General features: G+C 54.9%; 55 protein-coding genes and 1 pseudogene. 17 read left to right on the forward strand and 39 right to left on the reverse strand.

Going from position 1 to position 57,671, the window contains the following annotated elements; translation table 11 throughout:
- Positions 1-92: 92 nt before the first annotated feature.
- From PH562_RS27745 to PH562_RS27760, 4 genes are all read right to left on the reverse strand, one after another.
- Entirely contained in the window at positions 93-743 is a 651-nt protein-coding gene (locus PH562_RS27745) for an alkaline phosphatase family protein (RefSeq protein WP_285176931.1), read from the reverse strand.
- Positions 744-989: 246 nt separating this feature from the next.
- Positions 990-1,160, reverse strand: coding sequence for a hypothetical protein (locus PH562_RS27750; RefSeq protein ID WP_285176932.1), 171 nt, complete (start codon positions 1,158-1,160; stop codon positions 990-992).
- Between the two features lie 106 nt (positions 1,161-1,266).
- A complete protein-coding gene (locus PH562_RS27755) occupies positions 1,267-2,568 on the reverse strand; it encodes a type II toxin-antitoxin system HipA family toxin (RefSeq protein ID WP_285176933.1) in 1,302 nt (433 codons plus the stop codon).
- A complete protein-coding gene (locus tag PH562_RS27760; protein WP_285176934.1) occupies positions 2,568-2,915 on the reverse strand; it encodes a helix-turn-helix domain-containing protein in 348 nt (115 codons plus the stop codon). Before PH562_RS27760 ends, PH562_RS27755 begins: the two co-directional genes overlap by 1 nt.
- A gap of 181 nt (positions 2,916-3,096) precedes the next feature.
- Here PH562_RS27760 and PH562_RS27765 point away from each other — a divergent pair, with 181 nt between their 5' ends.
- The 3 genes and pseudogenes from PH562_RS27765 to PH562_RS27775 form a co-directional block, all read left to right on the forward strand.
- Positions 3,097-3,636, forward strand: coding sequence for a hypothetical protein (locus PH562_RS27765; protein WP_285176935.1), 540 nt, complete (start codon positions 3,097-3,099; stop codon positions 3,634-3,636).
- A gap of 290 nt (positions 3,637-3,926) precedes the next feature.
- Positions 3,927-4,901: a 3'-5' exonuclease gene (locus tag PH562_RS27770; protein ID WP_285176936.1), complete on the forward strand. Its 975-nt coding sequence runs from the start codon at positions 3,927-3,929 to the stop codon at positions 4,899-4,901.
- A gap of 493 nt (positions 4,902-5,394) precedes the next feature.
- A pseudogene (locus PH562_RS27775) lies at positions 5,395-5,856 on the forward strand (Fic family protein); the annotation flags it as partial.
- 908 nt (positions 5,857-6,764) lie between these two features.
- Here PH562_RS27775 and virB11 read toward each other — a convergent pair.
- Genes virB11 through PH562_RS27840 form a run of 13 tightly spaced genes read right to left on the reverse strand, consistent with a single transcriptional unit; the run spans position 6,765 to position 16,876 of the window.
- On the reverse strand, positions 6,765-7,754 hold the full coding sequence (virB11, locus tag PH562_RS27780; protein ID WP_285176937.1) for a P-type DNA transfer ATPase VirB11: 990 nt from the start codon (positions 7,752-7,754) through the stop codon (positions 6,765-6,767).
- A gap of 8 nt (positions 7,755-7,762) precedes the next feature.
- Positions 7,763-8,932: a type IV secretion system protein VirB10 gene (virB10, locus tag PH562_RS27785; protein WP_285176938.1), complete on the reverse strand. Its 1,170-nt coding sequence runs from the start codon at positions 8,930-8,932 to the stop codon at positions 7,763-7,765.
- The gene (gene virB9 / locus PH562_RS27790) at positions 8,922-9,809 is read right to left on the reverse strand and encodes a P-type conjugative transfer protein VirB9 (protein WP_483315391.1); all 888 of its coding nucleotides are present in this window, start codon (positions 9,807-9,809) and stop codon (positions 8,922-8,924) included. Before virB9 ends, virB10 begins: the two co-directional genes overlap by 11 nt.
- The gene (locus PH562_RS27795; RefSeq protein WP_285177001.1) at positions 9,806-10,477 is read right to left on the reverse strand and encodes a VirB8 family type IV secretion system protein; all 672 of its coding nucleotides are present in this window, start codon (positions 10,475-10,477) and stop codon (positions 9,806-9,808) included. Before PH562_RS27795 ends, virB9 begins: the two co-directional genes overlap by 4 nt.
- Positions 10,477-10,764, reverse strand: a complete 288-nt coding sequence (locus PH562_RS27800) for a hypothetical protein (protein WP_285176939.1) — start codon at positions 10,762-10,764, stop codon at positions 10,477-10,479. The genes PH562_RS27795 and PH562_RS27800 overlap by 1 nt, the downstream gene beginning before the upstream one ends.
- Positions 10,765-10,803: 39 nt before the next feature.
- Entirely contained in the window at positions 10,804-11,736 is a 933-nt protein-coding gene (locus tag PH562_RS27805; RefSeq protein ID WP_285176941.1) for a TrbL/VirB6 family protein, read from the reverse strand.
- A 3-nt stretch (positions 11,737-11,739) separates the two neighbouring features.
- Positions 11,740-11,973, reverse strand: a complete 234-nt coding sequence (locus PH562_RS27810; protein ID WP_285176943.1) for an EexN family lipoprotein — start codon at positions 11,971-11,973, stop codon at positions 11,740-11,742.
- On the reverse strand, positions 11,970-12,665 hold the full coding sequence (virB5, locus tag PH562_RS27815) for a P-type DNA transfer protein VirB5 (RefSeq protein WP_285177002.1): 696 nt from the start codon (positions 12,663-12,665) through the stop codon (positions 11,970-11,972). Before virB5 ends, PH562_RS27810 begins: the two co-directional genes overlap by 4 nt.
- The gene (locus tag PH562_RS27820; protein ID WP_285176944.1) at positions 12,665-15,031 is read right to left on the reverse strand and encodes a VirB4 family type IV secretion/conjugal transfer ATPase; all 2,367 of its coding nucleotides are present in this window, start codon (positions 15,029-15,031) and stop codon (positions 12,665-12,667) included. Before PH562_RS27820 ends, virB5 begins: the two co-directional genes overlap by 1 nt.
- Positions 15,024-15,362, reverse strand: coding sequence for a VirB3 family type IV secretion system protein (locus PH562_RS27825; RefSeq protein WP_095433291.1), 339 nt, complete (start codon positions 15,360-15,362; stop codon positions 15,024-15,026). Before PH562_RS27825 ends, PH562_RS27820 begins: the two co-directional genes overlap by 8 nt.
- 4 nt (positions 15,363-15,366) lie before the next feature.
- Entirely contained in the window at positions 15,367-15,669 is a 303-nt protein-coding gene (locus PH562_RS27830) for a TrbC/VirB2 family type IV secretion system protein (protein ID WP_285176945.1), read from the reverse strand.
- Entirely contained in the window at positions 15,666-16,334 is a 669-nt protein-coding gene (locus PH562_RS27835; RefSeq protein WP_285177003.1) for a lytic transglycosylase domain-containing protein, read from the reverse strand. Before PH562_RS27835 ends, PH562_RS27830 begins: the two co-directional genes overlap by 4 nt.
- A gap of 2 nt (positions 16,335-16,336) precedes the next feature.
- Positions 16,337-16,876: a hypothetical protein gene (locus tag PH562_RS27840; RefSeq protein WP_285176947.1), complete on the reverse strand. Its 540-nt coding sequence runs from the start codon at positions 16,874-16,876 to the stop codon at positions 16,337-16,339.
- A 99-nt stretch (positions 16,877-16,975) separates the two neighbouring features.
- Here PH562_RS27840 and PH562_RS27845 point away from each other — a divergent pair, with 99 nt between their 5' ends.
- Positions 16,976-17,329, forward strand: coding sequence for a MarR family transcriptional regulator (locus tag PH562_RS27845; protein ID WP_285176948.1), 354 nt, complete (start codon positions 16,976-16,978; stop codon positions 17,327-17,329).
- Positions 17,330-17,418: 89 nt separating this feature from the next.
- On the opposite strand, the gene PH562_RS27850 is transcribed toward PH562_RS27845, so the two are convergent.
- The 5 genes from PH562_RS27850 to PH562_RS27870 all read right to left on the reverse strand — a co-directional run bounded on the left by PH562_RS27850 (position 17,419) and on the right by PH562_RS27870 (position 22,845).
- Positions 17,419-18,153 (reverse strand): winged helix-turn-helix transcriptional regulator, encoded by a 735-nt coding sequence (locus PH562_RS27850; RefSeq protein ID WP_285176950.1) that lies wholly within the window; start codon positions 18,151-18,153, stop codon positions 17,419-17,421.
- Between the two features lie 49 nt (positions 18,154-18,202).
- Positions 18,203-18,976, reverse strand: a complete 774-nt coding sequence (gene fabG, locus PH562_RS27855) for a 3-oxoacyl-ACP reductase FabG (protein WP_285176951.1) — start codon at positions 18,974-18,976, stop codon at positions 18,203-18,205.
- A complete protein-coding gene (locus tag PH562_RS27860; protein ID WP_285176953.1) occupies positions 18,973-20,685 on the reverse strand; it encodes an acetolactate synthase catalytic subunit in 1,713 nt (570 codons plus the stop codon). The genes fabG and PH562_RS27860 overlap by 4 nt, the downstream gene beginning before the upstream one ends.
- Positions 20,682-22,043, reverse strand: coding sequence for an aspartate aminotransferase family protein (locus PH562_RS27865; protein ID WP_285176955.1), 1,362 nt, complete (start codon positions 22,041-22,043; stop codon positions 20,682-20,684). The genes PH562_RS27860 and PH562_RS27865 overlap by 4 nt, the downstream gene beginning before the upstream one ends.
- 97 nt (positions 22,044-22,140) lie before the next feature.
- Complete coding sequence (locus PH562_RS27870; protein WP_113410169.1) at positions 22,141-22,845, reverse strand: GntR family transcriptional regulator; 705 nt, start codon at positions 22,843-22,845, stop codon at positions 22,141-22,143.
- Positions 22,846-23,074: 229 nt separating this feature from the next.
- Between PH562_RS27870 and PH562_RS27875 the strand changes: the two genes are divergently transcribed.
- The 5 genes from PH562_RS27875 (at position 23,075) to PH562_RS27895 (ending at position 28,735) form a co-directional block, all read left to right on the forward strand.
- Complete coding sequence (locus PH562_RS27875; protein WP_285177004.1) at positions 23,075-24,181, forward strand: ABC transporter ATP-binding protein; 1,107 nt, start codon at positions 23,075-23,077, stop codon at positions 24,179-24,181.
- A 3-nt stretch (positions 24,182-24,184) separates the two neighbouring features.
- Positions 24,185-25,084: an ABC transporter permease gene (locus PH562_RS27880; RefSeq protein WP_285176956.1), complete on the forward strand. Its 900-nt coding sequence runs from the start codon at positions 24,185-24,187 to the stop codon at positions 25,082-25,084.
- A gap of 67 nt (positions 25,085-25,151) precedes the next feature.
- Positions 25,152-25,928 (forward strand): ABC transporter permease, encoded by a 777-nt coding sequence (locus PH562_RS27885; RefSeq protein WP_285177006.1) that lies wholly within the window; start codon positions 25,152-25,154, stop codon positions 25,926-25,928.
- Positions 25,929-26,013: 85 nt separating this feature from the next.
- A complete protein-coding gene (locus PH562_RS27890) occupies positions 26,014-27,045 on the forward strand; it encodes an extracellular solute-binding protein (RefSeq protein ID WP_285177007.1) in 1,032 nt (343 codons plus the stop codon).
- Between the two features lie 790 nt (positions 27,046-27,835).
- Positions 27,836-28,735: a nucleotidyltransferase and HEPN domain-containing protein gene (locus PH562_RS27895; protein WP_285176957.1), complete on the forward strand. Its 900-nt coding sequence runs from the start codon at positions 27,836-27,838 to the stop codon at positions 28,733-28,735.
- Between the two features lie 231 nt (positions 28,736-28,966).
- Here the strand turns inward: PH562_RS27895 and PH562_RS27900 are convergent, their stop codons facing one another.
- Complete coding sequence (locus tag PH562_RS27900) at positions 28,967-29,260, reverse strand: hypothetical protein (protein WP_285176958.1); 294 nt, start codon at positions 29,258-29,260, stop codon at positions 28,967-28,969.
- 393 nt (positions 29,261-29,653) lie between these two features.
- On the opposite strand from PH562_RS27900, the gene PH562_RS27905 reads away from it, so the two are divergent.
- The 4 genes from PH562_RS27905 to traG all read left to right on the forward strand — a co-directional run bounded on the left by PH562_RS27905 (position 29,654) and on the right by traG (position 34,612).
- Positions 29,654-30,376: a winged helix-turn-helix transcriptional regulator gene (locus PH562_RS27905; RefSeq protein WP_285176959.1), complete on the forward strand. Its 723-nt coding sequence runs from the start codon at positions 29,654-29,656 to the stop codon at positions 30,374-30,376.
- Between the two features lie 250 nt (positions 30,377-30,626).
- Complete coding sequence (locus PH562_RS27910; RefSeq protein WP_285176960.1) at positions 30,627-31,886, forward strand: 8-amino-7-oxononanoate synthase family protein; 1,260 nt, start codon at positions 30,627-30,629, stop codon at positions 31,884-31,886.
- Positions 31,883-32,416, forward strand: coding sequence for an SMa0974 family conjugal transfer regulator (rctB, locus tag PH562_RS27915; protein WP_285176962.1), 534 nt, complete (start codon positions 31,883-31,885; stop codon positions 32,414-32,416). The genes PH562_RS27910 and rctB overlap by 4 nt, the downstream gene beginning before the upstream one ends.
- A 285-nt stretch (positions 32,417-32,701) precedes the next feature.
- On the forward strand, positions 32,702-34,612 hold the full coding sequence (gene traG, locus PH562_RS27920) for a Ti-type conjugative transfer system protein TraG (RefSeq protein WP_285176963.1): 1,911 nt from the start codon (positions 32,702-32,704) through the stop codon (positions 34,610-34,612).
- A 160-nt stretch (positions 34,613-34,772) separates the two neighbouring features.
- Here traG and PH562_RS27925 read toward each other — a convergent pair whose 3' ends face one another.
- From PH562_RS27925 to PH562_RS27935, 3 genes are all read right to left on the reverse strand, one after another.
- Complete coding sequence (locus PH562_RS27925; protein WP_285176965.1) at positions 34,773-35,798, reverse strand: class I SAM-dependent methyltransferase; 1,026 nt, start codon at positions 35,796-35,798, stop codon at positions 34,773-34,775.
- 357 nt (positions 35,799-36,155) lie between these two features.
- Positions 36,156-38,387 (reverse strand): glycosyltransferase, encoded by a 2,232-nt coding sequence (locus PH562_RS27930; protein ID WP_285176968.1) that lies wholly within the window; start codon positions 38,385-38,387, stop codon positions 36,156-36,158.
- 12 nt (positions 38,388-38,399) lie between these two features.
- Positions 38,400-39,443 (reverse strand): class I SAM-dependent methyltransferase, encoded by a 1,044-nt coding sequence (locus PH562_RS27935; protein WP_285176970.1) that lies wholly within the window; start codon positions 39,441-39,443, stop codon positions 38,400-38,402.
- A 171-nt stretch (positions 39,444-39,614) separates the two neighbouring features.
- Between PH562_RS27935 and PH562_RS27940 the strand changes: the two genes are divergently transcribed.
- The 3 genes from PH562_RS27940 to PH562_RS27950 all read left to right on the forward strand — a co-directional run bounded on the left by PH562_RS27940 (position 39,615) and on the right by PH562_RS27950 (position 42,404).
- The gene (locus PH562_RS27940; RefSeq protein WP_285176971.1) at positions 39,615-40,415 is read left to right on the forward strand and encodes an ABC transporter permease; all 801 of its coding nucleotides are present in this window, start codon (positions 39,615-39,617) and stop codon (positions 40,413-40,415) included.
- A 12-nt stretch (positions 40,416-40,427) separates the two neighbouring features.
- Complete coding sequence (locus PH562_RS27945) at positions 40,428-41,774, forward strand: ABC transporter ATP-binding protein (RefSeq protein ID WP_285176973.1); 1,347 nt, start codon at positions 40,428-40,430, stop codon at positions 41,772-41,774.
- A 126-nt stretch (positions 41,775-41,900) separates the two neighbouring features.
- Positions 41,901-42,404 carry an LbetaH domain-containing protein gene (locus tag PH562_RS27950; protein WP_285176974.1) on the forward strand — a complete coding sequence of 168 codons (504 nt, stop codon included), beginning with the start codon at positions 41,901-41,903 and terminating at the stop codon, positions 42,402-42,404.
- A 132-nt stretch (positions 42,405-42,536) separates the two neighbouring features.
- Here the strand turns inward: PH562_RS27950 and PH562_RS27955 are convergent, their stop codons facing one another.
- From PH562_RS27955 to PH562_RS27990, 9 genes are all read right to left on the reverse strand, one after another.
- Positions 42,537-42,842 (reverse strand): hypothetical protein, encoded by a 306-nt coding sequence (locus PH562_RS27955; RefSeq protein ID WP_285177008.1) that lies wholly within the window; start codon positions 42,840-42,842, stop codon positions 42,537-42,539.
- Positions 42,842-44,407: an IS66 family transposase gene (gene tnpC, locus PH562_RS27960; protein WP_285176976.1), complete on the reverse strand. Its 1,566-nt coding sequence runs from the start codon at positions 44,405-44,407 to the stop codon at positions 42,842-42,844. Before tnpC ends, PH562_RS27955 begins: the two co-directional genes overlap by 1 nt.
- A 72-nt stretch (positions 44,408-44,479) precedes the next feature.
- Positions 44,480-44,827, reverse strand: a complete 348-nt coding sequence (gene tnpB / locus PH562_RS27965; protein WP_285176977.1) for an IS66 family insertion sequence element accessory protein TnpB — start codon at positions 44,825-44,827, stop codon at positions 44,480-44,482.
- A complete protein-coding gene (gene tnpA / locus PH562_RS30785) occupies positions 44,824-45,210 on the reverse strand; it encodes an IS66-like element accessory protein TnpA (protein WP_350223790.1) in 387 nt (128 codons plus the stop codon). Before tnpA ends, tnpB begins: the two co-directional genes overlap by 4 nt.
- Before the next feature lie 296 nt (positions 45,211-45,506).
- The gene (locus PH562_RS27970; protein ID WP_285176978.1) at positions 45,507-46,628 is read right to left on the reverse strand and encodes a glycosyltransferase family 4 protein; all 1,122 of its coding nucleotides are present in this window, start codon (positions 46,626-46,628) and stop codon (positions 45,507-45,509) included.
- 42 nt (positions 46,629-46,670) lie between these two features.
- Positions 46,671-49,718: a glycosyltransferase family 4 protein gene (locus tag PH562_RS27975; protein WP_285176979.1), complete on the reverse strand. Its 3,048-nt coding sequence runs from the start codon at positions 49,716-49,718 to the stop codon at positions 46,671-46,673.
- Positions 49,719-50,064: 346 nt separating this feature from the next.
- Positions 50,065-51,030 carry a GDP-mannose 4,6-dehydratase gene (locus PH562_RS27980; protein ID WP_285176981.1) on the reverse strand — a complete coding sequence of 322 codons (966 nt, stop codon included), beginning with the start codon at positions 51,028-51,030 and terminating at the stop codon, positions 50,065-50,067.
- 27 nt (positions 51,031-51,057) lie between these two features.
- Positions 51,058-52,032 carry a GDP-mannose 4,6-dehydratase gene (gene gmd, locus PH562_RS27985; protein WP_285176982.1) on the reverse strand — a complete coding sequence of 325 codons (975 nt, stop codon included), beginning with the start codon at positions 52,030-52,032 and terminating at the stop codon, positions 51,058-51,060.
- A gap of 262 nt (positions 52,033-52,294) precedes the next feature.
- Positions 52,295-53,419, reverse strand: a complete 1,125-nt coding sequence (locus PH562_RS27990) for a glycosyltransferase family 4 protein (protein WP_285176983.1) — start codon at positions 53,417-53,419, stop codon at positions 52,295-52,297.
- Positions 53,420-53,720: 301 nt separating this feature from the next.
- On the opposite strand from PH562_RS27990, the gene PH562_RS27995 reads away from it, so the two are divergent.
- Positions 53,721-54,089: a phosphomannose isomerase type II C-terminal cupin domain gene (locus PH562_RS27995; protein WP_285176984.1), complete on the forward strand. Its 369-nt coding sequence runs from the start codon at positions 53,721-53,723 to the stop codon at positions 54,087-54,089.
- A gap of 13 nt (positions 54,090-54,102) precedes the next feature.
- Here PH562_RS27995 and rfbC read toward each other — a convergent pair whose 3' ends face one another.
- The 4 genes from rfbC to rfbB form a co-directional block, all read right to left on the reverse strand.
- Entirely contained in the window at positions 54,103-54,651 is a 549-nt protein-coding gene (gene rfbC / locus PH562_RS28000) for a dTDP-4-dehydrorhamnose 3,5-epimerase (protein WP_285176985.1), read from the reverse strand.
- A 61-nt stretch (positions 54,652-54,712) separates the two neighbouring features.
- On the reverse strand, positions 54,713-55,600 hold the full coding sequence (rfbA, locus tag PH562_RS28005) for a glucose-1-phosphate thymidylyltransferase RfbA (RefSeq protein ID WP_285176987.1): 888 nt from the start codon (positions 55,598-55,600) through the stop codon (positions 54,713-54,715).
- An 86-nt stretch (positions 55,601-55,686) separates the two neighbouring features.
- The gene (gene rfbD / locus PH562_RS28010) at positions 55,687-56,589 is read right to left on the reverse strand and encodes a dTDP-4-dehydrorhamnose reductase (RefSeq protein ID WP_285176988.1); all 903 of its coding nucleotides are present in this window, start codon (positions 56,587-56,589) and stop codon (positions 55,687-55,689) included.
- Positions 56,586-57,653, reverse strand: a complete 1,068-nt coding sequence (gene rfbB, locus PH562_RS28015; RefSeq protein WP_285176989.1) for a dTDP-glucose 4,6-dehydratase — start codon at positions 57,651-57,653, stop codon at positions 56,586-56,588. Before rfbB ends, rfbD begins: the two co-directional genes overlap by 4 nt.
- Positions 57,654-57,671 lie beyond the last annotated feature (18 nt).

A 57,671-nucleotide genomic window follows, 5' to 3' on the forward strand; every position in this document is an offset into this window, starting at 1 on the left:
ATGAAACCGGAGGCTGTTCTAACCCCATCGCAGATGGGGGTCCCGTTTGGACGCCGATCACCCCATTTGCGGGGTCCTTATTCCATGCCTAATCACATTAGCGAAAGCGAGAGCTTCTCAAGCGTGATTGCTTGCGGCACATCGTGGAAGTAGATTTTCCAACCACCGGGCAATTGCGCATTGTCGATGCGGTTGTAGATCGTCGGCATTTGGTATGGGAAGTGAACTGGCGAATTGTTCTCATAACCATTGGCCGTAGCAGTGTGCACGAAAAAGCGGTTCGGCCAGGTCTGGCACGGAGCGGAGGCAAACCAGCGATCACACACGGCAAACTGCCGCGCCAGTTTGCTGATCACGGGAACCTGCTCTGGCGTGAAATAATGCATCACATTTGCAGGGTCATACGCTCCTTGCGAGTGGGCGGCCTGCGCCTCATAATTCTTCACAAAGCCGCTCATATCCGGCTTCGCTCTAGGTCGTGGTAAGCTCGTGCCGAACAGCTGCATATTGATGTCAGTCCAACTCTCGCCCGGATCGGGATTGGGTATGGACATGGTCGCGTCGCTGGAGCCCGCTATATTGTGAACAGTATACGCAACGCCCGCTGCGTCGAGATTGGATTCGGAACCCGACAGACCATCAAAACCTGGTGACTTCGGATAGAGCTTTCCGAGCATGCTGTCGAAAGACCGATTTTCCAGCATGAGAACAACGATATGGTCTACCTGATCGAGTGCGCTCATTTTCTGGCCTTTGAACGATAGCGTTGAGAGGGATTATCTCCAAAGCTGCCGATAGATCGTGTGGTTCCTCATCACGGACAAAGAACTCCCACCTGATGGCCGAAGCCGATGGCAAGGCTCTCATATTCGACTATGTGACCAAAACAATAATCGCAGAGATCGATTTACCTCTCCGACCTTTAGCCCGAGGCGCATTATATCCCGGGGCCAGCGGCCGGCAACACGAGCCAGTTTGGCCCAACGAGCTTACTGCCGCCAATTCTCTGCCATGGTGGGTGCACCGTTCCTGTATTGCCCGGCGACCCGGGCAATGAACTTGTAGACTGTTACCGCGTCCGGCACGTCGAGAGTATAATCGCCGTCCTCGTGATACCACTCCGGCTTTGCAATGACATCGGCGCCGCCAATTGACAGCAACTAATATCCGTCACGTTCACGAAGATAAAAGTCTTTGCCATCTATCAACCCGGTTGCCTGAACCGGCTGCTCGCCGGTCGGCCGGCCAATCAACTGCGTCCACTTTCTATTGACCTTTCGCGGTCCCACCTCTGATTTGGTGGACCAGTGTGAGCGTATCCAATCGTTCGAGCAACCTCGCTGCTTTCTGCTCCCCCAGCAAATCGGGAGCAACCGACGGCCATGTCTCGAGCGCACGGATAACGGCTGTTCTGATTTCGTGAAGGATTAGTTTGGGATCAAGTTGCAGGAAGCTTGCGACGCGCTCAAAGCGGTGAAGATTAACGCTTTCGAAATTATGCGTTTTGACAAAGCGGAGCGCCATAGTATCGGTTGGCTGAAAAAGGACTGTGGGCACGATATCATAGGCGGGCGAGAGCCGGATGACCTCCGGCCTCGGGAACCAGAACGACCAATTCTTGAGATGATTGTCTCCATTGCCAAGCAATATGTCGGCAACGACGCGGCGAATGGCTTCCAGGATGTCGTCTCGATGATCCGAGCTGAAGCGACGAACCATGTTGATGACCGTTTCGGTCGTCGCCATCGTATATTTCCGCTCGCCAACGGCTCCGATGACCTGGCCGGCATCTTCGATGTGAATTCTTGCGCCGTCTTCTGTCCGGTCGAACCGATCGACGACCAAGACATTCTCTCCGTGGGCGAGCAGCTCAGACGGCACGTCGCTTACCGCATCGCGCGATACCAGCCGACACCTGGCGGTCCTGACGCCAATCATCGCGGCCATGCGCATCGCTGCATATTCGGCCTCCGGAAGACCTGGAAACCGGTCCGTTGCAATTTTTATGATGCAGCGGCCGGACTCGCCGCGGGCGGGCGCCGTGAGGCGGCCACCAACGGGATTGCCGGTAAACTTCAGTTGAACGCCGGCGAGCGAGAACTTGACGGCGCCCTTCGGTAGCGTCGCCTTCAATCCCTGTACACTGTCAAGATCGAGGGGACCAGCTGAAGGCGGCACCCCGGTTTCCGGGACAATGAAGACCGCACCCGGCAAGTCTGCGCCGAGGCGTGTCAGAACGTCAAACTCGTCGTGATCACCAGGCCCCATTTCGGACATCACCAGTTCTCTTAAGGCGCCTTCTGGCAGCAGGCCGGAAAACCACGGCGGCAAGGTGCCATACAGTCCAATTTTATCCCCACGGCTTGCGAGCCGATCGCGGGTCTTGCTATCATCTTCCGGATCATACCATCCGAGACTGAGGATCGGACGGGTGGGATCCCGCAGGAAGCTTTCTGCTACCACGAAGGAGACGGCTCCATCTCCGTCGCGCGTCAAGGTACCTGCCCTGATGGCGCCGCGCATCTGGTCAAGGATGTAGACGCCGAGAACAGCGGCTGTTTTTGCCATTATCTCTCCCCAGAATCGCTATCATCGAGATCGATGAACAGGTCATCAAATGCAGAGGATGATTTTGCTGACGGCCGGGGTGGCAGATCGTGTTCAATGAAGGGCCGCAATTCCGAGACGCGCGATTTTGGGACCAGGACAGGCACGAGATCAAGAGCGTCACAAAGTTCCACAAAAAGGGTAAGCCGGTCCCGTCCAAGACGGTTAGCCGACAGATCGCGTTCCAGTTCCGATATGCGCGCACGGTTGCGTCCAACCCGTATGGCAAGATCGGGCTGGGTCATGCCGCGCCGGCGCCGCGCTGAAAGCAACTGTTCACCGAGAAAGTTAAAGGTGGTGTGGTTCATGCGGTATTCCGATCCAATGCGCATTAAAATGCGGAATTCCGCACGAATTCTTTGTAGCCCAATGAGCGGAATTCCGCAACAGTTGTTTATGTCAAGCGGAATTCCGATGAACCTCGCTTGCATTCGGCCCGGAAGTGCCGAACCCATCTCTAGGCCACGTCGTGAGGGAAGCCGCGCTACGTTGAGAACAGCAGAACTTTGCCTGCAAGGACGTGCGCCAGCGCTCGCGGCTCAATCGTCACGCACCCATCATCACTGCCGGTATGGCCGCTGTTACCGGTGGCCGTGGCAGCAAAAGCTGAAAGTCGATGGCGTCTCGATCCCGGCGACCTATCAATTTCTGCGAGCTCAGGGCCTCGATAGCCTTGTCGATGGCTATGGTGTCCACGATTATCCTCCGGTGGTTGCGGCGGGAGACACAGCCGCGGCTGCCAAACGCACCGCCATGTTGAACCGGCCAATCCTCCCGCCAGGAAATTCAAAACCCTATTGGATGACGGAATGGGGCTTCCAAAGCGGTGCATCGTCCTCGCCGCAGGATAAGGACAGGGCTCGTTCCGTCGAGGAGATGCGCGCCTATTTCCAAAGCCTCGTGGGGAGCGGCCGGCTCGCGGGGCTCTTCTGGTATGTATGGAACGAGCCGGATCATGACTCGATTTATCGCAACGGTGAGATCATGCAGGCCGGGAAGGAAGCGGTTGCTCCTATGCCGGCCCACTGAGCATTACGTTCATCGTATCGGGCCTAATCGGCTCGAAGCTGATGAGATGGAGGAACTGCTGGATGACGGATGGGAGCCCGAGTGCATAGCAGAAGCTCTGGTGGAACCCGCGGATGATTATATAGACACCGTGATCGGCGACACAGCAATCCGCGCGCCATCCCGGCGAACCCACCGATAGTCGCCGCGACGTCGAATAGCAGTGGGTATAGCCCACCCGGCCGCGCTACACCCTTCTCATGAGGCAACTGACGCCTTAGATTTGAGCGATCATTTTCGTCGGATCGACCATGACGTCTCAACTGGACATGTTTTCGGAGGATGCGCAGTCCGTTCGCAGAACGTCGGCGCCAAGCCTGCGCGCTCGGCAGGGCGGCTCCGCTCCCGACGAAGCCGAGATGGTGCGGATCCTGGAAGCAACCGGACGCTACCAGATCCTGAAAAAACTCGAAGCTCGTCCGATTGCCGCTGTTCCAAAGCCTGGCTATCCGTTGCAGGGCGTCATCCTTGATACCGAAACCACAGGGCTCGACGCAAACAAGGACGAGATCATCGAAATCGGCCTGATCGGCTTCACCTTCAATGAGGACGACGAGATCGGCGATGTCACCGGTGTCTACGGCGGGCTGCAGCAACCGAGCATCCCGATCCCCGCCGATGTCACCCGGCTGACCGGCATTACGGACGCCATGGTCCTCGGCCAGATGATCGACATGCCGGCGGTTCGCGGGCTTATCCAGCCGGCCGATCTCATCATTGCCCACAATGCCGGCTTCGATCGGCCCTTTTGCGAGGCCTTCTCCTCGATCTTTGCCCGCAAGGCCTGGGCCTGTTCCAACTCCGAGATCGATTGGAGCGCCAGGGGCTACGAGGGAACCAAGCTCGGCTATCTCATTAACCAGAGTGGTTATTTTCACGTCGGACACCGCGCTGTCGACGACTGCTTCGCACTGCTGGAGGTGCTGGCGCTCTCTCAAGGCGATAACCCTCAAACACCCTTCGCCGAGCTTTACGAGGCAAGCCAGCGTTCCCGCGTGCGCATCTTCGCCGAGAACTCGCCCTTCGATCTCAAGGATCGCCTGAAGGAACGAGGCTATCGCTGGTCCGATGGCAGCGACGGCCGGCCGAAATCGTGGTGGATCGAGATCGGCGAAGCGGCCATCGATGACGAACTCCGGTTCCTGCGAGCCGAGATCTACGGCTGGGATGCCGATCCGCCGATCCAGCGCCTAACGGCATTCGACAGGTTCAAGGGGCGAAGGTAAGTTCAGCCGCGCGCTACAACAACGAGTATGCCAGCTTTCCAGTTGGGCTTTCAAACTACAGCCGAAAATAACGACCGTCGGCAGAACGCTTCTATCTCACGCTCAAAGCGCTCGAAAGCGTCACAGACCCACGGTTCGTAAGGCGTAAAGATGTCGCTGTTGCCGAGCGGGCGCGCTGATCTGAGCATCCTCAAAAGCCGCAAGTCTAAAAATCGCATCGTCTTTTACCAAACAACGGAGCTTTAGACTCCATAACACCCACCTACTCGCCAGGTGTCATCCATTAGAAACTGAAAAACTAAAAGACCCGGCCAGTGTTGTAAATTTAACAGTCCACAATTGCAGCACGCTTACCATGAGGGCGGATCCCTAGCCGAAATCGCGTCGTGCTATATTGGGACCTATAACCTTTAATTATTTCGTTTGCTGCCGAGCTCTCCATCTCCCGTAAAGACCGGTCGTTAGGAGGTCAACGAATGAGGCCAGAAGCTGTGTGCTACGCAAGCCGCTACTCCATCTGAGCCTCTACCTGAAAACCCATCGTGCCGACTATTACCGCCTGCTTCAGGAGGTGCGCGAACATGGCGCGTGGGAAGCCTGGCTCGATTTCTTCCTCACCGGCGTTGCGGACTCGGCCGATCAAACATTCGGGGCCGCGACCCGGATCGTCGATCTGTTCAAGGAGGATCGCGAACGGATTACCACCCAGAGCGATCGGGCGGGCTCCGCGCTGCGTATCCACGATCTGTTTCAGCAAAACCCGTTCCTGACGGCCAACCAGCTCGTTCAGAAAACGGGTCTCTCAGCCCCCACGGTCAATGCTGCCCTCGCCGATCTGGAGGGATTTGGCATCGTCGAGGAAATCACCGGACGCAAACGGGGGCGCGTGTTCAGTTACCGGCGATATCTCGCCATCTTGAGCGAGGGAACTGACCCGCTCCCCACAACAGCTTAAAAGGGGGAGCCTGCGCCGATAAAACTACATCCGCCGCACCATTCGCCGCCTCCGACGGACGAAAACGAAGGCCATGACTGAGGCTTGAAGTGCGGCGTCAACCCCACTCTCCGCCATCCGAGAAGATCGTTAATGTCTTCGTGCCGGCCTGAAACGAATTCGGGGAGAGGGTCGTCGTTCCAGTGGCAATCGCCAATCAAGCCGCCGGCGTATCGCAGCCCGCGCTTGATGAATCGATTCTCCTCAATGACGAGTGCTGGAGGCGCAGAAGTTCATCAATGTGATCGCCCGCTTTCCAGCTTGGGCGACGGCCCTCATCCAACGCCCGAGGCGGCTTCGCGGCGGGCGCCCGCCTTCGATCTGATAGGATACCTGGTTATCGACAGAAGGAGGAAGTTTACCGCACGGGCGATGATCCCTTTTCCGATCTTTCCGATGACCATATGCCACATCGAAACCGCAAGTTTCGCATCGAAAATCGATTAGAAACAGGGGTCGATATAGAAATCCAATTAGAATCCCTTCGCGACTGAGGAACTCGCCTTTTCGCTTAACAACGCACAAAATGCGTCATTGCCAAGTTGATGCTGCTGCGACCAACGGTCGACCACCGCGAAATTCAAATATTTGTACGCCAATGCACTCTATTTTCGTTGCATAATCCACGAGCAACTACGAGGCCGTGCGACCAAAGATGGCATGCGGCGATGGAGAGCGCTCACGTACCCCGAATTTCGCATGCACATCGGCCATTTTCCGACTCAGCTTTCCGATGAACGAGGCGGTTCGCACGAAGCCGAGGAAGACGAAGCACTGGATAAATCTGGTTAGACCTGTTTTCCGTTTACAAGGAACCTCGGCTGAAGCGAACAAACCAAAATGCACGAACCAATCATTTCTCCGCTCGATCACGGCTTGAAATAAATCTCGCTCACCCGAAACCGCCCATCGATCCGCTTGCACTGGACAATGATATCGATCGCGACCTTGAGCAAATTCCGAACATCGCCGCGCTCAAGGTCACGACCTCCTTCCGACTCTTTGACGAGCAACGTCAGTTGCTCGAATGCCAGCGCCGCGGAATCGGCATGCACCGTTGTGATCGATCCAGGGTGTCCTGAATTGACATTGCGGATGTAGTAGAAGGCTGAGCCGTCGCGCAGCTCCTGTAGAAGAATGCGATCGGGTCGCATCCTAAGGCTCGATTCGAGCAAATCTTTCGCGCTGATTTTCGCCAGCCCCTGCCCTCCTTTCGAGTAGAAGAGCCTGACATGATTGGGCTGCGAGATGATCAGCTCTGGCGTATCCTCGATCGAGATTATCCGCTCATGCTCCGGGATATGCCGGATCAATGCCTTCGACAGGGTGGTCTTGCCCGATCCGGTCGCGCCCGAGATGATGATATTCTTGCGCGCAAGAACCGCCGCACGCAGAAACGTCGCGTAATTGCCGGCCTTGAGGATCTTGTCCAACCTCGTATTGGAGGATTCGCTATGACGGTTCGGCGAGGAGATATTGGAAAATAATCCACCCGCTTCGAGATCATCCAACGTCAGCGTCACCGACGACGGCTTTCTGATCGTGATGCTGACCGTGCCCTTGCTCGTTGCCGGCGGAACAACGATCTGAATCCGCTCTTCATCTGGCAAAGAGGCCGACAAGACCGGTCGGGCCTCGTCGATTGCCTGGTTCGAATAGCTTGCAATGGCTCGGGCCAGCCGCATGAGCTTCTCGAAGCTAAGATCCGGCAGTGCATGATGCTGCCATCCCTCCGTTCCCTCGGTCAGGACTTCACCCGGGCGGTTGACGACGATCTCATAGAGCGAGGTATCCTTCAGGAAGCGAGACAGCGGCAAAAGCAATTCACGCACGACCCCGGCGTCTGAAGCTTCCGCCATCTTCCGCCCTACTTCGTCACGAGCGTCGATCGAGGCTTGAAATCCCCCGATACCGCCCGATCGAGAATCCAGTTGCGGGGTTCGGTGACACGCAGGCTATAGACGTCGGAAAAATCGAGATCGCGGGCCACAAAAATCGAGACAAGTTCGCCTTGATGCTTTGTCAATGTCGGCACAATATTGATGGATTGCTCGACGGCGATCGCTGCTGCTTGCTGGCCAGCCGTTGTCGTATTCTGTGCTTGAACGTCACTATCCCGCATACGGCTGCCGGCATAGGTCGTCGCGTCGTCAACGATGGAGAGCAGGATGGCGCTGCCGAAGCGCTCCCACCAATGCGTGTCGACATAGCCATCCATGCCGGCCCGCCCGAGTGCGTCGGTCGCGGGTGAGGCGAGTGTAATAATCACACCTTTTGGCGTCTTTGCGCGATTCCAAAGCATGAACAGACGCTTCTGGCCGCGGTTCAAGCCGCCTCGATATTCTCCGACGATCTGTGTTCCTTTCTCCATCAGAACCACGCGGCCGTTGTCGGAAAGCACATCGCGATTGATGACGCAGCTGGCGAAGCCCGGCTGGTCGGAGGCGAGCGCCGTCTCCAGCACGCACGGAATGGAAGTTCCCATCGCGACAATGAAGTCGCGGTTGCCGAGCGTGCCGGCGCGTGATCCTTCCAGATGAGTCGGCGTCAACATCCTATTAAAACGCTGGTCCTCGGCTTCAGATTGAGCGCCCCCGAGGCTGCCAGGAACAGGAAGGTAATTGGAACCGGGGTCTTGCGACATGGCGGCTGCCGTGTCGCGGCGTTGCGATGAGGATTGCTGTCCATTATAGGCCATGACAGGCGCACGGCGGGCGGAGTCCAACAAAGTGTCCTCAGCAGGCGTGACCTGCTCCTTTGGCACGGGTGTGGGTAGCAGCGCCTCGGGAAGTGGTGAAGCCGGCCTTACTTCTTCCTTCGCTGGCTCGAAGTCAGCCGTCTGACGAATAACGACATGGTCGGGCTCTTTCGTCTCAGCCTTTTGCCGCTCACGTATCGACCACAGCGAAAACGCAACAAAGGCGACCATCGCTAGAGCCACGCCACCGCGCTTCAGGAATGGACGGCCCTCAGTTCGCTGGTTGACATCCGTCTCGGCGCGCTCACCTGGGATACGGTCTTCCGCCTCATCCACCATGGGCTCCTCCTGTTGCGGCACCAGCCGTCTGCGCTTTCACGACGCGTTCGACCGAAGGCGATGTCGTATTGGTGTTGGGATCGATGCCCGTCGGATCGTAGGCTTCGTTGAAGATGCAGAGCACGTCTCCTCCCCGCCGCAGAATGAATTTGCGGCCGATCGCATGAAGGAGCACGAGATCACCGGCCACCGACTTAGGTACCAGGCTCTCGGTGCCGTCGGAGTTTTCCATATAGATTGCCGGTATTTCCTGATTGCCGGTGAAGGCGATAGTCGTGATCTTGCCGTTGTCATAAACAGCGGTCGGTTCCAAGGCTCCTGATCCCTGTGCCGAATAACGCCAGTTGCGCGGTCCATATTGCTCGTGCAAAGCCAGCACTGTGTCGGCTTGTCCGGCTTGTGCTGCCTGGGTTCGCGCGAGGGCCTCCTGACGACGGCGTTCGGCATCATCGGCTGGATAGCGATATTTGACATAGAAGTAAGTGTCCTGGCCGGCGGCAACGGGACCGTCTCGGACCGTCAACTCCATCTGGTAACTGCGCGTCGAACCGTCACGACGTGTCGTAACCACGGAGATGTTGGTGACCGGCTGGTTCTCTCGCGCCTTCAGAAAGAGGATATTGCCGGCGGGCGCCACTTCCCAAGCGACCGTGTTACCAAGCGCCACATGGGCAATTTCCTCATCGGCGGCAAACTCCACCTGGACGGAGGAGCGCAACGAGCCCACGATCCTGGAAATATTGTAAGGCTGATAGTCGACGAAGCGAACCCGACTGTCCTGGGAGGCGCCGCGCGGCGTTTGCAGCGCAAGGGCCGCCGATGGCCAGCTGGCAGTCAGGAGCAGTGCAATCAAACAATGATGTTGCAGATGTTTCAATTGATGGCCTCCGGATCGGATCGATAGTCGCTGACGGCGAAGCCGAGCGGATTTATCAGCCGGTCGGTCGAGGACATTGGAGCATTCACATAGGAGAAGGTAAGCGTTGCCACCCAATGGGTCGTACGGGTCTCGTCACCGCGGGTGATGGTACGCATATAGCGAACAGACAGTACATTGGCGTTGATCAGCGAGATGGAAACGATGTTGATCCGCGATGTCGCGCCGCGACCGTAGATATTTTGCGGGGAATCTGGATTGCCGCCACGATAAATAGCGGCAAAGCGGGTCTGTTCCGGCGCAGTTGAGAGCAGCGAAACCGTGCGAAAATTCTCCTCCGCCTCGCTCCAGACATAACCTTCGCGGGCACGAACATAGCGGGCGGCGAAATATTTGGTCACCGCTTCGTTGTAGGTGCCAGCAGTCGACGTGAGTGCGGAAACGACATCGACAATACCGGTGGAATTGTCGACCCTCACGACAAAAGGCTCGACCGTCTTTAGCGGCGTCAAACCTGCGACAGCGAGGGTCGAAATCGCCGCAAGAATGCCGGCCCCGCTAGCTACGAACCAGGCAATCCGAGCCGAACGTTCCATCTGGATCATGCGATCCTGGTCGAAGCGCCGGGCCTTATCGAAATAATCTTTGAGACTGTCCGTCGTCACCATCACCGCTGCCCTCCGCATGCGCGATAGGAGTGGCCGACATCAAAATGCGCGAAAGCAGCGGGAACGATATCTGGCTTTTCCTCGACATAGGCGGGTGGCTTGCCACCGGATTGTGCCGGTGGAGATTGAAGAGGTTGCGGCGTGGACCGACTATCGCCGTCCCATTGCCACATGGCGCGATTGAGTGGCCGGCGCGAATAGCCGTCGCATTTAGGCAGGGGATAGGAATGTGACGCGCAGCCGCCGAGCGTTGATGCCACACAGAAAAGCACGAATATTCGGATCATCGTGAACCAGCCATCTTGTTGTTTGATTGAAGTCCCAAATCAGCCAGTTCTTTGGGAACGAAAGCTGCGGCCAATGGCACGTGCACCCCGGCCAGTCGCTCGCGCCATGTAGGTAGCACCTCGGGCAAGCGTGCCTTCATGGGCATCGCGTGCCGCGCCATAGCCGTAGGTGAGCGACGCCCCGCCCGCGGCGAGTGCCGAGGCGATGCCCGGAAGCTGGTAGAAGACGTAGAGGGAGGCCAGGCAAATGGCGCCGAGCGCAACAGGTCGCATGAGCACGTCGCTGTAGCTCTCGATCATCGTGAAGGTGGAATCGATACAAGTGACGAGTAGCGAGCCAACCGCCACGACCAGGACCTGCAGGATCACGAAGTTAGCGAGTTGCCCGATCCAGGCTTCTGTAAAGCGGCGTGTCGAGCGGAACATGGCAAGCGCTATGAAAATCGGGCCGATAGCGAGCACGATCGCCAGTGCGAGACGGGCATAGAGCGAGACGATATAACCGATCGCGGCAACCACGAAACTTGCCAAGATGACCAGCATGCCACCGAGACCGGTCACGATATCGACACCCCATGAGGCCCGCGACCAGATTTCCTTCGCGCATTTCTGGCCTTTATCCAAGAGGCTGTCGAAGGTCGAGGCGCTTGGTATCGTGCCGGAGTTCAACGCCTGTGAGATTTCCTTGGGCAAGGTGTCGAAGAAGACACTCCCGACATAAGTCTGATACTCGCCAGCATGCGTGACCAACATCAGGATGATGGCAAGCTTCATTGCCCGAAAGGCGAAATCCATGATCGGCTCGTGGACTGATCCACGCAGGATCAGGAAGCCGTAGAGGATGACATAAATTGTCAATGCCGCCGTCAATGGCCCGGTGACCCAGCTGGCGATATTCGACGTACCTGACGATATGAAATTCTCCAGCGGCGCCTTGAACTGCCCATCGACGAAGGCAAAGATCTGATACATGCCTCAGCCTCCGAGTGCTTTGCCCATGCGTTCCATGCGGGATTTCCAATCAGCCGCCTCGGCATTCACGCAATTCGGCGTCGCTCGCAATTCGCCGGGATTGCTTTTGCATTTGGCGATGAGGTCCGACAGCAGCGTCTGGTTGGCCATCAACTCATCGACCGAATAAGTACGCTCGGGCTGCTTCGAGCAGCCGAACAAAGAGGCACCGAGTGTGAGGAGAACAAGAAACTTCATTGAAGGGCCGCCCCCATTGTATCCATGCGCTTGCGCCAATCCTCGGCCCTGCGCTGTTCATCGACCTGAACCTGGGCCTGCTGCACCATCTGCAACCCCTGCATCCTGAGCATATCGGTCTGGAGAAAGGCCGTTTCGGCCTGCAGCCGTGCCTGCAGATCGGCGATGTCCTTAGCGTCACTCGCCGAAGAGATTTGCCGGCGTAATTGATCAATCCCGTCGATCCGCTTGGTCGCGGTATCGTAGATCTGCTGGCCGAGGCTCATCTGCCCTGCATTCTTGTTCTGAAGACGCGACAGTTCCTGAGCATAGAAGTCGTTAGCACTCGTTTTGTAGGTCGAATTGTCGGTCAAGAACTTGGAGGCGGCATCGCCAAGCGTACCTGAACCTGAGCCCTTGAGCAGGCTTTCGACGGTTGAAAAGTCCCCTGGCAATGCCTTGCGGATCGCCGAATTGTTCAACAGGCTGGCGACGTCGGCCATATTGGTCAGCTTGTTTAGCGAACCGTAGAGCTGCTGGGCCTGCTGGAGTTGCTGGTTCAGCGCATCGAGCTGCGATTTCAGCTGGGTTATGCTTTCGATCTGCTTGGCGATCGCCGTCTGATCGATCACCGGGATACCCTGCGCGTCGGCGGCGTGGAAAGAAAGGAACAGTACTATCGCTGTCATGGGAATCGTTCTGCTCTGCGCCATCAGCTTGCACTCCTTTTCTGTTGGAATATCCGCAGCCATTCGTCCCGGTCATCGCCAAGCTCCGCCCGGATCGCCTCGGCAAGTTCCACGTTTGCCGTTCGCCCGGAAAGGATTGCGAGCTCATCGCCAAAGCCATTGAGATTGAGCTCGGCGACGACGCTGTTGTGACCCTGTTTAACGATAAAGCGCCGGCTTTCGGCGGAGAGTTCGCGGGCAACCAGCTCGAATTCGCGTTCGGTGAGCTTGAAGCCACCGACATAGTCATCTCGATCACCGCGGGAATTCGGCAGGAAAACCTGTGTTGGGCATTGCTCGATGATTGTGTGCGCGATCGGTGAGTTGATGGCGTCTCGCGGGCTTTGCGTGGCAAAGAGCATCAAGCCGTTCTGCTTGCGAATGGTCTTGAGCTTATTCTGGGCAAGATCAAGAAAGCTCTCGTCCTGCAGCGCCTTCCAGAACTCGTCGATAACGATGATGATCCGTCGGCCATCGATCAATTGCTCGACCCGATAGAAAAGATAAGCCATCAAGGGATTACGGATTTCCTCGTTGTCGAGAAAATCGGTCATGTCGTAGCCGAGAAATTTGGCGCCGATACCGATCTCATCGACCTCGTTGTCGAAGACCCAACCAAGCGGCCCACCTCTTTCCCACCGACGCAGACGCGCGGCGATCCCTTCCGGATCAGTATTGTTGAGAAAGGTGCGCAAAGCGCCGATCGTGCGCTGCTGGTTGGGCAGATCGGCAAGACCATCGATCGCCAGCGCGATATCGCTGACATCGCCGACCGAAAAATCACGCACCGCTGTACCGGCTAGCTTGGCGATAAATCGTGCCAGGAATATCTTGTTCTCCGGTGTCAGCTCCAAGGCTTTCAGCGGTGCACATCCGGTCGGAAGCCCGTTTTTCAGCGGCAAATAGGTACCGCCGGCGGCCCGGACGAAGAGGTCGGCGCCACGATCCTTGTCGAAGAAGACCATATGCGGGTCATGCTTTTCGAGTTGCGAAAGCATGAAATTGAGAAGTACGGTCTTGCCAGCGCCCGACGGACCGCAGACGAAGGTGTTGCCGAGATCACCATAGTGGAAATTGAAATAGAACGGCGAGCCCGACGCCGTCTTCAGCATGGCGACGGCCGGCCCCCATTCGTTGCCGTCCTTCTGACCCATAGGATAGGAATGAAACGGAGAAAGCGCTGCAAAATTCCGCGAGGTGATCGCACCGGAACGGGCCCGATACCGAAAATTACCGGGCAATTGTGCCCACCATGCAGCTTCGAGCCCTAGATCCTCCCGGGCCACCACAGCGCCACCATTGGTCAGATGCGAGCGCGCCTTCGCAAGATTGTCAGCAAGGTCTTTGACAGATGACGCGAACACCCCGAGGGTCAGATGGTGTTCGCCGAGCACGAAACGGTTCGATTCCAGCTCGTCCATTGCCGCATCAAGCTCTTCAATCTGGGACGCTGCCTTGTCGACCGCACTCACCATCTGGTTCTGCTTGCGGCCCATGATGGTGCGGGCATCGGTTTTGGACCTGAACGCGAAGGACTGCGTGAGGATCAGTTCGAAAGGTGCCGTCAGAATGCCGTCCAGCATACCGACTTTGGTTCTCGCCGGATATTCCTTGAAACCGAACATGCCTGCGTAACGGCTTGTCCCTTCATCGCGGATCTCGACGGTCTCGCGCCCGAAGATCACACGATCGGAATAGATCGCCGAGGAGATCCTGCCTTCCGTCAATGGGATCGGTTCTCGGCGACCGCCGATCAACTGATGCAGCACCTCGCTTGGTTCGGAAAACAAGATGCCGTTTTGATCGTAGAGCGATAGCACACGGGGGCCGAAGCGTCTCAGTCCGGCAGTGACATCGGTGACCTTGTCCCGCAGATGCTTCAGGCTGTCCTCATCGAGCTCGACGGCGGCTCGTTGGGCTTTGCGAACCCGTGACAGCAGATTTGCAAGCTGTTCGACCGGATCCCGTCCCGGATGCCAAAGCAGGGTGAGATAGAGATCGTTGCGAAACAGGTCTTCGCTTACCATCCGCTCGCGATATCTGCCGTTCAATGCTGCCGAGAAGGGATTGGTGAATGCACCATCGGGATAGGTGTTATCGCGCCGGCGGATGAGATGGGTCCAGATTGCCAGACGCTCGTCCGCAATGTTGCGGTAGAGCGTGTTGAGATCGCGCTGCAGGCTGTTCAAATCAATAGGATCGATTGTCTCGAACGATACGCCCTCCACGGCGATCATCGCTAGCAACGCCCTGGATTCGAGTGCGATCACGGTCTCGTCCACGTGCCGGACATAGGGGATGAAGGTTTCCGGCTCGAGTTCACGGGATTTGAGACGGGACACATTAGGCATGGCCAAGGTCCCTTTCGTCATAGTGTCGCACTAGCCTCAACGGCGTCAGCGAAGCACCACGCCAATAGGCGCCGTTGCGCGAACGACCACGGGTTTCGATCCAGGCCAGCAGAATGCGGAACATGTTGTGGTCATGCTTGACGAGCGAGCGAAAAATGAAATGAAAGACCACACCGACAAGCCCATAGGCAATCGAGCCGGCTACAATGTAGAGGATCGTCGTCAGTATAATGTTGACGCCCATGGCCTCCATCGTCACCCCGGCGATCATCGCTGGCCGGGTGCAGGCCAAGAACAGGGTATCTTCCTCAAGCGAAACCCTCTCCACCATGATCTCAGCCCCCGGAAATCGTGCTGACGATCTGCGAGGAGCCAAAGAGAATGCCGATACCAAGCACGACATAGGCGGCCTTGCGAAGATCGAGATAGCCGAACATCCAGGCGATACCGACGATGATGACGGCGATCGTTGCCAAGAGCTTGGCGACGTTGCCGGTGAGCAGGGTGACGATATTCTGCAGAACCGTCTCGATCCCGCCGGCGCTCTGCGCGAAGGCTGGCTCGATCATGGCGATCGAAAGAACAGTTGCCATCGCAACGATGGCGCCAAATGCACGAATATTGATCCTCGACATCATTCAGACTGCTCCGGTTGATCATTTTGGAAGACCAGCGCAGATGATTGCCGCGCTACATGGAAGACATCCCAAGACGGTGATTTCACCGACCGTTCGGGCAAAGACCTTTCCTGACCGTTCAAGGGCGGATCACTGGCCTGGGATTCTGGAACTGTCGACTGCCCAACACTCTGCCCTATCGCTATGACGGACAATGTCTTCGAAAGCCGTTTGGCCTCGCTTTGGACCTGATCGTCATACTGCGCCATCTTTCCGACCGAAGGATCGGAGCGCCCGTAATAGGATTGCAGCATCACGCGCTCAGCCTGTTGCAATGTCGCGCCAGCGCGCACGGCCAAACGATAATAGCCATCGAGCAGTGTCGCCGTTGCCTTGAGGTTGAGGCATGGATCGAAGGCATCCGCGATGCTGAGATCAAACTTGCGCAATTCGGCGATGCCAATGCCGCCAAGCCCTAGCTGGACATCTTTATGTTCCGCCATCAGCACCGTTGCGGTTTCGACCGCTTCGGCTTTGTTCTTTGGCTGTTCATGGAGAGATGAACTTCCTCGCACGCGAATATCAAAAGGCTGGAATTGGCTTTCGAGACTGACAACCGCTGCAAGCGTTTCGATCGCAATCGCCGGCGCGCAGGTCTGGGCAAGATCGGTGAAGGAGGCGGCCATCATCAGTACCACACCCGCTGGCTTCCAACGCCGTCGATGGTCACATCGACATAATGAGGCTCGGATCGCACATTCGGCCGCGCCGTCGGATAGCCCATGCACTGAACGTGCCGGCCATCCCGCTGCCAACGCGCCGATATCACCAACCCATCGTCTCTGGCGCCACTATTACGACCGGAGGCGCAATAGCCGCCGTCAACCTTGGAAAGGGTTCGCGAAACGCAGGTCTCCTGTTGGCCGCGCTCGCCATAGCGTGTCGTCAGGCGATAGCTGTCACTGCAGAAATAAGGCTCGTAACCAGGACGCGATGCCATGAAGCCGACACCGCTGCAGGTGGGAAAGGAATGCCCCTTGGCAAGCTCCCGCCAGAGCTTGCTGATCGGCGGACGGCAGGCGGCATATTGTGTCGGTCCACCCGGATTGGAAAGGCACAGGATAACCTGACATCCCCAATCATCGGCGCGCGCATGCCGCTCGGAAATGAGGTATAAAGGGCTACAGCCGGCAATGGCGAAGATTGTTCCAACCAGAAGGCGTTTCATCAGCATGATCCTTCGATGTGGCGATATCAAACGATCCGTCCGACGACGAATCAGGCGTCGTTGATAACTTATACTTACTTATATGATGCAGTTAAAAAGATGACAAGTACCCTAACCACGCAGTGGCACAGTCTTTCGTTCGCAGCCTTCATCCTGCATGAGATCATGGACAATCCGCAGGAGGACGAGACACCGCAATCGCGGCTGAAACAGGTCGGCATGATGAGTGTTCTCTACATCATGAACCAAGCTCATCAGGCGCTAACTATCTCAAATATAGTCGAAATTACCAAGCTCACGCGCATGGGCGTGACGGAGACAATCGAGCCGCTGGTAAAGCGCGGGATCCTGACGGAGGCGTTCGTGAAAAATTCCATGGGGCGCGGTAAGGCCCGTCAGTTTGAGATCGCGCCAGAGATTTTCGAGAAGCTACGGAGCTTTCAGGCGCGGTGATGGTTCATCACAGCGGCCGAATCAGACTTAATTAAAAATTGCAGTAAAATTGGAAACGACGAGCAAGGCAGCCTTATTCGCATGCTTGACTATAACTTTCGCGCACCGGCTGACTTGAACACATAGCCCGCTGCATGGACGGTGCGAATGGCAGCGCTACATCCGGGCAACTCTCCCAGTGCCTTACGCAAGCGACCAATGTGAACATCCACCGTTCGCGGCGTGACTTCGGCGGAAGCCGGCCACGCCGAAGCAATCAGTTCGGAACGGCTGCAGAGCTGTCCCTCCCTCTTCATCAGATGACGCAGAATATTGAACTCGATGGGTGGCAGCGCAAAGTCGCGACCATTGCAATGTATTCGGCGACTGTCGGCGTCGACTTCCAGCTCAGCAAAAGCGGGCGACGCAACCATTTTTGAGTTGGCCATTTCTATGGCCTGTCCGGTCACCTGCCTGAGAGATGCCAGCAACTTCTCCGGTGAAAGCGGCCTGAACAAGCAGTCATCGACACCGGCTTGCAGCAAGGCCAGATGAAGCGGCTGCGCTTCGCTTCGCAAGATCGCAATAAGACGGACCTCGTTGTCGTTTGTTGTGGATCGTCTGATTTCGCCGCATATGGAAACGGCATCCTTGGCGTCTTGCGTGCAATCGAAAAGGACTGCACACGGTAAGCGGTTCGCGCAGGAAGCCAGAACATCCTCGGCGCCGCAAGCCAAAGAGGGGATAAAGCCTTCCGTCTTCAGAATATAGTTAAACGGCAGAAACAGCTCTGCATCGGAGGTCCAAATAATGACTTCGTTGCAGGCCGCCACTTCGAGCTTCACTGCCGCATCGGAGCGCTTGAAGTTGGACGCGCCGGACCGTGGGACGGCTCTAGGCTGGCGCATATTCGCCCCCGTTGATATCGAGGATAGCCCCATTAACGAAGCCCGCTTCCTCCGACGCCAGGAAGGCAACGGCAGCGGCAATGTCCTCCGGCGTTCCCAATCTGGCGGAAGGAATGCGTGCAATCGCCTCGCGATTGGCCGGCGTATTGGGATCGCCGGTCAGGGGCGTCAAGATCCTGCCGGGCGCCACGAGATTAACGGTTATACCGAAAGGACCACACGGCCCGACAAGCGTTCGCATCAGACCGGCCAGTGCTGCCTTGCTGGCGGCATAAGCGCCACCGGCGATACGAGGGCGTGTACGCCCGGCGAGCGATCCGATCAAAATGATGCGTCCAAATCCCGCCTGTTGCATTCCCCTGAGGACTGCCTGACAACATAACATGGTGCCGGTCAGATTCACGGCCAGCACTTCGTTCCATTCTTCCAGCCCGATATCCTCGAACTGCCGAGGGCCGGCAAAGCCCTTCGGCGATATCCCGGCGTTGCAGACGAGAATTTCGGCATCTCCCCAGTTGGATGAGAGCTCATCGAAGAAATTGGTAACAGCCACAGGATCCGACAGATCGACCACTCGGCCCAAGACCTGTCCAGATCCGAACTCCGCGGATAGCACGGTAGTTGCGTCAGTCACAGTTTTAGCGCTGTGACTGAAGACGGCGACACGATGCCCCGCCGCCAATAGCTTTCGCGCCGTCGCCAATCCGATACCACTCGTGCCTCCTGTCACGACGGCGATGCGAGACGGCTCTGGCATCATGCAGCCTCATCCAAGCCGGCAAACAAGGACAACGCGGGATGAGCCTCAGGATCTGTCATGACCTCGATAAACAGCGGCCCCTTGCCTGCCAGTCCACCCTGTAGATGAGCCGTGAGCTCGGCTGGATCCTCAACGCGCACTGCCGGGCATCCGCAGGCACGAGCGATCTGCACATGATCGACAGGCGCAAAATGGCACGCTGATGTGAAGCGCCCGAACTTCACCGTCTCGGCATCCCGTTGGAAACCGAGGATGCCGTTATTGAGAAGGATGATGGTTATGGGAAGATCGGAACGAACCATCGTTTCCATCTCCGCCCAGCTATGAGCGAACCCGCCGTCGCCAATGATGGCGACCACTGGATGCTCAGGCCTCGCTGCCTTTGCGCCAAGAGCCAGAGGCAGGCCCCATCCCAGTCCCGCAAGACCGCGCGGCGTCAGGAATCGCATTCCTGAAGTAAGCGATCGCAATTGGCCAACGACCCACATCGATGAATAGCTTGCATCCGCAACGACGGTTGTCTGCGGTGTCAATGCTGCCTGCAGTTCTGCCATGATGCGTTCCGGGCGGATCGGCGAGGCAGTAGTATGCACGAGGTGATGCCGATCCTCATCGAACCGCCGCCAGCACTCAGCGATGCGCGTGGTAACAGCAGTCCGTTGGTCTCGACGTTGAGATAGATCTTGCCCGTTCAGGGCATGAACAAGCTCTCTGAGCGTCTCACGCGCATCACCGACCAGGCGCAGCGCTTGATAATTGCGGCCGATTTCCTGAGGGTCGACATCGATGTGGATCACCTGAGCACCAGCGGGAATTTGTCGCCAGCTATCCGTGCCATTCTGATTGGTTCGCGTTCCAATCAGAATGACAAGGTCTGCGTCACCGACCAGAGCAGCCGTATGGCGCCCGAGTGACCGCGGACCCACGAGTGATCCTAAGACGCCAGCAGAAAGCGGATGATATTCATTAGCCGCGCCTTTACCCATGTTGGTGGTTAAGACTGGGAGTGCAGCCAAATCCTGCAACGTGGCCAGTTCATGGCAGGCATCGCTGCCGAGGACACCGCCGCCCGCGATTACAACGGGATTGCGGGCATTCGCGATCAACTCCGCTGCCCTTTGCAAAGTAACGCGATCCGGGGACGACCGATCAAGCGGCCAATGGCCAAGATTCAGAAATCGTGATGGCGTTTTGACAGTAAGCTCCGAGCGCAGCAGATCGGCAGGCAACAGCAACGCGACCGGCCCGGGGCGACCAGAGGCTGCAGCAGTGAAGGCGGCATCAACATAGTCCTCGATTCGCTCCGGGACCATGATCCTGCGCACCCATTTCGTGCAGGATTGGAAGAGCGCGATATGGTCGAGCTCCTGGAACGCGTTCCGATCCATCTGATCGCGCTCGACCTCCTGCACAAGTGCTACGATCGGAACGCTCGCCTTCAGCGCTTCGGCCATAGGAGGAACTAGCAGCGTAGCAGCCGGACCATTCTGGGCAGCCACCACACCGATCTTTCCGGATCGTCGAGCATAGCCATCGGCCATGGCGCCGCCCATATTCTCCTGACGGTAAGCGACCTGGCGAATGCCTGCCGCTTCAGCGGCGAGAATGAGCGCTGATGGTAGGCTCTGGGCAAATATATGGGTGACGTCGTGGCGCACCAGCGAGCGAGCCAGGCATTCGGCGACAGTTTCTAAAGACATCAAGGTCATACGGTTGCTCCAGCAAAATCGGCTTCGTAGGTTGCGAGGAAATCGCCGAAGACTTCGACGATCAAATCAAGATCGGTATTCGTCATCGCCGTGGAGAGGCAGGCGGCGGCCCCAAAGGGCAGGAGGATATCGAGCTGACGGAAGTGGCTTGTCAGATTGGTCATCCAACTGTTCTGTTCCGGTGTCGGAAAAGCCTGGCGATAGTCACGGGGCACCTGCCGCTTGGGGTGGATGCGAAAAAGCGAAGCCGAACCCGTGACGATAAATGGCGCGTTATTGCGCGCGATCGCGGCAGAAAGACCGTCGCGCACACGCGCACCCATTTCATCAAGACGCTCGAAGCTTGCCGATGTCAGTGCCTCCATAGCCACCCTTCCTGCGACCATTGACACCGGATTGGCCGAAAAGGTGCCGCCCTGTGGGACCGCCGGCCTTCCGCCCAAGCCTGAAAACACCCCCATCACCTCCTTACGGCCACCAACCGCGCCGACCGGAAAGCCACCGCCGATGATCTTTCCGGCAGCAATAAGATCCGGCACGAGCCCGAAACGCGCCGAAGCACCACGATATCCCTGCCGAAGATTCAGCACTTCATCTGCCACGACGAGAACGCCATATTGTCGGGCCAGATCGGAAACGGCTTCGATGAAGGCTGGGGCAGGGGCAAGCAAACCCGCCCTGCTCGGCATGGGATCAATCAAGATGCAGGCAAGATCGCTGCCCGACGCGGCCAACCTTCGCTCCAGGCCTTCAACATCATTGAAACGGATCACATCGACCTCTTCGGCAACACTTTGGGGGGCGCCGGCATAAGAGGTTGTGGATGCAGGGCCGTCGGCTGGTCCCCAGGATGCAGGCGACGCGCCCTGGCTTACCTCGGCCCAATCATAGGCGCCATGATAGGCTCCTTCGACGCGGGCAATGCGTGATCGCCCTGTAAAGGCGCGCGCCGCCTTGATAGCGAACATGACGGCCTCAGTGCCGCTATTGACGAAGCGGATTTGCTCGATCGCGGGAATGCGTTGCACAAGCAGTTCCGCCAATCCAAGCTCATGCTCCGTTGGATTGGAAAAGCAAGTTCCTTTCTGCAGGAGATCTGCAATCGCGTCGGCGACGGGCAGGTAACCGTGACCATGGATCAACGTCGTGAAATTGTTATTGAGGTCGAGGAGCCGATTGCCGTCGACATCAATCAGATAGGCACCCTCGCCGCGGGAAATATACGTCGGCAGAGGATCGCGTTCGACGGTGACGCGCGTGGTTCCATCGGGGAACACGATCTGCCCTCGCTCGAAAAAATATTGCGAGCGCGATCGGAGCGCTGCGCGCCGAAATGATGGAAAATCCTGATGAAGCATGCCTTGCCCTCTCCATGGACAGATGCGCGTTCGCATCCCGTTCACATTTTTGTTGCAACAAAAAAACACGGAGAGAAGGAAAGTGCAACATAATTATTCAGCGGCGAGAGAGATTCCTTTGATCGTGGTCAGCGGTGATTTTTTTCATCTGGCGAAATCCATCACGAATGTCGTTCTCGATGGCAGCGCGCGCAGCGGCAGCATCCTTTTCAACGAGCGCCTCTATCGCGGCACGATGATTGCGAGCACCGTGGCGGGTCTCGGAAAATTCTGGGTAGAGGCCATTAAATGACGCACCAACCCGCAGCCACAGGGTCTCGATCGTCTGCAAAAGATAGGGCATACCGCTCAAACGGTAGATCGCAAAATGGAACTCCTTATTATGCCAGAGGGCGTCAAAATAACGCTTTTCATCCAGTGCAGCGTCAATTTTCGCCTGAAGTAGCTCCAGTTCTTCGATCGTCGCCTCGCTTGCGGCCTTGACGGACAGCGCCGCCGCAAGCCCTTCCAGGGCCAGGCGCATCTGCGTGATCTCCTCGAGATCCGACAACCTTAAGTGAGGAACGATAACGGTTTTCGGGCCGGAGTAAATGAGCGCCCCATCAATCACCAGGCGGTTGATGGCATCACGAGCGGGCGTCGTGCTGACATCCAGCATTTCCGAAACCGCACGGATCGTGAGCTTATCTCCAGGGGAAAAAGCGCCCCGGATCAGTCGCTCCTTCATATTGCCATACGCCATTTCGCCCAAGCGATTGGGCTGATGTCGGTGGTATCCTTCGTCTTCCGAGGCGATTTCCATTGAAAATTTCTCCAATTTCCTTTGACAAACGTTCATTTTGTTGCAACAAAAATGAAAAGCGACGTGCTTGCAAACATTATGTGACATTAAAAGTCATATCACGTTCGCAAATTTCCGTCTTCCCAAAGTTCAATTCGGGAAGCGGACCAGAAGCCAAGCGATCGGTGATGGAGTTGCAGCGCCGGCGCAAACGACAACGTTCATAACGACAACAATAAGGAGAGGGACTTTGATTGGTGAAGCACTTACGCTGCAAGGGCTTGAAAAGCGATATGACACATCGCTTGCCGTGGATGGTATTTCGCTTGCCATCCGGGCGGGTGAATTCCTGTCGATCCTTGGTCCTTCGGGCTCCGGCAAGACGACGCTACTAACGATGATCGCCGGCTTTGAGAGCCCGAGCAACGGCCAGATCATGATCGGCCGGCGCGACGTTACCTATGTGGCACCAAACAGACGCAACATCGGTATGGTGTTCCAGCGCTATGCGCTTTTTCCGCATTTGACGGTGGCGGCCAACGTCGCTTTTCCGTTGCGCATGCGCCGAATGGACAAAGATCTCATCAACCGCAAGGTGAAGGCGGTACTGGCGCAGGTCCACCTCGACGGCTATGGCGATCGATATCCCCATCAACTCTCCGGAGGTCAGCAGCAACGCGTCGCCGTCGCTCGGGCAATCGTCTTCGAGCCGCCCGTTCTCTTGATGGACGAACCCCTTGGCGCCCTCGACAAGAAACTGCGCGAGGCGCTGCAATTGGAAATCAAGAGCTTGCAGCAACGCCTTGGGGCGACCGTCGTCTATGTGACGCATGATCAGGAGGAAGCACTCACCATGTCTGATCGCGTTGCGGTGGTGGCAGAAGGCCGACTGGCTCAAGTGGGATCACCGCTCGATCTTTACCGTTCGCCTGTCTCAGCCTTTGTCGGAGACTTCATTGGTCGAATGAACTTTCTCGACGGCGAATATCTCGGTCAAGATAACGGCAAGCACATGGTACGGCCCAAAGGCGGCAACATCGTTGCTACGGCGGCCGCCGAAGAGGGGGCTAGTCCATTTGCCTCTCGCCAGGCTGTCAGTATCGCGGTTCGCCCCGAACGGTTGTCGCTAGCGCCCCATGGTCGCGACCGCGGCGCCATTCTGACGGGCACCATAGACGCGACTGTTTTCGCCGGTTCGTTTTTCCTCTTCTTCGTGCGAACCCAGAACAGCGATGACCGCCTCCTCCAGATCCAGATGCCCGTCGGAAATGTAGCGGCAGGACTTCATCAGGGAGACTTGGTTGACGTCATCCCAGAAGCGAACGCCTTGCGGCTGTTTGCAAAAGCGGAGGTCTAATCCATGGCATCATCCTTCGCGAGACAATCGACCGGCAGTTTCCGCAACTGGATCCTCACAGGATCGAGCCAACATTATTCGCCACTATTGGCCATCTTGCTGATCCTGCCGCTCCTCCTCCTCTTGGCGGGAGGCTTCGTCTATCCAGTGGTCAGGCTCATCGGCATCAGCCTTTCCGGGGAAGCCCCGCTTGCTCCCTACCAACGTGTGTTCGACAGTCCACTTTATATTCAGGTCCTGCTCAGAACCTTCCGCATCTCAGCGATCGTAACCGTTGCCTGTTTTGCAATCGGATATCCGACCGCCTATGCGATCGCGCGCATGCGCGGCAAGTTGGTAAAGCTGGGAACGGCATGCTTATTCATTCCGCTATGGACCTCGGTGCTTGTCCGCTCCTATGCCTGGATCGTGCTGCTAGGTCGAAACGGCATCATCAACGACGGGTTGATCCAACTCGGTGTTATCTCGACACCCTTGAAAATGCTCTATACGGAGGGCGCTGTCATTCTCGCGATGACGCATGTGCTGATGCCCTTCATGATTCTGCCGATCCATTCGGCCTTGCGTTCGGTGCCGAGCGCGTATGAGCAGGCGGCACGAAATCTCGGCGCCAGCCGGATCGTCGCCTTTTGGCGCGTGACCTTTCCACTCAGCCTCTCCGGCGTCTTCGCCGGCTGTGTGATCTGCTTCATTCTCGCCATCGGTTTTTACATCACGCCCGCCCTAGTCGGTGGACCCGGCGCGCTGATGATGGCGACTCTGATCGGCCAGCAGACAATCGTCCTTCTGGATTGGCCATTTGCGGCCGCCCTGTCGGTCATCCTGCTCACCGCGACGTTGCTGCTGGTGCTGCTCTTCCGCCGCGCACTCTCTTTCAGCAAAGGTTTGAACAGTGTCCATTGAACCCTTGACGCAACGATTGGCAACACCGTCATCCGAGGCTCGCCGGTATCGTTCAGTCTGGCCATGGATGGCACGACATACATCCAATCTGATGATTGCGGCGGTGCTGTTCTTTCTCGTCCTTCCGACGCTGCTGGTGATACCGTTGGCACTCAGCGACGCCTCGTATATCACGTTCCCGCCGCAGGGACTGACCCTCCGCTGGTTCGAGGCGTATCTGTCCGATCCCGACTGGCTGCGCTCGACCGTTTTCAGCCTACAGATCGCCGCACTAACCACTGTGGTAGCGACGACCATCGGGACGATGGCGGCCGTTGCTCTTGTACGTGGCAAACTACCGGGCAAGGCACTGCTGCAGGCCCTCTGCCTCGGACCGATGATCGTGCCGGCGATCGTCTTCGGCGTGGCGCTCTATCTGGTCTTCTCGCCTCTACAACTAACAGGAAATTTGACCGGATTCGTCCTTGCCCATTCGGTGCTGGGGGTACCCTTTGTGGTTATCATCGTTTCCGCAGCGTTGGAAAGAATGGACCCGCTGCTGGAACTGGCGGCGTTGAGCTGCGGAGCGGGGCGGCTCAGAGCCTTCTTTGCCGTGACACTTCCCAATCTGGCGCCGGCCGTCGCGACGGCTGCGGTCTTTGCTTTCCTGACCTCCTTTGACGAGGCGACCGTGGCATTCTTCATCTCGGATACCGGCGGGAAGACGATCAGCCGGAAAATGTTCGAGGACATCGATTTCAACCTGACACCTGTCATTGCCGCCGTCTCGGTCATCATTGTTGCCGTCTCGCTGCTTTTGATGGGGTCCATACATCTCCTGAACAGCCGCCGGGAGCAACACTAGCGGCAAAAACGCCCGCTGTAGGCGGGATAATAAGAGGGCAACATTGATGACAATAAGAGCAGCCATCCGGCTGAGCGGCATCGCTATGCTTTGCGCAGCCATTCTTCTGGGAGAAATGCCCAATCCAGCACTTGCCAGTGAGCAGGTCGTGATCGCCACGACTGGCGGCGCCTATGATGCGGCGCTACGCAAATGGTGGTTCGAGCCGTTCACCGCTAAGACTGGTATCCAGGTCGTTTCCGTAGCGGCAACCAACGCGGAGATGCGCGCCAAGGCGACCGCGATGGTGAAAACTGGCAATGTCAGCTGGGATCTCTACCCCGATGGAGAAATCCAGGTGAGCTCAAAGGATCATCTCGCGATTTCCGAACCGCTTGACGGTTTTTGCGCCCAGTTTAAGGACCGCCAGGATCTTGTTCCCGATGCCTGCATCCCGGCCGGCGTGCGGCTGTTTTCGACGGCCACATTGATGGCCTACGATCCGCAGGCTTTCAAAGGCAACCAGCCCGTGACTTGGGCGGATATGTGGGATACTTCAAAGTTCCCGGGCGGACGCTCGTTTCCGAATTTCGATGATCCGTGGCGCGTCATGGCGGCTGCCCTTTTGGCAGATGGGGTCAAGCGCGAGAACCTGTTTCCGCTCGACGTCGATCGCGCCCTCAGGAAACTTGACGCATTGCGGCCGTCCATCTCGCTCTGGTGGAAAACCGGGGATCAGAGCGTCCAGGGGTTCCGTGAGAACGATTACAGCATCGGACAGATCTGGCTAACGAGGGCAAGCGCGCTCAAGGCAGAGGGACGTTCAATCGCCTGGTCGAACAAGGCGGCATTTCTGGTGGGCGATCGTCTTACGGTTATCAAAGGGGCGCCCAATCGGGACAATGCTCTGAAGCTCATCGCCTTCTGGTTGGATTCCCCGGACATCCAGGCCAAGGTTTGCGAGGCATTATTGTGCACCCCACCGAGCAGCGCGGCGATTATGATGATGCCGCAAGCAGTTCGCGACCAGATGCCAAGCGCCGAAGACGTGCGCGACAGTATTGTCATTCCAGATGCCAAATGGATCAACGAGCATGCCTCGGAGCTATTGGAGCGCTGGAACAACTGGGTTCGCTAGGGCAGGATAGCGATGTGAAAAACATTGGACGTGATCATGGGATGCCACGACATCTGGAAGGTGAGGGTGGAGCGATTGCTCATTGAATGAACGCTTGACGCCTACGCATCCCAGTGCACCTCCGCAGGAGGTCCGCCTGCGAGCAGAAAGGCTCGAAGCCGGGCGGGCCTCTCTCGCCTAACGAGGCCTCGTAACGATGCAGAAATTACCCCTTTGCCGCGCGTCACTACCTTCTTGTTTAGGACTTGCTTTTATCCAAAAGGCTTGGCTTAAGACCGGACAGCGTCAGAACACGACGAATGATATTGGAGATTGGAATTTCGCCGATGACTCCATCGATCGCAGTGACGGCGTCTGCGATGCTGCTGTTGAAATACGACAACCAAATGCTTCGGCCCGTAGAGCGTCGAGACAATCCACGGGGTGGATGCCGAAAGACTCCGGCGAACGGATATTTCGCAAAGACATCGGCGCGCGGAGTCTCTGAGGGGAAAATGTCCGCAAGCTATTTGGTTTTTATCGGCGGCGTTTAATGAGATGAACCATCATCGTAATGCTCAGAAGCAACTTGACTTCTCATTTGCAACATAAGAACATAAAGGGAACACGCGGATTTACGTGACCTGCGCAAAGCAGATCATTGAGCAGGCGCCGTCGAAATCCGGATTCGATCGAAGGGCTGAAAGATCTCTTCTGCTATCCTATCCGCCTGGCATAGAACCAATATCGGACTGGCGTTGTAGTCGGATCGTACCTACAACTGGAATCATCAGAAAGGGTCCCGCTCTCCATGAAGTTCAGCCTCGATCATCTGCCGGAACGCAAACGCTTGGAATTGTCGCGAATTGTCGAGATTGTGCATGAGGAATTCGAGGATGCGCTGAAGGAAGGCACGGCCGATTTCAAGAAGAAGGGGCGTATCCTCAAGATCATTCTTTTCGGCTCCTATGCTCGTGGCAATTGGGTCGATGAAGAGCATACCGGCAAAGGCTACAAGTCTGACTACGATCTGCTGGTGATCGTCAACAATCGCAAGCTGACCGACTTCGGTTCATACTGGCGCAAGGCGGCCGACCGTTTTCCTCGTATCGTCAAGCCGCCAGTCAGCCTCAACGTGCATTCGCTCCGCGAGGTCAACACAGCATTGAAACTCGGGAATTACTTCTTCAGCGAAATCCGTCGCGACGGCATCGTTCTTTATGAGCTCGACGATGAGGAGCTTGCTGAACCGAAACCGCTAGCTCCCGCCGACGAATACCAAATAGCCAAAAGACATTTTGATAATCGATATCCATCAGCGATAGGTTTTCACGATACCTCCAACTATGCTCGACGTATGGGTCGAAATAATGAGGCCGCTTTCCTTCTTCACCAGGCTATCGAACACACTTATTCAACAGTGCTGCTGACATTGACGAACTATAGCCCGGCCTCGCACAACCTCAACCACCTGAAGACGCTTGCCGAAGGCCGCGACCAGCGGCTTGCAGAGATCTGGCCACAAGATCGGCAGCGCTATACAGCCTGGTTCAACATCATCAACCAAGCCTATGTGAAAGCCCGGTATTCCGAGCATTTCAAGATCACCGAAGAAGCACTTGTCTGGCTTGGCGAACGTACGGACGCACTGCAGCAATTGGTAAAAGCGATTTGTGAAGAGCATATCGAAAAACTGCGGCAAAAGCTCTAAGCGCTGTTGTCAATCGTTATCGGCGTTCTTTTGCTCCGTCCGCCACGTCGCGATCTATCTCCAGACAGTTGGCACTTATCGGATCGCGATCCGCTGCTGCTCCCCACTTCGGAAACGCCCCTCTATCCGCACTCTCATCGCTTAGCGTCGGGCCGATATCCGAGCGGTGGGGCGTTCCGAGAAGTACAAAGATATATCGGTTCTGCCCGGCCATTTTTTGCCACAAGAAACCTAATTCAGTTTGCCGTCTGCGTTACCAAATCCGCGCTGCGGCGCTCGAAAAGCCCGCGCCTGCGTTCGGCCAGCACTCAGCAGGCAAAAAACCTCGAACCAGAAATGGCTGTCGGCAGCACGTCCATCCACCTTCGCGCCTAAAGCGCACCAAGCCACAGCAAGTGTGGCATCGGGACCATAGGCCGCCTTTGCGGCCAAGGCCGCGACTGCCGGATCCTTGCCACACCAAATAGAGATGTCATCATCCGAGGACGGTGGCCGGCGATATTTTGATGTATCCGCAAAAGTCATAGGAAGCTCTCCCGTGAATGTCCGGCACGGGACGAAGTTTGGCCGGACTTTGTTCTCACAAGTGAGTCACGACCGCGGATGCCGCATATGTCGTGTGATCCCTGGCCACTTCCTATTTCATTTCAAGATCCACCAGGCAAATATCCTGGCCAGCCGGCTAAACTCGCCCTCCTTTTTGATGCAACAAAATTGTGATCAAACAGATATATTTTTCCCCCTTTACGTGCAATACGAAATTATGACAGATAAATAATTGCGATTTTCGGTAGCGAAAGACAGATCACGATTAATATCAGATATTTTTGTTGCATCAAAATTATCTGAGACGGCGCGGAATCTCGAGCTCTCTCATCTTCCGCGTGCTACCGCCCATTGATCGAAAGGTTGTCATCAATGAAGCCACTCATCCTTATTTGCTCCACAGATTACGAATTCTATCTCCTGCTCTCCCAGATCCTGAATATGGGAGGTCTTGAATCTTCACTGGTGGAAGGAGCGGAGGAAGCTCTGGTTCAGGTGAAATCCGATGATTTGACGGCCGTGATAATAGACTATCATAGCGACGCTTTGCGTATCAGCGAGCTTGTAAGCCGGATCAGGGAAACTCTGGCCGATAAAACGCTACCGATTGCGGTCTTCGTGGGAGCAGGCAATCAGCAACTTTATCTCGAAGCGCTCAAGGCCGGCGTGAGCGAAATTTTTATACGTCCATTCAACCCAGAGCGTTTTCTATCCTATCTATCAGATTTATTGCCGGACAATAACGCAACATCTTGGCCAGAACGAGCCTCCGGCAATTCCCTTATTTATGCGGAAATCACGATGCAACTCGATAGCAGGCGCGTAGACTGCAACGGCATGGACGTCCAACTCAGTCCAATCGAATTTCGCCTTCTTCAGCATTTTCTACAAAAACCAGGTTACGTCTTCAGCCGAGACGCTCTCATCGAGGCTGCATGGCCGCAAGGTACCTTTGTGGAGCCCCGCACCGTCGACGTTCATGTCGGGCGCCTTCGGCGAAGCATGAAACGGGTGTTAGGTCGTGATATTATCCGCACGGTGCGGGCCACCGGTTATGCGCTCGATGAGCGTCAGCATGCAGAGCGGGTTTCGTAAGCACTGAGATCACGGAGAAACTCCGTTGAGCATCAATGTGACATTCCGCCTGCTGTGTTTATCAAGCCTTTCACTTTCGAAATATTAGCGTCACAGAACCTTCAGGCAATATTACCGAAACGATCGTTGTTCGCAGACCCATTCCACGGCAATAAAATAGCATCGCATCGTTAATGAGATGCGATGTGCCGCGGCAGATGTCCATTTTCTGCTGTGTCGCTATTCCGCTACCAACAATTTGGATATTCCCATGAGCGATGATCATCATTCGCCCACCGCTGCGGCTGTGTCGCGATCCTACCGCAATACCCTGAGCGTAATCCATTCTGCCGATCAAAATCTTGCTGCGGCCGAGCAGGAGGGAGTCATGGCACTTTACGCGGAACCAGATACCGATCGCTCCGTCCTATTGCCCACGGCGCGTCAGAAGAGACAAGTGACTGACTTCGCTCGCTGCTCTTATCTCGGCCTAGACAATCATCCGCTCATCCTCGAAGGCGCGATAGAGGCGGTGCAGCGATGTAAGGCACTCCATTGGTCCTGCGCAAGAACAAGGCTTAATTTCAGCCTGCTAGGCGAACTGGAAGAAGCGCTCTCCGAATTGTTTGCGGCACGGGTTATAACCTACACGACGGTCCTCGCCGCCAATATGGGCGCTCTACCGCTCCTCGCCTCCGGATACCTCACTGAGAACAAAAGACCGACGGTCGTTTTCGACCGATTAGCTCATGCGACGCTTGCATTTCACAAACCGATCGTCGCCGATGAAACACCGCTCGAGACGATTGCTCATAACGATCTGAACGCACTCGAGGATATTTGTCGACGCAACGATCGCGTAGCCTATGTGTGCGATGGCGTCTATTCCATGGGCGGCAGCGCGCCGATTGCAGACCTCCTAGCACTCCAGGATCGGTATGGCCTATTTCTTTATATCGACGATGCCCATGGCATTTCCTTATTCGGAAAGTCTGGGGAGGGCTTTGTACGATCCCAAGTCGGCGCAGCCCTTGGTGAGCGCACAATCATTGCCGCATCGCTCGGAAAAGGCTTTGGAGCATCGGGCGGCTTGCTGATGCTCGGCACTCCTCGGCAGGAAGATTTGTTCCGGCGCTTCTCGATCGCCCACGCCTTTTCCGCGTCGCTTAATTTAGCGGCAATCGGCGCTGCCATGGCGTCTCAGACGCTGCACCGCACCGATGAACTCAAGTTACGCCAGGATGCGCTTGCAGATCGAATAGCTGTTTTCGACAGGATGGTTGCCAGCGAGCAAGCCGGCTCAAAGCTACCAATTCGCACCATAGAGTTCGGCGACGAAAGACACTCCATTCGTGCCGCGGCCCATATCCTCAACAAAGGTTACTACACCTCGGCGATCTTCTTTCCCACGGTCGCAAAGGGCAAGGCCGGCTTGCGGGTCTGCCCTACCGCCGGGCACGACATTCGGGATATTGAAGGGTTGGGACGTGCGATCAACGAGGCGCTCGCCGAACGAGGAACAGACTCATGATCGACCTAATCAGCATCATTCTCAATGAGGCTCGGGAATTTAGCCCCAATGCCAAATCAAAGGCAGATGGGATCGAAATGCTAAGATATATCGCCCAAGCGTACGTCATCTTGCCCGATTCCGTTATGTGGCTTGAGCAGATTTGCGGACACGCTGCTGAGCTATGCCCTTGCATAATCTCCAACGGGCCAGAAAAAAGGTTCGACTGCGAGGAAGGACACCCAATTGTCAGCGCTGCCTATATGAATGCTGAGAGAGCGTGGACGCAAATTCGGGATGGCAGCAGATCTGCAGTCAGCGACGGAGCCGAGAGGTTTCTCAATTTCGGCGACGCTCGCGTCATCATACGAGCAACCAAAGACGGTCTATTTGTTCGTATTTTTGCTCGAGACCTCGTCGTTTTTTTCGGAACTCGAACGCTTCTGGAAGGTAGTCTCTCGAAAGTCGCGGCCATCCCTAACGAGGCAATCGAGTGGTTCCCTGAAGGTCCTGAACCATCTCACTTGCCATCACGCGGTAGGGAGCATTAGTTCAGGGATATCGATTGGAGATTGGCAATTGGATTGTCGATGCCATTGCGGCCCTTGATGCTGCCGCGACCTCGCCAGCGCGAACCAGCTGTTTCAACTCCGTCAACACCGCGGTCGCAATCTTGCGCGCTTAGCGCGCTGCCCGGCCGTCAAGCAGAAGATTTAAACTACGCAGGCACCCGAGCCGGTCCGGCGCAATGAGCAGATCGTCAGCAGATTAGAAGGACGGTGTTCAAACATGCCTTCACACGAACGGGAAACACTACCGCCCAAGAAGGCCCATTGATGGCGCTGAAGAATAGAATACATCCGAGCTTCCTTCTTATGCTGGTGCCGATCGTAGTGACGACGCTGACACTCTGTATCACTAGATGGCAGTGGCAGGATTTGGCGATCGGCATGCCAGCACAAATCGCCTATTGGTTCTTGCGAGCGTGTCCTCTTCCTAATCTCCTTCTCGGACCTATCGCCTCACTTCTGACGGTTTCGGCATTGCCGCTGCATCGCCGCCGGCCGATCGCTTTTGCGAGCCTTCTTTGCTTTTCATGCGTGGTAGACTTTTACGCCCTACGGGAATATGCCCGTCTAGTTCCATGGGTGGAGAATGGCGCCGTCATATGGAGCGAGGCGCTCACTTATCTCGACGCCTTCGCGGTTGCGGGGACCATTCTCGGATTTGGTATTGTGGCAATCTCCGCGCGCATGTCCATAGTCGTTTCCGATCCGATAAAGCGCGCCAAGCGCGGCATTTTCGGCGACGCCGATTGGCTGCCTATGCCGGAAGTGGCTAAGCTCTTCCCCTCGGACGGAGAGATCGTTATCGGAGAGCGCTACCGCGTCGACCGTGATCGGGTACATAAGTTGCCTTTTGATCCGAACGATCACGAGACTTGGGGGCAAGGTGGCAAGGCGCCACTCATGACCTTCAATCAGAATTTCGATTCCACCCATATGTTGTTCTTTGCAGGCTCCGGCGGCTTCAAGACGACCAGCAATGTCATTCCAACAGCGCTGCGCTACAAGGGGCCGCTGATCTGTCTCGATCCATCGACGGAGGTCGCGCCGATGGTTCTCGAGCATCGCGCCCATGCGCTCGGCCGCGAAGTCATGGTACTCGACCCAACCAACCCAGTTATGGGGTTCAACGTTCTTGATGGGATCGAGCGATCGACACACAAGGAAGAGGATATCGTTGGGATCGCCCATATGCTTTTGTCGGAGAGCCTACGCTTCGACACCTCGACTGGCTCCTATTTCCAGAACCAGGCGCACAATCTGCTAACTGGGCTTCTGGCGCATGTGATGCTGTCGCCTTATTACGCCGGCCGCCGGAACTTGCGTAGCCTGCGGCTGATCGTATCCGAGCCGGAGCCCTCGGTGCTTGCCATGTTACGGGACATTCAGGAAAATTCCGCATCTGCTTTTATCCGCGAGACGCTCGGCGTCTTCACCAACATGACGGAGCAGACCTTCTCGGGCGTATATTCGACGGCATCCAAGGATACGCAATGGTTGTCGCTCGACAATTATGCCGCACTGGTCTGCGGTAATGCGTTCAAATCGAGCGACGTCGCTTCCGGACGGAAGGATGTCTTCCTTAACATCCCTGCATCGATCCTGCGCTCCTATCCGGGCATTGGCCGGGTCATCACCGGCTCGCTGATCAATGCCATGGTCCGGGCCGATGGCGACTTCCGCCACCGAGCGCTCTTTATGCTCGATGAAGTCGATCTACTGGGCTACATGCGTATTCTTGAAGAAGCGCGCGACCGCGGGCGTAAGTATGGCATCACACTGATGTTGATGTACCAATCCGTCGGCCAGCTCGAGCGTCATTTCGGAAAAGATGGAGCGATCTCCTGGATCGAAGGCTGCGCGTTCACATCCTACGCCGCAATCAAGGCACTTGATACAGCACGCAATGTCTCGGCCCAATGCGGCGACATGACGGTCGAAGTCCCGGGACGTTCACGCAATGTCGACTGGAGCAAACCGAATAGCGGCGCACGCAAATCTGAAAGTGTCAGTTTCCAGCGCCGGCCACTGATCATGCCGCACGAAGTCACCCAATCGATGCGCAAAGACGAGCAGATCATCATTGTCCAGGGCCACAGTCCCATTCGCTGCGGACGAGCGATCTATTTCCGTCGTAAGGAGATGGATGAGGCGGCGAGGGTCAATCGTTTTGCAAAGTGATCTGAACTCTTCAAAATGGTTCAGTTTTGAAGCGTTCAGAACAAATTACCCGTGGCAGATCGCGTCTTCGGAAAACTGCCCATTCGGAGTATCTGATCGCAGAACTGAAGTCTCGCCGGCGCTTCTACAACAGCGAACTAATGTAGAATGATACAAAACGCTATTTTGGCTTTTGCGCCACTACAACCATATCATACCCAATTTCTGGATAGATATCGCCTATATGGACATTTCGGAGTGAAAAACCAGCAACGGACGGCAGACGCTTCCAAATCTCCGGGCTTATTATCCATAAGTGCTCCGGCGCATTGTCGACGTCTAGTGGCACCGCGAAAAATAACCAACCGCCCGGTTTAAGTACGCGCATGATTTCATTGAACGATGATTCCAAGTCTGAGCTATGCTCTAGTGAGTGGGAGGAAAATACAAAATCAAACTCGTCGTCTAAGCAAGGCAATTTCTCATTTGAAGCACGCAAAAAGTTAAAGTTAAGCCGTCCCTGCGTTTTACCGATATTTCCATCAATAACCCTTTCATCGATGTCCAATCCCGTATAAGTAAAATCGGCCTTCTCAAAGTACTCAAGCATGCCGGGAAGGAAATTCCCGCATCCAATATCAAGAACTTTTGCGCCTCGATTCACATAGGGTTCAGTCTCCCTCCACCGCATAAGATATGCGTCTCTGCGCTTTAGAGTGATTTCCTCTATATCCTGCCCCGTTTCTATTATGTTCCGAATCCAGCGATCAACTTGATCAGTCTGAACTGACCTAAATCGCTCCTCATCGAAAGAAGACGTTTCGCTTTGGGAATCGTTTAGCGCAGTTCTTGGCACAAACGCGCCATAAATGATCAACTCCTCGCCTTGAGATATTACTGGTTTGCCCACAATCGTCAGCGAATTAGCTAATATCGCATCTGTATATGTGCAGAGGGAGCAAAGATTTTCCGTCCGGGACGGATCTTCATCAACCGATATTGTGCCAGACCATGGGTGACGCATGACCAAGAAAAGAACGTCTCGGCCGGGCCCATTCCAATGAATCGATGAGCCTCTCCCGAATCCCAGATTCAAAGTCTGGTCCGGTCGCTCTTGCCAATGTCCTGAATATTGGAAACGTGCGTCGTTATAAGCGACAAAATCATAGTCCCGCTTTCGATAAACTTGCTCGAACGGAGATAACATTATGCCCCCAAATTTACTGGCCATCGACTTCTATTGACGTCGTGTATGTAGTGTAATTATGCGGTCATGCAAATCCATGGAAGGCACTTTTACCGCGTCTCACCGTAAGCAGTTAGCCGACGAGCCAACGGCGCAATCTCTTCAAACGCGTCGCACTCTCCCTGACAACCGCGCGACAGCAGATGTTTCATATCAGCCGCCATTACCCACTTTTAAAAAAAGGGCGAAAGGCATTTGCCCGCCCTTTCTCGGCATACGAAGCTACGGGTTCCAACGTCCGCGGCCGCATGTGCTTTATTTGGTACTTCCACACTGACCGCCCATGATTGCTTCGCCGCCGGCCTATGGGTTCTCGACCTAGACAACAGGCTCCGGCTCGCTCGCGGTACTAAGTAATGGCAAAAAGGAATGAGCCATAGCCTCTGCGGTAAATAGCAGTTCATAGCGAGCTCGGCCCGCTTTTCCCATTTGCGCTCTTAATGTTGCATCGGAAATCAGCGATTTCAACATCTCGTAGAGCGACTCTGTGTCGGCGGGTTCGGCCAAAAGACCTGTTTCACCGTGAACAACAACTTCTGGCATGCCTCCAGTTCTACATGCAACCACCGGCTTGGCACACATCATCGCTTCCAATGAAATCAACCCAAACGACTCATACCGCGACGGCGCCACGAAAATATCACATGCCTTGTAAAACTCCTGTAACGAATCCTCATCGCACCGACCGTGAAAATGGATCCGCTCACGCACATGCCGTGGTACTTTTCGGCCTTCGAATTCCGAACGATATGTTGCACGCCCGCCTATCGAAATCGTGTCGTCGCCGACGATATCCAATATGACTTCCGGAAACTCCGCTAAAAGTCTTGGCGCGACCTCCAATAGAATATCAATCCCCTTGCGGCTTTCCAAGCGCCCTACAAATAATAGCTTTATAGCCCTCGATGGCGGGAACTCTGCCGGCATCCTTCCCCAGTCGGATAATCCTATTGGAGCCACCAACACCCGCGCTCCGAAATCCACATGGCAGAGCACCTCAACGTCGTTAGCGATTGCCTGACTTATAGAGTGAACGCGCCACGAAGATTTTACTAGCAACCGCTCCATGGAAAGGATCGGCTTCCCGAAAACTCGCATCCATTCTTCATCGGCTCTTTTTTCGGGATAACTATCGAGCCAATGGTTCATCGTCGTCTGCAGTGACGTGACGAGATGGAACTCTTTATCCAAAAGGACTGCAATTCCTTCGCAATCCCATATTGGCGCATACACAAGATCCACCCGACGGCGATCAGAAATATGTCGTATGATGGACAGTGCGGTATTGGACCAGTTCCAAATGTGCTGTGGGATTATTTCCGGAGCAATTGGATTTTCGCGCGGCAGGTCTATGTGCTTTGGAATCACACGGTGAACCCACACATTATCCTCGTAGTCCAGCCGATCGTGGCTCGATCCCTTTGTGATAACGTGAACGTTATGCCCCATTCGACCAAGCGCGGTAGCAAGTTGCGATATGTAGCGGGCGATTCCGCCATTTTGGTTGGGGGGATAGTCTTGACTTATGAAGCATATAGTTTTCCGCCCCTGAAGTGGCTGTAAAACAGATACGTTTCGGAAAACCTCTGCGTGCGCTTGTATCACGCCTTCTGAAAGCAAGCGCCTGGACGGCGCCAAGCCGCGTTGGGTACCGTCCCGCAACGCGTCAGATATTTCCTCATCAAACTTCCTACGTTCTTTTTCGCTGTAAAGACCGGATCGATGTCCCGCGTCTACTGCCTCGGTCCACGCACTCACATCATCCAAACCCGCACGTATACAATCATCAATACTATAGTGGAAAGACGCGTTTTTGAGCGCAAAGTAAACGCGATTCTTTATAAGAGGATACCAACGTCTAACGATCTTCTTACTATCACGTATACTGCTTTCTGCAAATTTATGATGCACAAAGGCGCGATCAGACTGAATTATCTCATAACCACGATCCAAAAGCCGGCACAATACGTCGGTTTCATCAAGAAAATACTCATACTCTTCATCGAAGCCTCCGATCTCAAGTAATCCGGTGCGAAGAAATGACGAGTTTGTGCCAAGTAAATGAGGTATTACTGCTGACATCGGAAAATTGAATTCGGGCGTCGCGCGATGCCAGTCAAAAGGACGGCCAAGTCGATTAACCGAAACATACTGACTTTGAAAATTTACGCCGGTATTATCGTAAACAAATCCGCCCACTGCGCCGACAGAACTTTGGCGATATTCAACAGCCAGATCTCTTAGCCATTCAGGTTCCGGAATTGCATCGTCGTCAATAAATGCAACGATGTCGCCCGCGGCCATTGCAATGCCGATATTTCGTGACTTTGACAAATTCCTTTCTGAACAATGAGCGATTTTGAAAGCAGCACCATAACTCTTGACGATTTCCTCAGTGCCGTCCGCTGTGGGTCCAATAACTACACAAACTTCAAATCGCGGATAGTCGATATGCAACAGGCTAGATAAGGTTGCACCGATCGTCTTTGCTCGACCGTCTGTATTGATCACAATGCTGAATGATTTCACGTCCGCGTCGGGCGACAACATAACTAATCCTACTTAGCTAGGAGAGGATGCAGAAATTTCAAATTCGTAACATAGGCCATTGCGGCGACCACGCGCCCTAATATCTATATTCAAAAATCCTTCCGCCTTCAGAAGCTCGGCGAAACTATCTGGAGTTAATGCATTGTAATGAAAATCGCCAGCATAGTCTTGCGCTCCGAACAGAACTTCCCGAAATTCGGCGAAGCTGTACTCGCCAGTGGCTGCATGCTTAATCATTGCCTCGCAATCTGGCATAATTGCATGAAAAACGCCGCCTGGCCTCAAGAGAGATTTCCAATATGGTAGCAATCGGCGCTTAAGCATTTCCTGAGGAAAGTGCTCGACAAGGTGCGCGCTGAAGATCTTTTCCACATCACCTTTCTCAAAAGGAAGCCCGTCCACTGACGCGACGACATCGACGCCAGGGAGTTCTCTCATATCAATGTTAATGTATTCTTCCAATGGATGCAGGCCACAGCCAAGATTCAACTGATAATGCCCTTTGCCAAATGCGGTTAATTTGTCCGGCGCGATAATTCTCGCTTGAAGTGGCTCAGCAGAATCTCCGAGGGCATTTCGATCAAACTCCGAACTCGCACTTGAAGCTGTTCGCTCACCATATTTCATTTCGAAAAGAATCTCACGTCGCAAAAACTCGACCCGGTCTTCCAGCTTACGTTGATCCCGCATGATATGTCCCTCGAGGCGCTCTCGAAGCCACTGCTGATCACCTGCGATTGACTGATCAAGGCGCTCTTCCAAACGCCTCAAATCCGCTGTTAAACCTTCCAGCGTATCGGCAAATTTCCTCTCCGATAATTCGGTTTGTTTGACCTGTACCGAAAAAGCCCTAGCTAGCGCAGACAGTGAACTCAAAATACCGCTATCCTGTTGCGCGGGCGTACCCATTTCCAACAATGAAATTCGCCGAGCTAGCGGATCGACAGCTCCGGCGATCATTGAGTTAACGCGAAACGCAATTCTGTGCCAAATGGCCAACCACATAGGGCGAACGATAGGTTTTGCTGACGATTTAATTTTGTCTTTGAAGCTCATTCGAACTCCCCTTGGGCATTGAATTGAGGTGGTACGCTTTAATTAATCGACCGAAAAATGGCAAGTTCCAATCATTCGCATGTGCGAATGGATTGCGCCATACACCAGCATGGCTTAAATGGCCGATGATTTTGGACGGCGGAAAATGTTCGAAGTGGACTGGAGAAGCAGTTGTTTAATAAAGTGTACGGCGACGTAAGGTTGGCATGGCTTTTGGCAAAGCGTGATTTGCGAAATCGTTATGCTGCATCTTACGCAGGCTTTGTATGGGCAATCGGCGTTCCACTTGTCTACGCGCTTATCAATATTGTCGTATTCTCCTTGCTGATGCGAGGTCAAATGGGGGAACGATATGGGAACGTGCCGTTCACCGTCTTCTACTTCGTAGCACTCTCACAATGGATTATGTTTGCAGAAGTTGTGCCTAGATCAGCGAATATTATCCGCGAATATTCGTACATTCTCAAGACAAGGGTAGGGTTTCCTGTCTGGATAATTCCTTTAATTCCATTTGCATCAGCGCTCGTTACGCAACTTGTAATTGCTTTGCTATGCGCTGTGTATATGTGGACGTACGCGCTCGCTCCATCGCCCTCTACCCCCATAATTTTTTTGGTTTGGCTCACCAGCTTCATAATCACACTCGGAGTCGCACTTATTGTTGCAAGCATTTCGGTGTTCATTCCCGACATGAATCAAATAGTGCCTATCGTTATCAATATTATTTTTTGGTTGACGCCGATTCTCTATCCTCCCTCGATGGTCAGCGCTGCATCGCCATCTATCCAATGGATTATCCTAGATATGAATCCATTTTACTATATCACAGAAGCGGCGCGATTATCCGTATTTGGCGCCGCCTCGGAAATATGGAGAGACGTTTTCATTGCCGCAATATATGGACTTATCTTTTTGATCCTTGGCACCTACGTTTTTAGGAAGTTGCGTCCCGGCTTCACGGATGTGCTTTGAGGAGATTAGGATATGGACGCCAATATAATCGCGCCAACGATCAGCCTGAATTGCGTTAGTAAGGCATACACGACCTACGAAAAACCCTGGCATCGGCTTGCGGAACTTCTCTCTGGAAATCGGCGCAAGCTGGGCCATCGTGTCAATGCCCTTAGTGATGTCTCCCTTGAATTACAGAAAGGAGATCGCCTTGGCATAGTCGGGGAGAACGGGAGTGGTAAAAGTACGCTATTGAAAGTCATTAGTGGAGTTCTCACGCCGACGTCTGGTAGCGTGTCCGTCAGGGGGCGTGTCTCAGCCTTGCTGGAATTGGGTGCAGGATTTAATGGCGATCTGTCGGGACGCGACAACATCGAAGCCTTTGGAGTCATCCACGGCCTCTCCACTGATGAAATCCAAGAAGCCATACCGAAAATCATTGCGTTTAGTGAACTCGGAGAATTTATCAATTATCCGGTTAAGACGTACAGTAGCGGCATGGGGGTGCGGCTTGGCTTTGCATGCGCGGTTTACGTGCGCCCAGATATCCTTATTGTGGACGAGGCTCTCAGTGTCGGCGATGCCTATTTCCAGAATAAGTGCTTGCATAAAATCAAAAGCCTACTTGATGACGGTGTGACATTTATTTACGTCACGCATACAGCTGACAGCGTGCGAGCCCTTTGCAACAAAGGGCTTTGGATGGAAAAAGGGCGCCCGAAGCTTTTTGCCTCATCAAGCGAAGTCGGCGAAAGATACAATGCCGCTATGTTCGAGAAAATTTCGCACGCGCAGCAAACTGAGAGGGCAGTTGACGGAAGCCCGGACACTGGCTCGGACCCTTCTGCTACAGAAAGCAGCAATGAGGTTGATCACTCAAGAGCCAAGGCTTTTGCCGAGCGCGTTGAAGCTCTGCGTACCGGCAGCGGTGAAGTGCGTATCACGGACATCTCTATTTGTGGTGATGTTGAGAGCGTTGAGATCGATGAACTTCTCAAAATAAAAGTATACCTTCGACAGTTTGCGAAGATGCCGGACGATTGTGCTCTGGCAGTTGGCATTACTGATAAAATGGGTCGGCAAATTTTGCACTTTAGTTCTGCCGTCAAGAACATCTACCTTAACAACATGAGTATTGGCCACAATACTTGCATTGAGTTCCGTTTCAATAACGTGCTCTGCCCGGGAGAGTATGGTATCATCGCGGGCATCGGACCGCTGGATAAACATCCACAATCCGATAGTCTCTCTGTACCGAAGCAGGTGGTTGACTACTGCGTAGGAGGAGCGCGCTTTTCGGTTCGTTTTCCAAATTCTGGAGAGATAAAGGATCTATGGGGCGTTGTGCATACGCCGTATGATGTTATCCATGTCACATAATGAGGAATTCCGTCATAGATCGAAAGCTTTTAGCTCCCATCACACCTTGCCTTTAATCAACAACGATCCTTCCAATCAATGTATTCTAACTTTTGAGTCACTCTCCTTCTGCAAGCGAAGCAATATATGATCATGATAAGATATTTTGAGAATTTGATTAGGAGGATTGTAAAGGATCAAGTTGATCAGAGATTGCAGGAGCTGATGAATTACCTTGAAAGCCGGGATTTTACGACAAGAGTCGCTCAAAATCTTGTGACAACCCCGACAATTTGGGGAGGCGACTGGAGTAAGGTTGAGCTAGGAAAGCAAGTAAACCTAGTCAACACGTTATTGAATGTTTCGTCGGGCAGAATTGTTATTGGTGATTTCTCATTTTTTGGGCATAACGTCTCCCTTCTAACGGGCACTCACTTCCTCGAAAAGGAGAAGGCTGAGCGCCAAGCATTTCCTGAGAGTGGGCGCGACATTCTTATCGGCGATAGCGTCTGGATTGCCAGTAACGCCGTTATCCTCGGTCCTTGCCGAATAGGTGATAGAGCAGTTATCGCCGCAGGTGCGATTGTTACTCATGACACGATTGAACCTGACAGCGTTTACGCGGGATGCCCTGCAAAGCGTATTCGCTAAATGTTATCTCCATCAACTATCCACTACCTATAGCTTCCATCTCTCGACACCCAAAAAATGCGTTCGCCGGACGCTCACCTCCGATCAGTGAGCGTCCGGCTAAGGCATTTTCGCTTGGTCGAGAGGCCGAAGCTATAGGCCGCGCTTCACCTCATCTGCCATGACGCGCTCGATCATCTCGGGATCGCATTGTTCACCGACGAGGAACTGGCGGATTCCACCATCCCACGTCCGTATATCGGCGAGGAGATCTTGAAGGTCGTCAATTCCATTTTCGGTCAGGCCTTTTGTGCCATCTTCACTGCCATCGCGGACATAAACCAATTCGCCCTCGGCGATATTGTCCGAGTTGGCGGTCACCTCCTCGATTAATTCGAGGTTCTCGCCGATCATGCCGGCGACTTCTTTAAGCGTATAGATGAACCTCGAGCGTGCCATCACGCAGCCTCGTACCTGTCTTTCGCCGGTGTCCACTGCCACGGTAGAAGTTCCTCAAGTCGATCCTTCGGATGGTTCTGGATCCTGGTCAGGACATCTGTCAGATAGGCCTCTGGATTGTGGCCATGGAATTTGGCTGTTTCGATGATGGTCAGGATATTGGCGATGCGCTCACCGCCTTTGTCTGACCCGGCGAAGAGCCAATTTTTTCTTCCGATTCCAAGCGGACGCATGGCTCGTTCAGCTATGTTGTTATCGATTTCGACACGGCCATCATCGATGTAAACGCTCAATGCTGCCCATCGCGAGAGGGCATATCGCATTGCCTCGGCCAGCTTCTGCTTTTGTGGCAGCGTCGAAAGCGTCTCCTCTATCCAGCTCTTGAGGTCCGCCAGAATGGGCCTGGCGTGTTGCTGGCGCAGTGTACGCCGCTCGTCAGCCGACATGCCGCGGATACGATCCTCGATATCGTAGAGCGCACCGATGCGCGACAGCGCTTCGTCAGCGAACGGGGATGGCTTCAGCTTGATCACATCATGGAACTTGCGGCGCACATGCGCCATGCAGGCGGCCTCGACGATCTGGTTGCCGTAGAGCTTCTTGTAACCCCCATAGCCATCAGCATGCATCACACCGCTGAAGTTTGCGAGGTGGTCAGCCGGATGCACGCCCTTTCGGTCAGGGCTATAGTAATAGGCGATCGCGCCCGGAGTGGGATCCTGGTAACCGCTTCCATCGAAGACATAGACCCAGACCCTGCCGGTTTTCGTCTTTCCTCGTCCAGGGTCAAGGACATCCACCGGGGTATCGTCCGTGTGTATTCGATCGACCGCCGCGATATGGGCTCTGATCAGCAAAATGAGCGGGGCAAGAAGAACGGACACACGGCCCACCCAGTCCGCCATGACGGAGCGGGAGATATCTACTCCCAGCCGATCGTACATTTCGGACAGACGATAGAGCGGGATATGATCGTCGAACTTGGCGACCATGATATGAGCAAGCAAGCCCGGTCCGGATTTGCCTCGCTCGATCGGCAAGGTCGGCATTTCCCCCGAGACCGTCGTATCGCAGTCCTTGCAGATCATGCGTTTTTCGACATGGCGGACGATTTTGACGGACGCCGGTACGTGCTCCATCACCTGGACCACCTTATCGGCCGCCTTCAAGAAGGAGGTGCCGCCACAGGTCGGGCAATTGCAGGGCGCTGCATACACCCGTTCTTCGCTTGGAAGGCCATCCGGCAATGGTCTGCGTTTCGGCTTGTTCGGGGCATCGTCCAGATCCGGCAGTGGGCTTTTTCCAGAACGAGCGTCAGCCTCGGCGCGGGCGGCTTCGATCTCCTCCAGCATCAGTTCGAATTGCTCAATCTTCCGATCGATCTTTTCCGAGGAAGCGCCGTGCTGCCGATGTCGGAGTAACTCCAGTTGCGCGCGCAAAAGACCGATAATGGAGTCGCGTTTGTTGACTTCTGCCTCTTGTGCGCTGAGCTTCGCCGCCTGTTCAGCGACGAGCGCGCGCAATGCCAATAGCTCGTCCTGACTGTGTAGCGGCGTCGTTTCCATGTCCGCAAACGTAGCCGATTTGCGCCTGAAGAGCTAGCATTTTAGCCCGGATGCCCTTGCAAAATAAAGCTTTTACCCCGTTCGGCCGGGAGCAGAGGTCCACGCAGGTCGACGCCAATCGATCCCTTCCACAAGCATCGAAAGCTGCGCCTGCGTCAGGTGCGCTACGCCTTCTTTCGCCGTTGGCCAAGGAAAGTATCCGCGCTCGAGAATCTTGTAAAATAGGCAGAACCCCTGGCCATCCCACCATAGAAGCTTAATCCGATCGGCGCGTTTGCCGCGGAACCCGAAGATGGCACCAGAACCCGGCGCCTCCTTTATGACCGCCTCAACGAGTGCCGACAGTCCATCAATACCACGCCGCATGTCGGTCACTCCGCAGGCCAGATAGACCCGCACATTCCCAGAAGGCCCGATCATGCCGCCTCCACACAAGCGACCAACGACGATAGCATCTCGAGATCCATGTCCGCTGCAATTCTGAGTAAGCGTCCATTCCTCAGGACGATTTCAACGTCTTTGCACCTCGACCGAACACCGCTCCTCTTGGAACCATCGCAGGGGCTCTCTGACGCTCCGACAATCGAAACCGGGATGAACGATCCGGTCTCTGGAGATTTCAATTCGGGTGGCGAGAACTTCTTTCGCCAGGCGTATATCTGTTGCGGAAGAACGTCGTGCCGGCGCGCTACATCTGAAACGCTGCCACCCGAGCTGAACGCTTCTTGCAATATCGAAAGCTTCAGTTCTGTGGACCATCGACGTTGTCGCTCGGCACCCGTCAGGATCTCAACCTTGGCCATTCATACCCTGTTACATCACAAATGAATCATCTGTGTCGTAACTTGCGCTAATTCCGTACCTAACCAAAACCGGCTCACCGGACGCTCACTCCGATCATCCGGTTGGAGCAATTGCTTCCAAGGAATGGACATCGCCGACCATCGACGCTCAAGCGGCGTGACCAGCGGCCTTCACCGTATGCTTACGGCTCACCAGGCGCTTACGGAAATTTTAGCGATAAGTGAATTTCTCTCACCTGAGTTTGGCGCTTGGAAAGACGCTGGTGCGCTTCCTGTGACCCGCGACCTAATTGGGGCTACATGCCGGCGCGGCGCTTGACTATCGCCTTCTCGAAGACACGCTCCAGTTGGCGCGCGCTTTCCGTCCAGCGGAATCGCGCAGCGTTCGGCCTTGCATTATCAGCAAGACCCGCATGCAACACGTCATCAGTCGCAAGGCTTTCCAGGCCATTGCGAATGGATTGCACATCGTTCGGATCGACAAAGATACCGGCGTTTCCAGCCACCTCGGGCATGGAGGACGTATTGGATGTCAGCACCGGTATTCCCATTGCATTCGCTTCTATGATCGGAAATCCGAAGCCTTCATAGAGGGATGGCATCGCGAGAAAGCGAGCGTGACCGTACAGTTGAGCAAGATCGGTATCCGACACATAGCCGGTCAACCGAACAGATGATTCAATTTGCAATTCCGCAATATGCCCTTTCAGATCACCCAGCCTCCAGCCATGGCCACCTGCGAGCACCAGAAGAAATTGTTGCCGCGTGGCTTCGGGCAACGCTGCATAGGCTTGCAGCAATCTGAGCAGGTTTTTGCGCGGCTCGAGCGTTCCGACGAAGAGAATGTAGGGTCGATCGATCGCAAACTGTGACTGATCCTTTGTGATCGCTACTCCGCCGATGGTCGTTAACCCAGGATAGACGATGCTAAGTTTGTCGCTGCATCTCGGAAACTGAGCCTTGAGCGCATCAGCCGTAGCAGCGGAATCAGCAACGATCTCGTCGGCAACAGCGACCCCCGGTTTCATTAGCCACCGGTCGGCCATCCAGGTCTGCCACCGCATAGTTGCAGCCATATCTCGCCAGACGAGATCATGAATCGTGATGACGCGCGCAATGCGACGGTCAAGAAAAAACGGTAGACGATGAGCGGGGCCCCAAAACACATCGATCTTATCATGCGCTGCACGGCGTGGTAGTTCCGTCTGCGCCCAGATCATCCGTCTTATTCCACCAGGAAAGCGCGCAACATGCAGTTTTGCCGCAGGCAGCTCTTTCAGATCACCATATGGAGCGTCGGGCAAATAGAAATGTAGTTCATGGCCGAGAAACGCGAGATGCCGGCTCATTTCCAGCACGTACCGTCCGATGCCGGACATACTCGTTACCAAATTACGCGCATCAATACCGATTTTCATTCGCGAGCTACCCATGTACCACTGTGTCTCGCGGTCGTCCCATCACAACGGGACCCGTAGCGGATTACTCCACCAACCGACTGATTCTTGAAGCAAGCCTATATCTGCGAAAGCGCCGCCCCTCCTCTTGAATTTCGAAGGGATCTCGATTGACATATATAGGCTGTCGCCAGGCGGCAACACGAATGGAATGCGAGACGTACGGTTTTCCGGGGGGCTCGCCTCTCCATTGTTCGACAGAATGCGATAGCCCGCCATTACCGCCAGCGAACCATCCGGAGCCCCCACGCTTCCCCACAACTTTTGAGACAAATTAATAACGCGCACTATGTACTTAAGCGTGTCATTTTCACTCGCAATCGGCCCTTCCACCAACTCGATCTTATGCCGGGTTTCATCGGAAGCCAGCGCTTCTCCCATTTTGGTGATGCCGATATTGCTTATCGGTACGTAAGTCGTGTTCGACTGCGGCTTATATAGCCGGTACCAATCGTCAGTAAGCACGACCCTCTGTAATTTTTCGGCACTTTCCTTCCAACTTGTCCCTCCACTGGCCCTTGGCGCCAAAGGCGGGGTTTCGATACTATTCGTTCCTATACCAAGGAACGAACGGATTGTCTTTGCGAGCGACTCGGAGGAACCGACGGCAAAGAAATAGCAATTCTGGCCACTTGCGGTGACTTCGCGGAAAACTGGAATATCGCTTGCAATCACAGCTTTCCCAAAGTGCGCGGCCTCAACAATGGGGAGGCCGAAACCCTCAGCATACGAGGCAGCAATCAAGGCATCGCTGTCGCTATAGGCATTCTGTAATTTTTCATCCGAAATGCCGTTCATCCAGATCAGACGCTTCCCATACTCACGATGCCGCTCCATTCGCCGAACGAAATGCTCGCCCCCCCAGCCGGGCTTTCCGACAATCGTCAGCCCAACGTCCATACCTTCATCCCACAATCTATCGAAAGCCTCCAGGGCAATACGGTGCCCTTTGCGCGGCTCCAATGTGCCAACCATCAGGAACTCAGAGCGATCTTTACGGCGGACTGGTTTAACATCAGCAGCAATGGTCGCCTTAGCAAAATCGGCCCCGAGGTGCCAATAGCCTATCTTCATCTCCCGTGGAAACTGGATCGCTTCAAGTATCCTGATCAGTTCATCGGCAACGGCTTTTGAAATGCAGATAAATGCATTCGAATAGGACAGAGCAGCTTGAAACCAGTTCGAGAATGTGGGGGGCATGCCAGGGTCGCAGAAACCTGGGAATCTTAGCGGAATCGTGTCATAGAGGCATGAGATGACAATAGCGCCCCTCAAGCGGGCGGAGCGTAACGTTGCGTAGTGATGCCTATAAAACTCCCAGGAGCTATCGAGCATCAAGATGCGGTCATTCGGGGAAAATTCCAGCCGAGTATCTTCTGTGAAGTCAGTCGCGGTGTTGGCTTTCTCCAGCGTCCTCGGAATCGCAAACCAGCCGTCGAGGGAATCGCTATATGCGACTATCCGTTCAACACCATCACGCTGCGCTATCTCGAGATTGGAACAGATATTTTTAACAACACGCTGAATACCGGTCTTGTGGTCCACGCGATATGTTGATGTCGCATCAATGATCAGTCGCGGCCGATCAGATCTGACTAACTCCGATCGTGCAAATGTCTGTGCGATGAAATTCGTCGGAAGATTCGTATTTCCAAGTCGCTGCAAAGCAGCATATTTAGCCGTTGAGATCGATTCAACCTTGCCGCTCTCCGCCGAGTTGGCCACGGCATCCTTCAGAGCAGCAACGGCAATAGCTGCGGATTTCGCCCAGCTGAATTCCGCGGCACGATCGCGCTGTTTGTCAGCAACGGCCTTCATCGCTTGACGGTTGCCAAGTGCCTTCTTCATTACTCGCGCTATGTCCTTGACATCCGCGGGATTGAAAAGAAGTTCCCTGTCTCCAACGACTTCAGGCAGAGCGCCCGTGCTCGACGCAATGACAGGCGCGCCGCACGTCATGGCTTCCAGTGCGGTCAAGCCGAACCCCTCCAGTAGCGAAGGTTGAATGGCGAGGTCCGTCCCCCTGTAGAGCGCCACGAGCTGGTGGTCCGTCACATGACCGATAGCCACGAGATTCTGCTCGGGGAGCCCCAGCTTCTTCCACCTCTCTTGTTCGTCTCGTAACAGCGATCGCGGGTGATCGCCGGCCAGCACAAAACTGTATTGCTCTCGCAAATCTGCCGGCAATTGTGCGAATGCCTCAATGGCGGACCTGACATTCTTGCGCCAATCGAGCCCTCCGACGTAGAGGATGAAGGGTTTCTCGGTTAGCTTTGGCGCGTCCGTTTCGACATGCTCCATAGCATCCATGAAATCTCTCGATACGCCCGCAAGCATGTTGAATACACGAGGATTTCTTGAGATCTCGAAACACTCGTGTTGGGAGTATTCAGAAATACATAGATTTAGATTGAATTCTGAGTAGGAGGCGAGACGACGGTCGTAATAGGCACGCAACGCCGAGGATGAGAGATATTGCTCGGGGTAGCGATAAGGTATCGCATCGTAAAAGATCGATGCGAAGGGAATTTTCGAGATACTATTGGGAAGGAGCGGAACAGCCTTGTCAAAGCTACCTTCGAACGGGCTCGCAGATAGCGCGATGTCTGGATTCAGCGACGCGACATGATAAGCCAGAGCGATCTCGCTGAGCCGTCTCTTCTCTGTATGGCCCTCTATCGATTCTCCGCCTTCAGCAACACCATGCCACATGGAAATATTGGCAGGTTTTATCCATTTCTGGAGGTGGTCGCGAGCTGCAAGTGCTTCCAGCGGCATGCCAGCGTTGAGGGAAATAAGAAGTTCGACGTCGGGATGATTGTCGACAATACCAAGAATAAGTTCTTGCACGTAACGCCCGATTCCACGCCACTTGCTTGCGGTCTGGAAGCATTGCCCATCAATCCATAAGCGCATTGAAAATCGTCTTTCATTGTAATTTTGACGTATCTCGAAGCAATATTTCCCATTGAGCGACCGTGCCCTTGGGCGCATCAATATACCACTGTCCTTCTTGACCGTCGTCCAACCAGTCAAATGGTTGAACTCCATACCCGCGGGCTGCCGCGAATGCCATAAGCCGACCCCTTATCCTTGGAAAGCGATAGGCTAGCCGAAGGCACTTATCCTTCACTTGTGGTCTCCGAGAAAGCCAACGAATAAGCTTCTCAAGCAGAGTCGTGACGACAAGCCGGGGGAACCTTTTCACGTTAAACAGCAATGAAGAACCCATGCGAAGCGGTCGGGTAAGGCGCGAGGAAAGACTATTATAGGTGCGGTGCAACTGGGATCCTCTTGAATGCTTGCGCCTGTTCGATGCATGCGGTCATTGCTTCGCGAGCAAAATGCATCTTTCAGATATTATGAGCATATAATCGGTGACTGGAGACCGATATGGTCAGCGCGCCACTCGGATCTTCCAATCGTCAAGCACATCACCGAGTGTGCGGCTTAATTCTATTTCCGGCTTCCAGCCAAAGGCCGCCAACACTGCCCTATTATCGCCGGAAGCCGTCACGATTTCTGGTCCACGCAACCGCTGCGGATCTATCTCTATTTCCACCTTCAATCCGCAAAGTTCGATAAGCATGTCGAGGATCGACTGAATCTGTATCGACCGCCCCGAGGATAGATTGAACACGCCTCCAAGGATATCCGACACATCCTCCACCAGAGCAGTATCGGCATACGCACGTACAACGTCTCGCACATCAAGAAAATCACGGAAGGCAGAGAGATTTCCGACGCTGATACGAGGAGGTTTGGCACCCACCGATATTTCCGCGAGTTGCTTGGCGAAAGCAGAAACAACATAAGCATCCGTCTGGCCGGGTCCGGTATGGTTGAACGGACGGAAGCGGACGGATTTGAGTCCATCATAGGCAAGCTGCCCGACAAGCACGTCTGCCGCTGCTTTCGTTGCACCATAGACATTCATCGGCTTGAGGGCCGCACTCTCCTTTACTGGAGCATTTGCAGTATTAATGAACGAAGCGCCATAGGCTTCGGAGCTGCCCGCGAAAACGAAGCGCGCTTCCGGTGCAAACTCCATCGTGGCGTAGGCGAGATTCATAGTGCCTTGGAAATTCACCTGCCAGGCCCGCTGCGGCATCTTGCGAGCATCAGCTGGGGCTGCAATCGCGGCGAGATGAATGATTGCTGTTGGGCGGCAATTACGGACCAGGGTCGCCACTTGATCCCGATCCGTAATATCTGTCTTCCAGTTCGATGCATCTCCTTGGCCGGCGGTGAAGACGATTAAGTCACAACCCTGCTCCAGCCGCCGCTTCTCCAATTCGCGCTGCAACCACGATCCGACAAAGCCGCTGGCGCCAGTAATGAGAATACGATGTTCTCTCGGCATGGGTGCCTCGTCATTCAGCCGAAAAACTTACTTGCTCAATCGCTTAAGATCAGCCTCGACCATTTCAACGATCATCTCCTCAAGACCAATCTTAGGTTCCCATCCGAATTTTTTCCGGGCCTTCTCTGGGTTGCCAAGTAGTACATCCACTTCCGCCGGACGGAAAAGTTCGGGATCGATTACAAGATGATCGTCCATATTCAAACCGGCATGCTTGAAAGCAATGGCACACATGTCGCGGACGGTTGTCGTGCGGCCGGTCGCGATCACGTAGTCGTCGGCAACGTCCTGCTGGAGCATCATCCACATGGCGCGAACGTAGTCTTTCGAATGGCCCCAATCGCGCTTGGCATCAATGTTTCCGAGCCGCAGCTCCTTTGCCAAGCCAAGCTTGATGCGAGCGACCGCGTCCGTAACTTTGCGAGTGACGAATTCAATGCCGCGAAGCGGAGATTCATGATTAAAGAGGATGCCGCTCGACGCGTGCAAACCGAAGCTCTCGCGATAGTTGACCGTGATCCAGTGACCGTAAAGCTTGGCGACGGCATAGGGTGACCGTGGATAGAAAGGAGTTAGCTCCGACTGCATCGGTTCCTGAATGAGGCCGTACATTTCGGAGGAGGAAGCCTGATAGAAACGAGCCTCAGGCCTTTCGATGCGAACCGCTTCAAGGACATTCGTCACGCCTAGGGCCGTCACCTGACCAGTCAGCAAAGGTTGCTGCCAGGATGATTTCACGAAGGATTGAGCCCCAAGGTTATAGACTTCGTCCGGCTTCACGTCCTTTATTGTGCGGATAAGACCGGAAAGATCCAGGAGGTCGCCATCGACAATGCGGACGTCGCGCTCGATACCCAACCATTCCAGGCGAGTGAGATTGACATCCGCGGTGCTGGAGCGACGTGCAAGCCCATGCACTTCGTAGCCATTCTTCAGCAGAAGTTCCGCAAGATAGGCGCCATCCTGGCCCGTAATACCCGTTACCAATGCTTTCTTCGCCAAGTTCCATCTCCAATTTTGCCGCATTTACATCGCGCGGGTCTACCAAGTTCGCAGAGCTCTACCGCACGGGCGACACTTGGCTATCAATGTTCCAGCGCCATTTAGCCCGTATAAAGCCCGATGACAACGATCAAGCGCAATTTCGCTCAACATGCCAAAGTTTCTTGCGTTGTAACGCCCAGCTAAAGATTTTGGACCGATGACGCCTTTGCGTTCATTCGAATATCGAGGGGACAATATTGTGACGGCCCGAATTGATACCTCAAAAGTCGTGCACAACGGCATCCCTCAATTCCCGATAGAGGCTATGATATTGTAAACACATCTTCTCCGCCGTAAAACATGCGAGATAGCGGTCACGCGCCGCAGCACCCAGCGCTGCAGTCTTTTGCTCGTCATTCCAGATGGACTTCATAGCGTTCGACAGAGCATCCACATCGTTGGGCGGCACCACGAACCCGGTTACTCTGTTTAGGTTGACATAGCTTGTTCCCGTGCCGATTTCACACGAAATCATCGGCTTGCCAAACATCGACGCTTCGACCAGAGAAAGTCCGAAGGCCTCGGAGCGAAGATGCGAGGGAAACACAAACCCCGCACAAAGCTCGAACAGAGCAATCTTGTCGCCGTCCGACAACGATCCGAGAAAATGGATATTGTGCAGATTTTGCCCGGCAGCCTGCTTCAGTTCCGCTTCCATCGGCCCACTGCCGACGATTACTATATCGAGGCCATTGCGTTTCGCGGCCTCCAGCAGGATATGGACCCCCTTGTAATACCGCAGGACACCGACGAATAAGAGGAAGCGATCGGGAAGCCTGCCGCGCCAGCGTGCTAGCGTCAGTTCGTCTGCCTTTGGATAGTCCGCTTCATCCAGCCCTAACGGGATCACCGTCGTCTTGGATTTGAACCTTTCCAAGACGTCGCTCGACATTAGGTAATTGGGAGACGTCGCAACAATGTGGTCGACGTTTTTCAGAAAACGAAACATCAACGGCTTGTAGAATTGCAGCAAGACCTTCTGCTTCACGATATCGGAATGATAGGTCACAACAGTCGGCTTACCGGGGGGGACGGTCAAATGGACAATATCCATCACCGGCCATGGAAAGTGATAGTGGACGATATCAGCCTTATGGCTCAGCTCCCGAAATCGTCCAAACGCCTCGCGCGAAAAACCGGTGGATGCGAATTCGAAATCGAGCTTAGCCTTGTACGCCATATGACCATCGAATTCGACGCTGTTTCTCGACGGTGTTTTGCTAAGTGAGAGAACATCTGATTCTACACCGTATTTGGCGGTACCCTTTGCGATCGCGTGAATGGTCCGTTCAACCCCACCGAATGTGTCGGGCCAATATGTTTTGAAGAAATGTAAAACGCGCATTCCACTCCTGTATCGAAAAGCAATCTCCACGTCACCTGGAGCATCGTTCTCCGGGAAAAACTTCAGAAGCCCTCGAAATTTCCAGACCAATGGCCGGCGTATTCCGGCTGCGTCGACGTCTACCGCCCGGCCAGCCGATTAATTCCGACTGGCCTGCTTATGCCAGTCGGACAGCAACATACAAAAGGGCGCTCTTGTAATCATTAGCAGAAACCCCTTGCTCTGCCGACACCGATGAATTAATCGCCGCGTTATTTTCCGTCGTGCGGTTGCCGATCGGCGTGTTGAAGGGGAAAACTCATTGAAGTCCGGAAGTCTTTATAAGGTCGGTGACAACGATCAACGCCCTTGGGGCACATGGCATGTGCTCGATATCGGTGAGAGCCATGTCGTCAAACGCATTGTTGTGAATCCGGGAGAGCGGTTATCGCTGCAATATCACAATCACCGTTCGGAGCGTTGGACCGCCGTTTCGGGGAATGGTATTGCCGAGATTGACGGAACGGAACACGCTCTGCAGGTCGGGCACACAGTCGATATTCCGCTCAAGGCGACACACCGTGTTTCGTGCACCGGAGATAAGGCATTGGTTTTTATTGAAATTCAATACGGCGAGCTACTTGATGAAAACGATATCATTAGGCTTAGCGACGATTACAACCGAGTCTGATACCAAAACCGTATCAATCAAATAGCTCGGCATCCCCCAACAACGATTGCTGCTGATCCTTGGAGGAGAGCGTGAGCGGTTCGGTCACCTTCCAGTCGATGGCGATCTCCGGATCGTCCCAGCGGATGCCGCGATCGCTCTGCGGCGCGTAATAGTTGGTGGTCTTGTACAGAAACTCTACATGGTCGCTCAATGTCAGGAAGCCATGGGCAAAGCCTTCGGGGATCCAGAGCTGGCGCTTATTTTCCGCAGACAGAAGAACGCCGACCCATTGGCCGAATGTGGGCGAGGATTTCCGGATGTCCACGGCGACGTCGTAGACCTCTCCGATGACGACGCGCACCAGCTTCGCCTGGGCATGCGGCGGCAACTGATAGTGCAGCCCACGCAAAACGCCCTTCCCCGATCGGCTGTGATTGTCTTGCACGAAATCGGCGCTACGCCCAATCGCCGCTTCGAATTTCACCTTGCTGAAGCTTTCGAAGAAGAAGCCGCGGTCGTCTGCAAACACCGTCGGCTCGATAATCTTGACATCGGGAATGGCGGTATCAATGGCCTTCATTCGTCGTCCTGCTCGGATTGTTTGCAAGGGAGATGCGGCGGCATAAAGCGCGCCTTAGCGATTAAAATATCCGGTCGCGCAAAATCCCAAGGAGGTATTGCCCATAGGCATTCTTCTTTAGCGGGCTCGCCAGCGCCTCGACATCAGACGCACTGATCCAGCCGCTGCGATAGGCGATCTCTTCGGGGCAGGCCACCTTCAGGCCCTGCCGGTTCTCGATCGTCGCAATGTAATGGCTGGCCTCAAGCATCGATTCATGCGTACCGGTATCGAGCCAGGCATAGCCGCGGCCCATCGTCTGGACGTCCAACCGGCCAGCCTGCAGATAGTGAACATTGACATCGGTGATCTCCAACTCGCCGCGCGGCGACGGTCGGATGGATTTCGCAACATCGACGACGCTTTCATCATAGAAATAGAGACCGGTGACCGCATAGTTGCTCTTCGGCATTCTCGGCTTTTCCTCCAGGCTGATCGCCCGGCCGCTCTGATCGAACTCGACCACGCCATAGCGATGCGGGTCTTGAACGTGATAGGCAAAGACAGTCGCACCCGTTTCCTTGGTGCTCGCCTCGTGCAGCAATCGGGTAAAATCATGCCCGTAAAAGATGTTGTCTCCCAGAACCAGAGCAGACGGCGCGCCATCCAGAAACGCTTCGCCGATCAGGAAGGCCTGGGCAAGACCGTCGGGGCTGGGCTGAACGGCATAGTCAAGCTTGATGCCCCATTGGCTGCCATCGCCAAGCAGCTGTTCGAAACGAGGCGTATCCTGCGGCGTCGAGATGATCAAGATCTCGCGGATATCCGCCAACATCAAAGTCGTCAGCGGATAGTAGATCATCGGCTTGTCGTAGATCGGCAGAAGCTGCTTGCTGACTGCGAGCGTCAGCGGATAAAGGCGTGTTCCAGATCCGCCGGCGAGTATGAGTCCTTTGCGTGCCTTCGTCATGATCCTGCGTCTCGTTTTTAGTGCATCTGCCTCTGTCTCACCGGCGGGAGAATATGGCCGGGAATCATCGGCAAAAATTGCGGTTTTCAATTCCGCGCAGCCAGCAGTCTTGCCAGAACGTCGTCGACACCCTCCTGCCAGAGAGGAAGCGCAACATCGAAGCGATCCATCAGCTTTCGACAATCCAGCCGCGAATTGGCCGGGCGCTTGGCAGGGGTCGGGTATTCAGCTGTCGATATCGGCTTCAGCGCATCGAGAGACAGTGCAAGCTTGACGTTTGCTGCCAATGCCTCACGAGCGATATGGGCGGCATAGCCATACCAGGAGGTGCTGCCTTGTGCCGTGAGATGATAGGTCCCCGAGAGGTCGCCGGGAGCTCGCGAAGCCGTCATGCGCTCGACCACCGTGCGTGTGACATCGGCGATTAAAGCCGCCGAGGTCGGTGCGCCGATCTGGTCGGCAACGATGTTCAGCGCGCTTCTCTCGCCGGCCAGCCGAAGAATGGTCTTCAGGAAATTACTGCCGTGATGACCATAGACCCAGCTGGTGCGCAAAATGGCATGCTGTACGCCGGAGGCGCGCACTGCCTCCTCGCCCAGCCATTTACTTTCGCCATAGACGGACTGCGGATTGACAGCATCGCCTTCGACATAGGGATCGGCCTTCGTGCCGTCGAAGACATAGTCCGTCGAGTAGTGGATTAACAAGGCGCCGTTATCGGCGGCCCACCGCGCCAATATCCCCGGAGCCGTGGCATTGACCGCCATCGCCAGCTCTCTATCGCTCTCGGCCCGGTCCACCGCCGTATAGGCGGCGGGATTGACGATGATATGTGGCTTGTGCTCACGAAGAACCGCCAGAATGCTTGCTTCGTCGGCGAGATCTATCTCGGCACGGTTTAATGCCGTTACGCCACTTAGCGACCCAAGTGAACGCTGCAGCTCGAAACCGACTTGTCCATTGGCGCCGGTGACCAGAATGGCACTCACAGCTCAACCTCGTACTGCTTACCGACCCATTCACGATAGGCGCCGCTCGTGACGTTGCGAACCCAGTCCTGGTTTTGCAGATACCATTCGATCGTCTTGCGAATACCGGTCTCGAACGTCTCTTCAGGCTTCCAGCCGAGTTCGCGCTCGAGCTTGCGCGCATCGATCGCATATCGGCGATCATGACCGGGCCGATCCTTCACAAAGGTGATCTGATCGCTGTAGCGACTGCCATCAGCCTTGGGCCGAAGCTCATCGAGGATCGCACAGATGGTATATACGACATCAAGATTGGGCTTTTCGTTCCAACCACCGACATTATAGGTCTCGCCAACCGTGCCGGTTTCCAGCACACGGCGAATGGCGCTGCAATGATCCTTGACGTAGAGCCAGTCGCGGATCTGTTGGCCATCGCCGTAGATCGGCAGGCCTTTGCCGGAAAGCGCATTCAGGATCACCAGCGGGATCAGCTTTTCTGGAAAATGGTGAGGCCCGTAATTGTTGCTGCAATTCGTCGTCAACACAGGCAGACCATAGGTATGATGCCAAGCACGCACCAGATGGTCAGAAGCAGCCTTGCTGGCGGAATAGGGACTGTTCGGCTCATAGCGGTTGAGCTCACTGAACGGCTCATCATCCTTAGAGAGCGTGCCGTAGACCTCGTCCGTCGAGACATGCAGAAAGCGAAAGCGCTGCTTCTCGTCTTCGGGCAAGCCATCCCAATAGCCGCGCACCGCTTCCAGCAAATTGAAGGTCCCGACGATATTCGTCTGGATGAAATCGCCTGGACCGTGGATGGAGCGGTCGACGTGGCTTTCAGCTGCGAAATTGATGAGCGCACGCGGCCTGTGTGTCGACAACAAATTGCTCAGCAGCTCGCGATCGCCGATATCGCCATGTACGAACACATGGCGGCCATCACCTTTCAAGCCCTTCAGCGTATCCAGATTGCCGGCATAGGTCAGCTTATCCAAATTGACGACCGTCTCGTGGCGACGCTCAAGCCAATCGAGAACAAAGTTTCCGCCGATAAAACCAGCCCCACCCGAAACCAATATCGTCATCTAAGCCTATTCCATTTT

The sequence above is a fragment of the Rhizobium centroccidentale genome (genome assembly GCF_030182565.1).
Classification (GTDB): Bacteria; Pseudomonadota; Alphaproteobacteria; order Rhizobiales; family Rhizobiaceae; genus Rhizobium.

Bases quoted from the DNA above. Each gene is read 5' to 3' on its own strand.
- PH562_RS27845 (WP_285176948.1), top strand. From the start codon at position 16,976: ATGACAAGTACCCTAACCACGCAGTGGCACAGTCTTTCGTTCGCAGCC.
- traG (WP_285176963.1), top strand. From the start codon at position 32,702: ATGGCGCTGAAGAATAGAATACATCCGAGCTTCCTTCTTATGCTGGTG.
- PH562_RS27885 (WP_285177006.1), top strand. From the start codon at position 25,152: ATGGCACGACATACATCCAATCTGATGATTGCGGCGGTGCTGTTCTTT.
- PH562_RS27900 (WP_285176958.1), bottom strand. From the start codon at position 29,260: ATGACTTTTGCGGATACATCAAAATATCGCCGGCCACCGTCCTCGGAT.
- PH562_RS27955 (WP_285177008.1), bottom strand. From the start codon at position 42,842: ATGGCACGCTCGAGGTTCATCTATACGCTTAAAGAAGTCGCCGGCATG.
- PH562_RS27860 (WP_285176953.1), bottom strand. From the start codon at position 20,685: ATGACCTTGATGTCTTTAGAAACTGTCGCCGAATGCCTGGCTCGCTCG.
- PH562_RS27870 (WP_113410169.1), bottom strand. From the start codon at position 22,845: ATGGAAATCGCCTCGGAAGACGAAGGATACCACCGACATCAGCCCAAT.
- rfbC (WP_285176985.1), bottom strand. From the start codon at position 54,651: ATGAAGGCCATTGATACCGCCATTCCCGATGTCAAGATTATCGAGCCG.
- PH562_RS27805 (WP_285176941.1), bottom strand. From the start codon at position 11,736: ATGTATCAGATCTTTGCCTTCGTCGATGGGCAGTTCAAGGCGCCGCTG.
- PH562_RS27990 (WP_285176983.1), bottom strand. From the start codon at position 53,419: ATGCGCGTTTTACATTTCTTCAAAACATATTGGCCCGACACATTCGGT.
- PH562_RS27865 (WP_285176955.1), bottom strand. From the start codon at position 22,043: ATGCTTCATCAGGATTTTCCATCATTTCGGCGCGCAGCGCTCCGATCG.
- PH562_RS27925 (WP_285176965.1), bottom strand. From the start codon at position 35,798: ATGTTATCTCCGTTCGAGCAAGTTTATCGAAAGCGGGACTATGATTTT.
- PH562_RS27975 (WP_285176979.1), bottom strand. From the start codon at position 49,718: ATGGAGTTCAACCATTTGACTGGTTGGACGACGGTCAAGAAGGACAGT.
- PH562_RS27895 (WP_285176957.1), top strand. From the start codon at position 27,836: ATGAAGTTCAGCCTCGATCATCTGCCGGAACGCAAACGCTTGGAATTG.
- virB5 (WP_285177002.1), bottom strand. From the start codon at position 12,665: ATGGCGCAGAGCAGAACGATTCCCATGACAGCGATAGTACTGTTCCTT.
- tnpA (WP_350223790.1), bottom strand. From the start codon at position 45,210: ATGGCCAAGGTTGAGATCCTGACGGGTGCCGAGCGACAACGTCGATGG.
- PH562_RS27835 (WP_285177003.1), bottom strand. From the start codon at position 16,334: ATGGCCGCCTCCTTCACCGATCTTGCCCAGACCTGCGCGCCGGCGATT.
- PH562_RS27935 (WP_285176970.1), bottom strand. From the start codon at position 39,443: ATGAGCTTCAAAGACAAAATTAAATCGTCAGCAAAACCTATCGTTCGC.
- tnpC (WP_285176976.1), bottom strand. From the start codon at position 44,407: ATGGAAACGACGCCGCTACACAGTCAGGACGAGCTATTGGCATTGCGC.
- PH562_RS27910 (WP_285176960.1), top strand. From the start codon at position 30,627: ATGAGCGATGATCATCATTCGCCCACCGCTGCGGCTGTGTCGCGATCC.
- PH562_RS27950 (WP_285176974.1), top strand. From the start codon at position 41,901: ATGATCATGATAAGATATTTTGAGAATTTGATTAGGAGGATTGTAAAG.
- PH562_RS27810 (WP_285176943.1), bottom strand. From the start codon at position 11,973: ATGAAGTTTCTTGTTCTCCTCACACTCGGTGCCTCTTTGTTCGGCTGC.
- PH562_RS27890 (WP_285177007.1), top strand. From the start codon at position 26,014: ATGCTTTGCGCAGCCATTCTTCTGGGAGAAATGCCCAATCCAGCACTT.
- PH562_RS27930 (WP_285176968.1), bottom strand. From the start codon at position 38,387: ATGTTGTCGCCCGACGCGGACGTGAAATCATTCAGCATTGTGATCAAT.
- PH562_RS27905 (WP_285176959.1), top strand. From the start codon at position 29,654: ATGAAGCCACTCATCCTTATTTGCTCCACAGATTACGAATTCTATCTC.
- PH562_RS27980 (WP_285176981.1), bottom strand. From the start codon at position 51,030: ATGCCGAGAGAACATCGTATTCTCATTACTGGCGCCAGCGGCTTTGTC.
- PH562_RS27830 (WP_285176945.1), bottom strand. From the start codon at position 15,669: ATGATGTCGAGGATCAATATTCGTGCATTTGGCGCCATCGTTGCGATG.
- PH562_RS27745 (WP_285176931.1), bottom strand. From the start codon at position 743: ATGAGCGCACTCGATCAGGTAGACCATATCGTTGTTCTCATGCTGGAA.
- PH562_RS27755 (WP_285176933.1), bottom strand. From the start codon at position 2,568: ATGGCAAAAACAGCCGCTGTTCTCGGCGTCTACATCCTTGACCAGATG.
- tnpB (WP_285176977.1), bottom strand. From the start codon at position 44,827: ATGATCGGGCCTTCTGGGAATGTGCGGGTCTATCTGGCCTGCGGAGTG.
- PH562_RS27800 (WP_285176939.1), bottom strand. From the start codon at position 10,764: ATGATCCGAATATTCGTGCTTTTCTGTGTGGCATCAACGCTCGGCGGC.
- PH562_RS27970 (WP_285176978.1), bottom strand. From the start codon at position 46,628: ATGAAAATCGGTATTGATGCGCGTAATTTGGTAACGAGTATGTCCGGC.
- PH562_RS27760 (WP_285176934.1), bottom strand. From the start codon at position 2,915: ATGAACCACACCACCTTTAACTTTCTCGGTGAACAGTTGCTTTCAGCG.
- PH562_RS27820 (WP_285176944.1), bottom strand. From the start codon at position 15,031: ATGCCTAATGTGTCCCGTCTCAAATCCCGTGAACTCGAGCCGGAAACC.
- PH562_RS27880 (WP_285176956.1), top strand. From the start codon at position 24,185: ATGGCATCATCCTTCGCGAGACAATCGACCGGCAGTTTCCGCAACTGG.
- PH562_RS27795 (WP_285177001.1), bottom strand. From the start codon at position 10,477: ATGGTGACGACGGACAGTCTCAAAGATTATTTCGATAAGGCCCGGCGC.
- rfbB (WP_285176989.1), bottom strand. From the start codon at position 57,653: ATGACGATATTGGTTTCGGGTGGGGCTGGTTTTATCGGCGGAAACTTT.
- fabG (WP_285176951.1), bottom strand. From the start codon at position 18,976: ATGATGCCAGAGCCGTCTCGCATCGCCGTCGTGACAGGAGGCACGAGT.
- rfbA (WP_285176987.1), bottom strand. From the start codon at position 55,600: ATGACGAAGGCACGCAAAGGACTCATACTCGCCGGCGGATCTGGAACA.
- PH562_RS27770 (WP_285176936.1), top strand. From the start codon at position 3,927: ATGACGTCTCAACTGGACATGTTTTCGGAGGATGCGCAGTCCGTTCGC.
- virB10 (WP_285176938.1), bottom strand. From the start codon at position 8,932: ATGGTGGATGAGGCGGAAGACCGTATCCCAGGTGAGCGCGCCGAGACG.
- virB11 (WP_285176937.1), bottom strand. From the start codon at position 7,754: ATGGCGGAAGCTTCAGACGCCGGGGTCGTGCGTGAATTGCTTTTGCCG.
- PH562_RS27840 (WP_285176947.1), bottom strand. From the start codon at position 16,876: ATGAAACGCCTTCTGGTTGGAACAATCTTCGCCATTGCCGGCTGTAGC.
- PH562_RS27945 (WP_285176973.1), top strand. From the start codon at position 40,428: ATGGACGCCAATATAATCGCGCCAACGATCAGCCTGAATTGCGTTAGT.
- rctB (WP_285176962.1), top strand. From the start codon at position 31,883: ATGATCGACCTAATCAGCATCATTCTCAATGAGGCTCGGGAATTTAGC.
- PH562_RS27825 (WP_095433291.1), bottom strand. From the start codon at position 15,362: ATGGTGGAGAGGGTTTCGCTTGAGGAAGATACCCTGTTCTTGGCCTGC.